This is a genomic window from Pantoea sp. 18069 (assembly GCF_902706035.1).
Taxonomy (GTDB): domain Bacteria; phylum Pseudomonadota; class Gammaproteobacteria; order Burkholderiales; family Burkholderiaceae_C; genus Comamonas.
Genome location: NZ_CACSJA010000036.1, coordinates 1 through 50717, shown reverse-complemented (window position 1 = coordinate 50717; position 50717 = coordinate 1). Strand labels below are relative to the sequence as shown.

Genomic DNA, 50717 nt, shown 5'->3' with positions numbered 1-50717 from the left:
ATAAATTAAAGAATCAAAGTGAACTTCACTTCTTCTCTTCATGAGCGTTTGTAGTGCTATGCACTAGTTCCAAAAGAACTTGGCAGTTGCCTTCAAACGCCCACGCTTATCGGCTGTATATTTTTAAAGATCTGCAAGAAGTTTGACTTTCTTGCTGGACTCGCTGCGATCAGCTGAGCCTTGAATTCTACAACAGTTTTAAAGACCCTGTCAACTTTAAGTTTCCCGCTGCTCGATCAGTGAATGACTGTTTGAGCAGCGAAGCCTTGCATTGTAGCCCGGTTTTTCAACCGTTTCCCAAAGAAGGATCAACTTTTCCGTTTCGCTTTCAGCCTGCCGTTGCCGGCAGTGCTGTGTTCGAAGCGGAGTGCAAATGTAACACAGGCAAAAGGGTCTAAAGAGGTATTTTTCAACTTTTTGTCAGCTTTCCCTGCTCCCGCCTGCGGCGGGAGACAGGCGCCCTGGCGGGCGCCTGTGCGCTGGGCACGCACTGTAGGTTTTAGGGCGGCCGTCCATAATGCGCGCACCATGGCACTTATTACCTTAATCGACGCGCAACTGGCCTTTGGCCATGTGGCCCTGTTAGACCACGCTCAGCTTTCACTGGAATCCGGGGAGCGCATCGGACTGATTGGCCGCAACGGCGCCGGCAAGTCTTCCTTGCTCAAAATTCTCGGCGGACTGGCCAAGGCCGACGACGGCCTGATGCAGGTGCAGTCCGGCGTGCGCATCTCCTATGTGGCGCAGGAGCCCGAGTTGCTGCCCGAGCACACGATTTTTGAATCGGCCTCCGCCGGCATCGCGCATGTGATCACGCTGCGCGACCGCTACCTGTCGGGCGATGAGGACGAAGACCTCGATGCGCTGCAGTCGCAGATCGAAGCCTACGACGCCTGGAACTGGGAGCAGCGCGTGGAAGAAACGCTGCAGCGCCTGCACCTGGATCCGCAAGCCGTGGTCGGCACGCTGTCGGGGGGAACGAAAAAGCGCGTGGCGCTGGCCCAGGCGCTGGTCACCCGCCCCGATGTGCTGCTGCTCGACGAGCCCACCAACCACCTGGATCTGGATGCGATCGAATGGCTCGAAGGCCTGCTCGTCGATTTCAAGGGCAGCGTGATCACCATCACCCACGATCGCAGCTTCCTGGACAGCATTGCCACCCGCATCGTGGAGCTGGACCGCGGCACGCTGCGCTCCTACCCCGGCAATTTTGCGCAGTATGTGCTCCAGAAGGAAGAGCAGATGGCGCAGGAGGCGGTGATCAATGCCAAGGCCGACAAGCTGCTGGCCCAGGAAGAAGTCTGGATACGCAAGGGCGTGGAAGCGCGCCGCACGCGCAGCCAAAGCCGTATCGGCCGCCTCGAGGCGCTGCGCGACAACCGCAACAGCCGGCGTGAAAAGCTAGGCAGCGTGAACATGGACATCGCCTCGGGCAAGGGTGACGGCTACCAGGGCAAGATCGTGGCCGAACTGCAGGAGGTCAGCAAGTCCTTTGGCGACAAGCTGATCGTCAAGAACTTCACCGGCACCATCCTGCGCGGCGACAAGGTCGGCCTGATCGGCCCCAACGGCGCGGGCAAGACCACGCTGCTGCGCATGATCCTGGGCAGCCTGCCCGCCGACAGCGGCAGCATCCGCCAGGGCGGCAATCTGCAGATCGCCTACTTCGACCAGATGCGCCATGCCGTCGATCTGGACGCCACGCTCGAGGACTTCATCAGCCCCGGCAGCGAATGGATAGAGATCGGCAACCAGCGCAAGCACGTCAAGAGCTATCTGAGCGACTTCCTGTTCTCGCCCGCGCGTGCGCGCTCGCCCGTGCGCTCGCTGTCCGGCGGCGAACGCAACCGCCTGCTGCTGGCGCGGTTGTTCGCGCGCCCGGCGAATGTGCTGGTGCTCGACGAGCCGACCAACGATCTGGACATCGATACGCTGGACCTGCTCGAAGACCTGCTGGCCAACTATGACGGCACGGTGTTCCTGGTGAGCCATGACCGTACCTTCCTCGACAACGTGGTCACGAGCACCATTGCCTATGAAGGCGACGGCCTGTGGCGCGAGTACGAAGGCGGTGTGCAGGACTGGCTCGAGCAGTCGCGCCGCAGCAAGGCCCTGGCTGCCTCGCAGGCCAAGCAGGCGGCCAAGCAACCAGCGCCAGCACCCGCTGTCGCCGCCGCACCCGCCGCCCCGGCCACGCCCGCCAAGCGCAAGCTCAGCTACAAGGAGCAGCGCGAACTCGAGCAGTTGCCAGAACAGATTGCTGCGCTCGAAGCCGAGCAGAAGTCGATTCAGGGCGAACTGGCCGATGGCAGCATCTATGCCAAGGACGCAGCGCGCGCCGCAACGCTGGCCAGCCGCGATGCCGAGATCGATGAACTGCTGATGGATGCGCTCGATCGGTGGTCAAAGCTGGGCGCCTGAGCGCCTGCAGACGTAAAAAAAGGAGCCTCGGCTCCTTTTTTTATGGATGGACGATCAGATCCGATGATGGGCATTGCCGCTGCGCAGGCGCGTGAGCAGCGCCGGTGCAATCTGCACCAGCGGCAGCACTTCATCGGCCGCGCCATGGGCAATGGCTTCGCGCGGCATGCCGAAGACGATGCAGCTGGCTTCGTCCTGCACATAGTTGTAGCTGCCCGCGAGCTTCATTTCGCGCATCGCGACGGCGCCGTCCGCGCCCATGCCGGTCAGCATGACGCCGACCGCATTGCGGCCCGCGCAGGCGGCCACCGAGCGGAACAGCACTTCGACCGACGGCTTGTGGCGGTTGACGGGCGGCGTGTCGTCGACCACGGCGACGTAATTGGCGCCGCTGCGGTTGATGGAGAAATGCTTGCCGCCGGGCGCGATATAGGCGTGGCCGGGCAGGATGCGCTCGCCGTTCTCTGCTTCCTTGACCTTGATCTGGCACAGCGTGTTGAGCCGCGCCGCAAAGCTGGTGGTGAAGCCCGGGGGCATGTGCTGGGTGATCACGATGGCCGGGCAGTCGGCCGGCAGATGGGTCAGCACTTCGCGTATGGCTTCGGTGCCCCCCGTGGACGCGCCGATGGCAATGATCTTCTCGGTCGACAGACGCCCGAGCATGGCCACGGGCGCTGCCGACTGTGCCTGGCCGGGCCGTGCGGATGGGCTGCCTGCCGCAGGTGCTGCGGCGCCGGAGTTGGCCGCGGCCAGCGTGCGGTGCACGCGCGCCACCGCGGCCACGCGGATCTTGTCGACGATCTCGGTCGCGAGATCATTGAGGCCGTTGGCCACGCCCACGCGCGGCTTGGCGACGAAATCGACCGCGCCGAGCTCCAGCGCCTTCATGGTGACTTCGGCGCCGCGCTCGGTCAGCGTCGAGATCATCAGCACCGGCATGGGGCGCAGGCGCATCAGCCGGCCCAGAAAGTCAATGCCGTCCATGCGGGGCATTTCCACGTCCAGCGTGATCACGTCGGGACTCATCTCGCGGATCATCTCGCGCGCGATCAAGGGGTCGTTGGCCGTGCCTATGCACTCCATGTCGGTCTGTCGATTGATGATCTCGGACAACAGACTGCGCACCAGCGCGGAGTCGTCGACCACAATCACACGTGTTTTCCTGTTCATTCGCTCTGGCCCTAATTAGAGTGGCTGACACCACCCAGCAAATCGAAGATTCGCGGTTGATACTAGGCGCTTTGCCGCAGACAGTGCGAATAGCACGGCAAGGCAAAGCAACGACGCAGCAAGGGTGGTGTTCGCCACGCTTAAAACAGGTCGACTGAGCCGCCTGCCGTCGTCCGCGCCAAGGTGGCTGCACTGCCGCGCTGGGCCTCCTGCGCCACCAGGGTATCCGGGTGCGCATGGGCCAGGCGCTTGACCATGGCCTTGCCTGTGGCGGGAAAGTACACCACCTTGCGGGGGTAGATATCGAGCACATCCTCGGAAACCAGAGGAATGCGCTCCGTCTGCAAATACTGCTTGACGAATTCGGTGTTGCGTTCGCCGACGTTCATTGTCGTGAAATTGTGCATGACCTGGCCACCGCCGAAAATCTTGGCCTGCATGGTTTCGCGCCGCGCACCGAGCTTGAGCATCTCGTTGATCAGCAATTCCATGGCGTACGAGCCGTAGCGTCCCGAGGCATCGCTTGAATCGCTGTCGGGCAGCATGAAATGGTTCATGCCGCCGACATGCATGCGGCTGTCCCAGAGGCAGGCCGCAATGCACGAGCCGAGCACGGTGACGATGGCCATGTTTTCGTTGGAGACGAAATACTCGCCCGGCAGCACCTTGACCGCGTTGTACTGGAAGTGGGGGTCGAAATAGAAAAACGAGGCCTGCCCGGGGCGGCGCGCACGCATGCGCAGGATCTCTAGCGACGAGGCCGGCGCGGGCGCCGCAGCCAGCAGGTCGCTGCGCAGCGGCGCAATGCGCGGCGCGCGGCGCCTTTCTTGGCCACCGCTGCCGGTGGCCGCTCTGAAGCGCTCAACGTCGTTCATAGACGGTCTTCCCGCGCAAGGTGAACAGATCGCGCGACTCGCTGAAGTTCTCCGCATGGCCCACGAACAGCATGCCGCCGGGCTTCATCACGCGATGGATGCGCTCGAGCACGCGGCGCTGGGTGGCGGCGTCGAAATAAATCATCACGTTGCGGCAGAACACCACGTCGAACGGGTCGCGAAACGGCCAGTCATCGCGGATCAGATTGACGCTGAGGAACTCTATCATCTGCTGCAGCTCGGGCTTGACCCGTGCCATGCCGGCATTCGATGCCTTGCCCTTGAGGAAAAAGCGCTGCAGCCGCTCGGGCGACAACCCCTTGAGGTTTTCGGCGCGGTAGACACCGGCCGCGGCCGAGGCCAGTACGCGCGAGTCGATGTCGCTGGCCCAGAGCTTGAACGGCGCTTTCGCGCCCAGCGTCTCCAGTGCCGTCATGACAATCGAATACGGCTCCTCCCCCGTCGACGCGGCATTGCACCACGCGCGCCAGGGCGTGCCCGCGGGCTTGCTGTGCAGATGCGAGGACAGGATCTCGAAGTGGTGCGGTTCGCGGAAAAAAGCCGTGAGGTTGGTCGTCAGCGCGTTCACGAACTCCTGCCATTCCGGGCCGTCGTGCTTCTCGAGCCAGGAAAGATAGTCGCGAAAGCTCGCGTGGCCGGTTTCGCGCAGGCGCCGCGACAGCCGGCTGTAGACCATGGCGTGCTTGCCGTCATGCAGGCTGATGCCCGCACGCTGGTAGATCAGCGCCTGCACGCGCGCGAAGTCCGCGTCTGCCCAGACGAATTCGCGGCCCTGCGTCAGCGGGCTACCGGCGCTTTCCGCCGTATCCATGCCGGGGGCCGTGGGAAGGATTGAAGTCTGGCGCATGGGTGCATTCATGGAAGCGCGCTGGCCCACAGGCACTGGCGGGTACGGATCCGGCTCACTCGGCGGCCACCAGCCCCATGTCGTCGCTGGACATGAGCTTTTCGATGTCCAGCAGGATCAGCATGCGTTCGCCCACCGAGCCCAGGCCGGTGATGCTGCCGCTGTCGATCGCGCTGTCGATATCGGGCGCGGAACGGATCGCGTCGGCCGGCAACTCCATCACATCGCTGACCGAGTCGACGACGATGCCGACCACGCGCTGGTGCATGTTCAGGATGATCACCACGGTGAAGCTGTTGTACTCGGCCTGCGAGCAGTTGAACTTCAGCCGCATGTCCACGATGGGCACAATGGTGCCACGCAGATTGACCACGCCCTTGATGAAGGCGGGCGCATTGGCGATGCGCGTCGGCGGCTCGTAGCCGCGGATTTCCTGCACCTTCAGGATATCGATCCCGTATTCCTCCTGGTCCAGGCGGAACGTCAGGTATTCACGCGCGGCCGTACCCTCGGCCATCTTGCCCATCACGCTCATGATTGATCTCTTTCTCGTTGGATAGCTGCCAGGACCTGCAGGCCCCGGCTTTCATGCAGATTGCCTTGCGGGACCATCAATAACGCACGCGCCGCACCAGGCTGCCGGTGTCCAGGATCAGCGCCACGGTGCCGTCGCCCAGGATGGTCGCGCCCGACACGTTCGGCACCTTGCGGTAGTTGGATTCGAGGTTCTTGACCACCACCTGGTGCTGCCCCAGCAACTCGTCGACCAGCAGCGCCACGCGGTTGCCATCGGACTCGACGACCACCATGATGGCGTTGGGCGCGCTGCCGCTGGCACGCGGCACTTCGAAGATGCGCTCGAGCGCGATCACCGGCATGTATTCGTCGCGCACCTTGACCAACTGCGAGCCCTGGGCCACGGTGTTGATGTCATCGGCCTTGACCTGGAAGGACTCGACGACCGAGGACAGCGGCAGGATGTAGACCTCCTCGCCCACGCCCACCGACATGCCGTCCATGATCGCCAGCGTCAGCGGCAGGCGCACCGCCACACGCATGCCCACGCCCTGGGCCGACTCGATTTCCACCGAGCCGTTGAGCGCGGCAATGTTGCGCTTGACCACATCCATGCCCACGCCGCGGCCCGAAACGTCGGTCACGACATCGGCCGTGGAGAAGCCGGGCGCGAAGATCAGTTGCCAGACATCGGCATCGGCCATCTGGTCCGACACGTCGAGCCCGCGCTCGCGCGCCTTGGCAAGAATCTTCTCGCGGTTCATGCCGCGGCCGTCATCGCGCACTTCGATCACGATGGAGCTGCCCTGGTGGGAGGCCGCGAGCGTCAACGTGCCCTGCTCGCTCTTGCCCGCGGCCAGACGCTCTGCGGGCGTTTCGATGCCGTGGTCGACGCTGTTGCGCACCAGGTGCGTCAGCGGATCGGTGATCTTTTCGACCAGGCCCTTGTCGAGCTCGGTGGCTTCGCCCAGGGTCTGCAGGTCGATCTTCTTGTCGAGCTTGCTCGCCAGGTCGCGCAACATGCGCGGGAAGCGGCTGAAGACCGTGGACATCGGAATCATGCGTATCGACATGACCGACTCCTGCAGATCGCGGGTGTTGCGATCCAGGTCGGCGAGCCCGGCCAGCAGTTGCTGGTTGACCGAAGCTTCGAGGCCGCGGCTGGTCTGCGCGAGCATGGCCTGCGTGATCACCAGTTCGCCGACCAGATTGATCAACTGGTCGACCTTGTTGACGGCCACGCGGATGCTGGTCGACTCCATCTGCGCCGGGCTTGCGGCCCGGGCCGCCGGCTTGGCCGCGGCGGATGCGTCGACGGTCAGCGGCTCGCCGGGCGCGCCGCTGAAAAAGCCATAGGCTTCGTGGGCCGCAGGATATGCCACGTCGGCAACGACAGGTGCGGGAGCCGGGACTGCAGCGGCCACCGCTGCGGGCGCCGGCGCCGCAGCGCCAGCCGCCGCGGAGATCTGCACCTGCTCCTTGGACACATGGAAAGCGAACAGGTCGAGCAGGTCGTCATCGGTCGAAGTCGTGCGGACGCTGAACAGGCGGCAGCCCGCGTCGGCGCAGGGCAGATCGTCGATGCTGCCCAGGCCCGGAATATCACGGAACAGTTCCTTGATCGAATCGGCGAGCTCCACGCGTTCCAGCGGCCCGATGCGGATCTGCAGCGCGCGCGTGCCATCGGCCGCGACGGGCGCGGGCTCAGGTGCGGGGGCCGGCGCGGGAGCGGGTGCCGGCGCCGGTGGCGGCGCCATCACGGGCGGCGTCGCGGGCACGAACACGGGGTCAGCGGCGGCCGGCGCTGTGGTCTGCGCGGCGCCCGCGGCGAGTTCGCTGATGCGCCGCACCAGGTCGATCGTCGAGATGGCTTCGCCCACACCGCCCGCCTGATGGCGCGCGAGCAGGCTGCGCGAAGCGTCCGCCGACTCGAGCAGCACATCGACCATCTGCGGGATGGGGGTGATTTCATGGCGGCGCAGCCGGTCCAGCAGCGACTCCATCTTGTGGGTCAGTTCGGCCACGTCGGCAAAGCCGAACGTCGCCGAGCCGCCCTTGATCGAGTGGGCGCAACGGAAAATGCCGTTGAGCTCTTCCTCGTCGGCTGCCGACAGATCCAGACTGAGCAGCATCTGCTCCATCTGGTCGAGGTTCTCACCCGCCTCTTCAAAAAAGATCTGATAGAACTGGGTCAGATCGAAATCCGCGCCTGCGTCGTGCTGTGTATCCGCCATCTGGGTTCCTGTATTCCGTGGATCGTCCGCGCCAGCCATGCTCAGCGAATGACTTTTTGTATGACTTCGATCAGTCGATTGGGGTCGAAAGGCTTGACCAGCCAGCCCGTGGCGCCCGCAGCGCGGCCGGCCTGCTTCATCTGGTCGCTGGACTCGGTGGTGAGAATCAAAATCGGCGTGTTCTTGAAGCGCGGCAGTTCGCGCAACTGGCGCGTCAGGCCTATGCCGTCGAGGTTGGGCATGTTCTGGTCGGCAAGCACCAGGTCAATCTGCTGCGCCTGTGCCTTGGCCAAGGCATCCAGACCGTCCACCGCTTCCACCACGTGGTAGCCAGCCCCGGAAAGGGTGAAGGCCACCATCTTGCGCATGGAAGGGGAATCATCTACAGCCAGAATTGAACGCATGTAACGAACTTTCAAATAGGGGGCGTGAAGCGGGAAGATGTCAAAACAGTTCCACCGAACCGGCATCCATCTCGCTCTGGGTCACGGGGTTGGGGCGCTGCGGGGCGATCGCGGCCAGAGGCGCACTTACTTCGTCCTCGTCCTGCCCCATGGTCTCATTTGCCAGGCGAAATGCACAGGCTTGCAGCACCCGCGTGGTGTGGCTGATCAGTTGGCTCGCCAGGTCGTGAAACTGCAATTCGGTCACTGCCGAACGCAGGACCTCGCGCGCGGCCACGAGTTGACAGGAATCGCCGGCAGCCAGCGGCTCCAGCAAGGCATTGGCCTCGTCAAAACGGGCAATCAAGTTGTCGGTCGCGTGGTTGAGCAAGCCTTCGAGGCGATGGAGGTCGTGCATCACCACCAGCAGCGAGTCCTGTATGTCGGCCGCCGCCATGACTGGCAATTGGACCGCAGGCTGCCTCGACCCTGTTAGCGTTGACTGCATTGTTTTTCCAGCATCCTTAGGATGCAAATGCTTTACAAACCACGCTGGCCGCACCAGAGTGAACCCATCGACCGCCCTCATGCTTTAGCACGAGGCCAGCGGCACACGGCTGGAGTGGCGCAATGAATCACGCACTCCCCCGGCCTGGCAAACATAAGCTTACCCGGCATGTTCCAAGATGTATCCTATGATAGCGCTCCTATGGTGATTGAAAGCCCAGATCAAGCCCTGCATATCCTCCATATCGAGGATTCACCTGCCGACCAGGGCCTGGCACGCATCATCCTGCGCCGCGCCGGACTGGCCTGCCGCATCCAGACCGTGGAGACGCTGGACGCACTACAGCAGGCACTGCAAACCCAGGCCTTCGACTTGATCCTCGCGGATTATCACCTGCCGGGCTTCACGGCCCTCGACGCCTGGGCGCTGGTCGCGCCGCTGGCCCAGCGCCCGCCTTTCGTGCTGCTGTCAGGCGCCATCGGCGAGGCCGCCGCCGTGGATGTGATGCGCCTGGGCATGACCGATTTCCTGCGCAAGGAGGACATCGCCCGTCTGCCGCAGGTGATCACGCGGGCCATGGAAGTGCACGAAGCGCGCCGCGCCAAGAAGCAGGCCATGGCCGAACTCGCGCTGTCGCAGCGGCGCCTGGCCGAGCTCACCGATCACCTGCAGTCGTCGATCGAAGAGGAACGCGCGTCGATCGCGCGCGAAATCCATGACGACATCGGCGGCTCGCTGACATCGGTCAAGTTCGACCTGGCCTGGATCACGCGCAACACGCCCGCCGACCAGCCGCTGCACGCCCATGCGCTCTCCGCGCTCGAGATGCTGCAGCTCGCGCTGGGCGCGAGCCAGCGCATCATGATGAACCTGCGCCCGCCGGTGCTCGACCAGGGCCTGGTGGCTGCCGTGCAGTGGCTGGCCGAAGGCTTCGAGCGCCGCACGGGGGTCGCGGTGCAGATGCGCACCAGCAGCGCGCAGATCGCGGCATCGCCAGAAATCCAGCTCGTGGCCTACCGCTGCGCGCAGGAAGCCATGACCAACATAGGCAAATACGCCCAGGCCAGCCGCGTGGAGATCGACCTGTCGGACCGCGAAGGCTTCCTGACGCTCGAGGTGACCGACAATGGCTGCGGCATGACAACCGAGCAGCGCGAGAAACCGCGCTCCTTCGGTCTGCGCGGGCTGCAGGAGCGCGCGCGCACCGTCGGCGGCTGGCTCGATGTCAGCAGCCAGCCGGGCCGCGGAACATCCATCATTGTTTCCGTACCTTTGCCGGCCCACTAATATTGCACGTTGATTTCATTCCGGGAGAGCTTCATTGATCCATGTGGTAATTTGCGATGACCACGCGATCTTGCGCCGGGGCATCCGCGATACCCTGACGGAAGCTCCCGACATCTGCGTCACAGCCGAGGCATCGGGCTATTCGGAGCTGCGCGAGGTATTGCGCACTGCGACCTGCGACGTGCTGCTGCTCGATCTCAACATGCCGGGGCGCAGCGGCCTGGAGGTGCTGGCCAGCCTGCGCGAGACGCACTCGACCATCAAGGTGCTGGTGGTGTCCATGTACCCCGAAGACCAGTACGCGCTGCGCTGCCTCAAGGCCGGCGCGCAGGGCTACGCGAACAAGGCCGGTGATCCGGTGGTGCTGATCGACGCGGTGCGCGTGATCATGCAGGGCCGCAAATACCTCACGGCCGAAGTCGCGCAGATGCTCGCCGAGAGCCTGTCGCAGCCGGTCGTCGAAGTCCCGCACGAAAGCCTGTCGGAGCGCGAACTGCAGACGCTGCTGAAGATCGCCTCGGGCAAGCGCCTGACCGACATCGCCGAGGAACTGATGCTCAGCCCCAAGACCGTGAGCGTCTACCGCGCGCGCGTGCTCGAGAAGCTGCAGCTGAGCAACAACGCCGAACTCACGGTGTACGCGATTCGCAATCAGTTGGTGTAATGCCTTGCCAGCACGGCGCCCTGAAACGCCCTTCGATCCTTCGGCGGGCTCAGGACTCAGGGCAAACGGCAGGGGGTGGCTCTCTAGATCTGGACCCCGAAGATATCCATTGCGCGCTGCAGCAGCGCCATCAGCGGCTGCTCGAGCATGGGCAGCGTGGCGACAATGCCGATCAGGCCCGCGGTCAGCGTGACCGGGAAACCCACGGCGTAGATGTTCATCTGCGGCGCGACGCGCGAGATGATGCCCAGCGCCAGGTTGACGAACAGCAGCATGGCGATCATGGGCAGGGCGATCCAGAACGCGCTGGCAAACACCGCACTGCCCATTTCATAGATGCGCATCTGCGCGAGCGACTCCATGAAGTTGCCGTCGACGGGAAAGGATTCGAAGCTCTTGACCACGGCCATCAGCAGCAGCAGGTGGCCATTGATGACGACGAACATCAAGGTGCCGATCTGCACGAAAAAGCGCGAGATCGCACTGATCTGGGCATTGCTGGCCGGATCGAAGAACGAGGCGAAGTTCAGGCCCATCTGCAGGCCGATCAACTCGCCCGCGACTTCGAGCGCGGCGAACACCAGGCGCACGGCAAAGCCGATAGCCAGGCCAACGACGATCTGCTGCACCAGCGTGCCCAGCGCGTCGGAGGAATTGACGCTGACCACGGGCTGGCCGACCAGCGTGGCCTGGGCGCAGACCGCGACCAGGAACGCCAGCCCGACCTTGGCGCGCATGGGAATGGATCGCTGGGAGAACACCGGCGCCGCGGTGAACATCGCCAGCACGCGCACGAACGGCCACAGAATGGGCGACATCCAGGCGACGAGCTGGGCTTCGCTGAAAGTGATCACGGCGGGCGATGCAGGAAAAAAAGCAGCAGCAGGGCGCGCCGCGCCCTAGCCCAGCGCCGAGGGAATGGATTCGATGGTACGCCGGATGAAGTCCACCAGCGTGCTCAGCATCCAGGGCCCGGCGATCGCGAACACGGCCACGGCCGCCAGCAGCTTGGGCACGAAGGCCAGCGTGGCTTCATGCACCTGGGTCACGGCCTGGAAAATGCTCACCAGCAGGCCCACGGCCATCACCGTGCCCAGCACCGGCAGGGAAATCATCAGCAGCAGCATCAATGCGTCGCGGCCGAAGGTCAATACCATCTGCGAAGTCATGGGACGTCCTAAGTGGCAAAGCTCGCGGCGAGCGAGCCGATCAGCAGGTTCCAGCCGTCGGCGAGCACGAACAGCATCATCTTGAACGGCAGCGCCACCAGCACGGGCGACAGCATCATCATGCCCAGGGACATCAGTATGCTCGACACCACCATGTCGATGACCAGGAACGGAATGAAGATCATGAAGCCGATCTGGAACGCGGTCTTGAGCTCGCTGGTCACGAACGCCGGCACCAGCACGCGCAGCGGCGCGGTTTCGGCCGTCACGTCCGCATCGAGCTTGGCGAGCCGCGCGAACAGCGCGAAGTCGGACTGGCGCGTCTGCTTGAGCATGAACTCGCGCATCGGTGCCTCGGCCTTGCCCACGGCTTCCTCGAAACCCATGGTGTTCGCGGTATAGGGCAGATAGGCTTCCTTGTAGACGCGGTCCAGCGTCGGGCCCATCACGAACATCGTGAGGAACAGCGACAGGCCGACGATCACCTGGTTGGGCGGCGCCGACTGCGTGCCCAGTGCCTGGCGCAGCAGCGACAGCACGATGACGATGCGCGTGAAGCCCGTCATCATCAGCAGGATCGCGGGCAGGAACGACAGCGCGGTGAAGAACAGCAGCGTCTGGATGGGCACGGAAAAGCTGGTGCCGCCGCCCGAGCCGACGAGCAGCGGCAGCGTGCCGCCCGCGCCGGGAGCGCCCTGGGCAAATGCCGCGGCCGGCAGCAGGGCCGCGGCCAGCAGCGCCGTGGCGGCTGCAGCGTTCAATGGCTTATTCGACATGGGGAATCTTGTCTGCGGCGCCCGTCTTGGCGGTGGCCATGGCCTGGGAAAAGGTGGCGACATCGGCGGCCGCGGCGGCCGTGGGCACGGCCGCCGCCGCGTGGGCGTCCAGCACATGCAGGCAGTTGATCTGCTGCGCGGTCACGCCCAGCACCAGCCGGGTCTTGTGCGCGCCTTCGCCGACTTCGACGGTCACCACGCGCTGGTGGGCGCCGACGGCCACGGCCGACAGCACGCGCGTGCTCACATCGCCGCCGCGGGCCATCGCCTGGCGCTGCTGCATGCGCCGCACCAGCCAGGGCAGCGCCGCGACGACGGCCACGAAGGCCAGCACCGCGAGCAGCGTCTGGGACAGGTTGCCGCTATCCACGGCTGACTCGGCGCAGGCGCTCGGAAGGCGTCACCACATCGGTCAGGCGGATACCGAACTTGTCGTTCACCACCACCACTTCGCCCTGGGCGATCAGGTAGCCGTTGACCAGCACGTCCATGGGCTCGCCGGCCAGCGCATCGAGCTCGACCACCGAGCCCTGGGCCAGTTGCAGGATGTACTTGATCGGCACCTTGGTACGGCCCAGCTCCACGGACAGCTGCACCGGGATGTCGAGCACCATGTTGATGTCGTTGACCGGCACTTCGCCGCCCGCAAAGCCGGGGCGCGTGGGCTCGCCGCTCAGCGGCCCGCCCTGCTCGACGTCGACGGTCTTGTCGTGCGCGCTCTGCTCCTGCAGGGCCTCGGCCCAGCCGGAGAAGGCGTCGTCGCTGGATGCATCGCTGGTGTTGTCATTTGCCATGTTTCTCTCCCATCCAATTCGCATCCGAGCCGCGCAGGCACTGCTCGATGCGAATTGCGTATTTGTCATTGTGCGTGCCGTACTGGCACTCGAAGACCGGAACCCCTCCAATCGAGGCACGGATGCGCGGTTCGCGGTCGAGTTCGATGAAGTCGCCGGCCTTCATGGCCAGCAACTGCTCCACGGTCGCATCGGCGCGCGCCAGTTCAGCGACCAGCGTCACCTCGGCGGCCTGGATCTCGCGCGTCAGCACCTTGACCCAGCGGCGATCGACCTCGATCGAGTCGCCCTGCGTCGAGGAATAAAGCACGTCGCGGATAGGCTCCAGCGTTGCATAGGGCATGCAGATGTGGATGGCGCCCGAGATGTCGCCAATTTCCAGCTGGAAGGCCGTGGACACGACGATCTCGCTGGGCGTGGCGATGTTCGCGAACTGGGGCTGCATTTCCGAGCGCTGGTAACCCAGCTCCAGCGGATAGATGCCATGCCAGGCCTTGCGGTATTCCTCGCAGATCACGTCGACCAGGCGGTTGATCACGCGCTGCTCGGTGTGCGAGAAATCGCGGCCTTCGATACGGGTCTGCAGCCGGCCGGTGCCGCCGTAGAGCGTATCGATCACGCCGAACACCAGCGACGGGTCGCAGACCACGAGGCCGTTGCCGCGCAGCGGGCGGATCGCGACGATATTGAAATTGGTGGGCACCGCCAGGTCGCGCAGGAAAGCGCTGTAGCGTTGCACCGCCACCGTGCCCACCGAGACTTCGGGGCTGCGGCGAATGAAGTTGAACAGGCCGATGCGGAAATTGCGCGCAAACCGTTCGTTGACGATTTCCATCGTCGGCATGCGGCCACGCACAATGCGTTCCTGGCTCGAGATGTCGTAGTTGCGGACCGTGCCCGCCTCGACCTCTTCGATCGTCGACTTCTGGCTCTCTCCGGTCACGCCCTCCAACAGGGCATCGACCTCTTCCTGGGAGAGAAATGAATCACTCATGGCAAATCCCCTGGTGGTTCACTGGATGATGAAACTGGAGAACAGCACGCGGCGCACGGCGTTCTGGCGGCGGCGCGGACGCTCGTCTTCATCGGCCGATTCGTCGGCCGCCTGCGCACGCGCACCCGTCGAGCCACCCAGGCCCAGCGGACGGCTGACTTCCTCACGGATATCGGCGGCGAGTTTCTCCTTGCCTTCGCGCTCCAGCAGCTCCTCCGAAGAGCGCTGCGACACCAGCATCAGCACACCGCTGCGTATGCTCGGCAGGTATTGCTTGATCAGGCTGGCGGTCTTGTCGTCCTGCAGCTCGAGCGTGATGCCGATCTGCACAAAGCGGTCACCGCCGGGATCGGACAGGTTGACCACCATGTTGTCCAGGGGCAGGAACGTGGGCACCATGGCAGCGGGCGCGCTGGCGTACTCATCATCCTCATGGTTGCCGGAATTGAGGAACAGGAAGGCGGCCGCAGCCAGAACGACCAGCACCACGACAATGGCGCCAATCAGGACCAGCTTGCTTTTGGCGGGTTCCTTGGCGGGGGCTGCTGCGGCGGCGGGGGGTTTGGCGGACACGTTGGATTTCCTTGCTGTAGAAAAGCCGCCCGACATGGACGCAGGTACGGCTTACTGATGGCCCCCATTATTCCGTCTTCGACACCTGCGCATGGGCAGAATAGACGACCGAAACCCCGGCTTTCCCGCGGCTTGGATAGGCGCATCGGCGCATGAGAGGTTCATTCCTGGGGCCTTAGCCAGGTTCAGGGCGCTCAAGAAACAGCTTTTTTGTCAAATAAATCAATGACTTAGAAGTGGTCCGATTTATGCAAACAGCGGTCGCAAAGTCATGATTTTTTCCAAGACGAATAGCTAATGGCCGTTCGCCCTGAGCCCGCCTAGGCGGCCCCGTCGAAGGGTGTCTCCACCCTAGGCCAGTGCGCCAGTTCATCCTTCGACAGGCTCAGGACGAACGGGATTTTTAGGTCATGCCTCACCCTGTTTCTTGATAACGCCTGGCGAGACTTCGTCTCGCTTGCCTCGCTCAGGACAACCGGCTCAACGCCAGACGGCAGCTAGACAAACAGATCGACGGCGCGCAAGGCATCGGGGCGGGCACGCAGATCGGCGGATACGACGGCCGTCTGGCGCTGGCCTTCATCGCCCGGCGCGGCCGCTGGCCGGCCCGACGGGTCCTGGCGCGAGGACGCGCCCTGGCCGCCGGTGTCGGCGGTCTGCACCGTGACGCTGGCCAGGCTCAGGCCTTGCTGCTCGAGCATTTCGCGCAGCTGCGCGGTGCCGGCGTCGAGCATGTCGCGCGTCTGCTGCTCGTTGCTGCGGAACGTGACATGGGCCTCGCTGCCGGTGATCGTCACCTGCACCTGGACCGGACGGCCCTGGCGGTCGATGGTCATTTCCGCGCGCTGGGTTTTCTGCTGCACCCAGAACGCGACCTGCTGCGACAGCTGGTCGGCCCAGGCGTCATCGGGCGACCCCGGCACGGCGTCGGCCGCCGCGGCATCGGCCGCCGCACCGTCGGTCGCTGCTGCATCGACCGTACCGGCGTCGGCCACGGCGCCCACACCCGTGCCACCGCCTGCGGCGGGCGCCGATGCGCCAGCCAGACCGGCGCCCGCGGCCGGAGCCGCGCTGTTCGCCACCGCCAGGCCCGGCGCTGCCGCGCCGGCCCAGGGCGTGGCTTCGGTGTCCATGCGCGCCAGCAGCGCGGCCAGCCCCTGGGGCTGCGCGCCGCGCTCTGACGGGGTCAGCGACAGCGTACTGGGCTGCGCGGCAATCGCCGCGGTGTCGGTGGCGTCGGCGGATGCGTCGATCAGGGACTCACTGGCGGCCGCATGCGTGCCGCCCCAGGCATTGCCTGTTGACGGACCGGCTGCGGGCAGATGCGCTGGCGGCGCGCCGCGGCCGCCGCCCATGGGCAGGGCCGCCGGGCTCGCCGCGCCCTCGCCAGCACCACCGCCGATTGCCCGGCCATCACGCAGCGCGGCATCGGCCGCGCCGTCCATGCGCGCCGTCTGCCCGACCAGGCTGGACAGCGAGAAACCGCCGGCTTCGCCAAGCCATTCGGCGGGCGGCAAATCGGTACGGACGGCACGGGCCAGCGGATCTTCGAGCGCACCGGCGACGCTCGTCAACACCGGCGCCGCCGTATCGGCCATGTCGGCCAGCAGCAGCGAGAAGCCCCCCCTGGCGCCATCAGCATCGCTTGCCACGGCCTGGCGTGCGCCGGCATTGCGCGCCACGGGGTTCGTGGGCGCGGGGTTGTGCGGGGAACGGATCGCCGTGTTTTCCATGCTCATGCCTCCTGGAACTGCATTCCAAAGGTGCGGCCGATGAACTGCAGCGCGGCGCGCTCATCGGTCTGCTTCTGTTCGCGGCGCATCTGCGCCAGGGAAATGTCGCGCTGGCGTGCGGCCACGACTTTTTGCAGGCTGGTCAGGCGCAGCTCGCAGGCCATCAGCGCTTTCTGCGCCGCCTCGAGGCGTATGGCCTGGTCGTTGATGACCTTGGTCTGCAGGCCGCTGGCGTGCGACAGGCGTTCCATGAACTGGTACTGGTGGTACATCACTTCGGGCTGGACCGCCTGGTTCTCGTGCGCCCCCCAGCGCTGCTGCATCTGCGCCGCGTATTCCTGCAGCTGGTCCATCTGCGCCTGCGCGGCCTGGCAGGCCTGCACGCGCGCCTGCAGCGCCTGGCGCGCTTCATCGCGCTTGCGCATGGCTGCCTCGATCGCCACCATCAGTGCATTCAAAGACGACATTCCAGCCCTTCGCGTTATTGACCGAGCAGTGCAGCCATGCCCGAGATGCTCTCGTCCATGGTTGCGGCTTCAAACATGTTCTGTTGCAGGAAGCCGGCCATTGCGGGCTGCAGCTTCACGGCTTCGTCGATCTGCGGGTCGGACCCCGCGACATAGGCGCCGACCTGGATCAGGTCGCGGCTCTTCTGGTAGCGCGAATACACCGCACGGAAGCGCCGCGCGAGCTCGAAATGCTCGCGCGCCACCACGTTGTGCATCACGCGCGACGCCGACTGCTCGATGTCGATCGCGGGGAAATGGCCGGTTTCGGCCAGCGCCCGCGACAGCACGATGTGGCCGTCGAGAATGGCGCGCGCCGCGTCGGCGATCGGGTCCTGCTGGTCGTCGCCCTCGGACAGCACGGTGTAGAAGGCGGTGATCGAGCCCACGCCATTGAGGCCGTTGCCGCTGCGCTCGACGAGCTGGGGCAGCTTGGCGAAGCACGATGGCGGATAGCCCTTGGTGGCCGGCGGCTCGCCGATGGCCAGCGCGATCTCGCGCTGGGCCATGGCATAGCGCGTGAGCGAATCCATCAGCAGCAGCACATGCTGGCCCTTGTCGCGGAAATGCTCGGCGATCGCCGTCGCATAGGCCGCGCCCTGCATGCGCAGCAGCGGCGGCGCATCGGCCGGCGCGGCGACGACCACGGCCCGGCCGCGGTCCTCGGCGCCGAGAATGTCTTCGACGAATTCCTTGACTTCGCGGCCGCGCTCGCCGATCAGGCCGACGACGATCACATCGGCCTTGGTGTAGCGCGCCATCATGCCCAGCAGCACGCTCTTGCCCACGCCCGAGCCCGCGAACAGGCCCAGCCGCTGGCCGCGGCCCACGCTCAGCAGCGCGTTGAGCGCGCGCACGCCGGTGTCGAGCGGCTCGCGCACCGGGTCGCGGTCCATGGCATTGATCTGGCGGCGGTCCATGGGCTCGGCCGTGACGTCGGTCACCGGCCCGGCATGGTCCAGGGGCACGCCTTGCGAATCGACCACGCGGCCCAGCAGGCCGTCGCCCATGGGCAGGCGCAGCATGCCCGTGGCCAGCGACACTTCGGCCACCGGCTCGCCAAAGCGCGGCATGGGCACAAACGCCGGCGCCGGTGTGACCACCGCGCCGCTAGACAAGCCCTGGATGTCGCCCGCAGGCATCAGAAACGCTTTTTCGCCCGAGAAACCCACGACTTCGGCCAGCACCGGCGCCTGGTGGGGCATCTGCACATGGCATTGCGCGCCCACGGGCACGCGCAGGCCCGAAGCTTCGAGCACCAGTCCCGTGAGACGGCTCAGCGTGCCGCGGCTCTCGAGCGCCACGGGCTGGGCGTAGCGCGCACGCGCGCCCGCCACGAAATCCTTCCAGGGGGCCAGTGCGGTCTCATTCGGCATGGCCGCCCTCGTACCAGGAAGACACCAGGCCCAGCGCGGCCACGGCACGGCGCCAGCGGCTGTCGAGGCCGGCCTCGATCACCGCGCCGCCCGAATCGACGCGCACGTCGCCCGCGGGCACCGATGCATCGGCCAGCCATTGCACCTTGCCGGCTGCGCCATGCTCGGCGCGCAGCGGCGCGTCCAGCACTTCCCAGTCGACCGGGTTGAGCCGCACCGTGACGGCGCGGCCTTCGGTGACCAGCATGTCCAGGGCTTCGCGCACCACGGGCAGCAAGGCCTCGGGCTTGCAGGCCAGCTCCTGGCGCACCACCTGGCGGGCGATGTCGCAGGCCAGTTGCAGCACTTCGGAGGCCATGTTCTGTTCAAGCGCCTGCAGGCTGTCTTCGCACTTTTCCACCAGCGCCTGCAGGCGCTGCGCGGTTTCGCGGCCGGCGCCTGCCGTGTAGCTGTCCATGCGCTGCTGCCATTCGTTCGTGGCTTCGGCGCGGCCCTGGGCCAGGCCCTGGGCGCGGCCGTCGGCATGGGCCTGTTCGCGCGCTTCCCGCACCAGGGCCTCGATGTCGGCGGCGTCTTGCTGCGGCACGGGCGCAGGCGCGGGCGCGGGGGGCTCCACCACGTCCATGTCCAGGCGCTGGCCGGCGCCGCTGTCGTGCGGCAGCTTGGCCACCAGGCCGGCGTCACCGACCGCGCCGAAGCGCCACTGCACCACGGCACCGGCGTCGATTTCCTCGCTGGGAATGAAGCGCGAATGCAGTCCGTTAGACATAGCTGTCTTCGGCCGCGCCGCCTATGGTGATCTGGCCTTCTTCGGCAAGGCGGCGCACCACCTTGAGAATTTCCTTTTGCTGCGCCTCGACTTCGGACAGGCGCATGGGGCCGCGCGACTCGAGGTCTTCGCGCAGGGCTTCGGCAGCGCGCATCGACATGTTCGCGAGGATCTTGTCGCGCACTTCCATGGTCCCGCCCTTGAGCGCGACGATCAGCGTTTCGGACGCCACTTCGCGCAGCACCAGCTGCAGCGAACGGTCGTCGAGCTTGACCAGGTCGTCGAACACGAACATCTTGTCCATGATCTTCTGCGCCAGGTCGACGTCGTAGTTGCGGATGGTGTCGAGCACCGCCACATCGGCGTTGCCGCCGAGCTGGTTGATCATCTCGGCCGCGGTCTTGACGCCGCCCAGCGACGTCTTGCGGATCTTGTCGCCGCCTGCGAGCACCTTGAACAGCACTTCGTTGAGATCCTTGAGCGCCGTCGGCTGAATGCCTTCGAGCGTGGCCACGCGCAGCACCACTTCGCTGCGAAAGCGCTCGGGCAACTGCATCAGCACCGCGGCCGATTGCTCGTACTCCAGGTGCACCAGGATCGCCGCGACGATCTGCGGGTGTTCGCCGCGCAGCAGCTCGGCGACCGACAGCGGGTCCATCCACTTGAGACTTTCGATCCCCGAGACGTCACCGCCCTGCAGGATGCGGTCGATCAGCAGCGATGCCTTGTCTTCGCCGAGCGCGCGGCGCAGCACCGAGCGCACGTAGTCGCTGGCGTCGTTGACCAGCAGGCTCTGCGCCGCGGCATCGTCGGTGAAGCGGTTGATCACGAAGTCGACCTTCTCGCGCGAGACGCCGCGCATGCGCGCAATGGTCTCGCCGAGCTTCTGTACTTCTTTGGGCGACAGGTGCTTGAACACCTCGGCCGCCTCTTCCTCGCCAAGAGACATCAGCAAGATGGCGGCGTCGTTGAGGCCTCGTTCATCCATAGGAAACTTGTCCGTCCATGTGCGGGTTCGATCAGCTTTCGCCGTTCACCCAGGTTTTCACAATATTCGCCACGGCGATCGGGTTCTGCTTGGTCAGCTGACGCGCCTGCTCCAGGCGCAGTTGGCTTTCCGTCGGCGACAGGACTTCCACCGGGCCGCCCAGCAGCGGGGGACGATCGGGGTTGTCGGCTTCGAGCGCGTCGAGCTGCGAGCCCTTGGCGTCGTTCGCCCGGCCCTTGAGCAGCGGCCGCACCAAGCCCAGAACCAGAATCGCGCCGAACAGTGCCAGGCCCAGCGGCCAGGCCAGCGTGCGGGCCAGCTCGATGGTCTCGGGCTGCTTCCACAGCGGCAGTTCGACGGCCGCCACGCTGTCGTCGCGAAACGGCGCATTCATCAGGTTGACCGAGTCGCCGCGCTCCTGGCTGAAACCTATGGTTTCGCGCACCAGCGCCAGCATATTGGCCTGCTGCTCGGCCGAAAGGGCCTGCTGCACCGGCGCCTGGCCGGGTTCGGACACCACGGGCTGGTAGTTGACGACCACGGCGGCGGTGAGGCGCTTGATCGCGCCGCTGCTGCCGCGGGTCACGCGCACCGTCTTGTCGACTTCGTAATTCGTCAGCGATTCACGCTTGCCGCCGGTCGCAACGCCCTGGCCATTGGCTGCGCCAGGTGCGGGGTTGGCGCCATTGACGGGAGCGGCCGCTGCCACGGGGGGCTGGTTGCTGGTCGCGCCGGGCACGCCCGTGGGCTGCGCGGGCTCCTGGGTTCCCGCGCTTTCGACCACCTGCTGGCTGCGCACCGCGCTGCTTTCAGGCGACTGGTTGGGGCGGTGCTGCTCGGACGTGGACTCGGTCTGGCTGAAGTCCATGTCGGCGGTGACCTGGGCGCGCACATTGTCCTTGCCCACCACGGGCTCGAGGATGTCCAGGATGCGGCGGGTGTACTGCTGCTCGATCTGCTGGGTGTACATCAGCTTCTGCACATCGACCTGGTTGCCATTGCCGTCGGGCGACTGCGACAGCAGCTTGCCGGTGTCGTCGAGAATGCTCACCGCCGAAGGCTGGAGTTCAGGCACGCTCGAAGCCACGAGATGCACGATGCCCGCGATCTGGGCGCGATCGAGAAAACGGCCCGGGTGCAGCGTCACCAGCACCGAAGCCGATGGCTTTTGCTGCTCGCGGAAGAACCCGTTCTGGTTGGGCAGCGCGAGGTGCACGCGGGCGTTCTGGACCGAGGCCAGCGCCTGGATGGAGCGCGTCAGCTCGCCTTCGAGGCCGCGCTGGAAGTTCAGCCGCTCCTGGAACTGGGTGATGCCGAAGCGGCTGGTTTCCATCAGTTCGAAGCCGGTCACCGAGCCCTTGGGCAGGCCCTGGGTCGCGAGCTTGAGGCGCACATCGTGCACGCGGTCGGCAGGAATCAGGATCGCGCCGCCACCTTCGCTGTACCGGTAAGGCACGTTGAGCGTGGTCAGCTGGGCGACGATGGCGCCGCCATCCTTGTCGCTCAGGTTGGAGAACAGCACCCTGTAGTCGGGCTGACGATTGAACATCACCGCCGCGACCAAGCCGATCACCACCAGGGCGGCGACGGCGCCCAGGCGCAGGCGCTGACCTCGCTCCATGGAGGACAACCGCTGCGTCCACGAAGGACTGGCGGGAGGATTTACGACGGGGATTTCAGCGACTGCAGACATCTTGGTTCCAATTTGGTGAGGCCCAACAGGGAGCCTGACGTGTGGCCGATTATTCGGACTTCGGGCCGGCACGTTCCGCCGATAAGGCGCGCCTTTGGGTATCTATTTGCCGAGATGAGCTGCGCGCGAAAGCCTACGATTCAGGCCATCTCACAAACTCCCCTGGGATTTGTCATGGACCTGCGCATCAATACTTCGATCCCCCCTCTTTCCGGCACCGACCTGCCACGCCGCGTTGCCGCAACGCCCACCTCCACCCGGGAGCTCGACGGGGGCTTTACCCAGGCACTCAAGGGTGCGCTGCAGTCGGTGAGCGCCGCGCAGGAACACTCGGGCCGACTGCAACGTGAAGTGCAGCTCGAGAACCCCGCAGTGAGCCTCGAAGAAACCATGGTCGCGATCCAGAAGGCGCAGATCGGCTTCCAGGCATCGCTGCACGTGCGCAACCGGCTGGTGCAGGCCTATACCGACGTGATGAACATGCAGGTTTGACGGCCGGCGCGCCGTCTCACGCCCTCCATGCACCGCCGGCTTGCGCTGGCGGTTTTTTTGCGTCTGCTGAATACCAGGCATCGATCCTTCGACGGGTCCAGGGCTCAGCCCGAACGGGTTTTCCCCGTTCGCCCTGAGCAAGGCAAGCGAGACGAAGTCTCGCAATGCGTTAACAAGAAACAGGGTAAGGCATGGCCTAAAAATCCCGTTCGTCCTGAGCCTGTCGAAGGATGAACTGGCGCACTGGCCTAGGGTGGAGACACCCTTCGACAAGCTCAGGGCGAACGGCCATTAGCTATTCGTTTTGGAAAAAATCATGACTTTGCGATCGCTGTTCGCATAAACCGGACCGCTGCCAAGTCATTGATTTATTTGGAGAGAAAAGCTGTTTCTTGAGCGCCTGGCGCAGGACATCCTGGCGCAGGGCCTCCTGTCGAAGAATGAACGGGCGCACCGACCTCGGATGGAGATGCCCTTCGACGGGCATGTGCGCCCATGCTGAGCACACGCAAAAAAACCCGCCATCTCACGATGCACGGGTTTTCTTGTCTGCAGGGGCCGCGCCGCGCGGCACCACCGGTTCAGTGCAGAACCTGGGGCTGGCCGTCGAACATATGCTCGACCTGCGCGAGCCAGGGCTCGGCCAGCGTGCGGATCTGGGCGTCGTTGCGCAGGATGCGCTGCATGATCCGCGCCTTTTCGCGGCGCTGTTCGGGCAGCAACTCCTGCCCCTGCGACTGAAAGCGCAACTGCTCGATCAACACCGCACAGGCACCTTCGTAGCGCGCAACGCCTTCCCAGTCTTTCCCCCGTGCGGCCTCGAGCATCTTGAGACTGCTGTCTTCTATGGCCTTGTAGTAATCGATCAATTGCGTCCCCATCGTTAGTAACCTCCGCTGCCTGCTTCCACTTGCGCCTGTCCCATTTCCTTCCAGCCTTGGGCAACGGGTTCCACCAAACCCACCACCTCTTCAACCAGAGCCAGGTCATTGCGCAAATTGGCCATGGTCAGCCGAGTAATGCAATAGTCATAGAGCGTGCCCAGGTTCACCGCGAGCTCGCCGCCTTGAACCGGATTGAGCGCGCCCTTGAGCCCCTCTTCCAGAATGCGCACCGCCTTGCCGATGTGCACTCCCTTGTTCTCTATCTCGCCCCGCTGCAGCGCGCCGCGCGCCGCGTTCAGCGACTGCAGCAGACCATCAAACAGCATTTGCACCAACTGATGGGGCGTTGCACCATCAATGCCGGATTGCACGCCAATTTGCCGATATGCATTGGCAGCACGGGAACTTACGGGGGTATACATGACTGGCATCCTTGTGAACTACTTGCCTTTGTTTTCGGCAGAAGTCCTCCAAAATCAAGCGAAATCTTAAAAAAATTTGCGTGCGCCCATCTGTACAACACCCAAACCCTATACGAGACACGCACACCACGGGCGTACGCACCCCCGCCACGTCAATTCGTGGACTTGTTCCAGGACGCGATCTGCTGCGTCACATAGGTGTCCAGCGCGTTCAGGGACGCCATCTTCACATCCAGCGCGGTGTACTGGGCAAGCAGCCGGCTTTCGAGCGTCGAAGCGCGGGCCAGCACCTTGTCTTGATCGGTGCCGTTGCGCTTGAGCGAGCTTTCCAGCGAATCGGTCTTGGTGTTGAGCGTTCCTTCATAGGCCAGCAGGCCATCCGTGAACGACTTGAAATTCACGCCGATGCCGCCGTTCGCGCCCAGGCTGTCGGCCTTGGTTGCAAACAGGCCCTTGAGCGAAGCGATATCGGTCAAGGCGCTGGTCATTTTTGTATCGTTGACGGCCAGATTGCCGCCCTGCTCCATCTGGATGCCGATGTCCGACAGGCGCGAGAACGCACCGCCACCATTGACGATATTCATGGTCAGCATGCGCAACGCGTTTTGTATGCTCACGGTGGTGCTGTCACCCTGGAGCAGGCCGGAGACACCGGTTTCCGCGTTGTACCTGGTCAACGCACTCAGCTTGTCATTCAATGCGTTGTACGCATCGACAAACGTCTGAATGCCTTCCTTCATGGCCTGGGTGTCCGCAGCCACCGTGACCAGCGTCGGCGAGGTCGATACCGTCGACACCGTCAGGGACATGCCCGGCAGCGCATCGGAAAACGTATTGCTGGTCGATTCGACCTCGACGTTGTTGAGCTTGATCTTGGCGTTCTGCGCAGTTTGCGAAACACTGTAATAGCTTTGACCCGAGTCACCGATGCGTCCCAGGGTGCTGTTCGGGTCGGTGGCCGTCGTCGCGATGCTGAACGCCGCATCGGTCCCGGTATTCTTGGAGCGCATCATCAGGCGCTGCGTGCCATCGGCGTTGGTGATCACCGTCGCCTGGATGCCGCTGTCCTTGTTGTTGATGGCCGTGGCCAGCGTGGTCAAGGTATCCGACCCCGTCAATTCAATGTCAAAGGATTTTTCCCCAACGGTCAGCGTGAACGTGCCTGCGCCGAGCTTGTCATCCTTGGCAAAGCCATTGGCCGCGCCCGCATTGCCGATCACCGCCGTCTGCGACTGCGCGAGCTGCACCACTTCCACGCTGTATGAGCCCGGCTGGGCAATGCCCGTCATGGCGCCCGTGACCGCACTGCTGCTCGAGGAAATATTCACGCCGTTCCAGGCGCTGTCCCGCGAGAGCTTGGCCGCTGCGGAGTTCAAGGTGTCGGTCAGCGACTTGATCTCGGCATAGGTCGAGATCCTGGAGGTGATCGTCTCGGCCTTGGTCTCCAGCGTCTTCAGCGGCGCCTTTTCCAGTGCCACCAACTGCGTGACGATCTTGTCCACATCCAGACCACTGCCAATACCGACGGAAGTAATAGCCATCACAGCACTCCTGCGCAAAAACCCGTCATCAGGCTTTCACAAAAATTTCATTGCAGCCATTCTTGCAAAGAACGCACGGATTGAAAGCATGAAAAGAGCCGTCCAGCCCGCCTTGTAGATAGCTTGGAGCCGGACCATTGCATGGATATCGGCGATTGCGCTCAGGACTTTAGGCATTTTCCAATGCAAAAAAGCCCCGGAGGGCAAACCGTCCAGGGCTTGGTGTGCAGCCAGGCGCCTTGCGGCGCCTGCTGGCATCAGCGCAGCAGCGACAGCACGCTTTGCGGCAACTGGTTGGCCTGGGCCACCATGGCCGTGCCGGCCTGCTGCAGAATCTGCGCACGCGACAGGTTGGCGGTTTCCACGGCGAAGTCGGCATCGGTGATGCGCCCCTTGGCGGCCGAGATGTTTTCGTTCTGGATGTCGATGTTCTCGACAGTCTTCTCGAAACGGGTCTGCAGTGCGCCCAGGTCGCCACGTGCGGAGTTGACCTGATCGATGGCCTTGTCGACTTTTTGCAGGGTTTCCCACGCACCGGACTGCGTATCCACCTTCAGGGCGGAAACGCCACCGGTCTGGTCCGTTGCAGTCGTTGCAGTCACGGCAGCAATACCTGCACCCGCGACAACAGCGATAGTGAAACCTGTCTCGCCCTTGAACTTCAGTGTTTGCGTACCAGCCGCATCTTTTTCCAGAAAGGCCGTCACTCCGGTATCAGCCGTCTTGGCATTGATCGCCGCAACCGCCTGGCCTTGGCGCTCAGCTTGACTGTCAGCTGCGGCCAAGGAGATCTGAACGGCGCCATTGTTCCCGGTCACAGTAATGGCGTTGGTAACTGCCCCCAATTCGGCATCGGTGACGGCAGCGACAGCGCCTAACTCTGCCGAGAAGTTGGCCTTGCCCAGGCCTTCGGCCGTGGCCTTGGTCAGGGAGCCGACGGTGATGTTGTTGCCGGCGTTCGCGCCCACCTGGAACATCGCCCCCGAGAACGAGCCGTCCAGCAGCTTCTTGCCGTTGAACTCGGTGGTCTTGGCCACGCGGTCGATTTCCGACACCAGTTGGTCCACTTCGGACTGCATGGCCTTGCGGTCGCTGATGCTGTTGGTCGCATTGCTTGACTGCACGGCCAGTTCACGCACGCGCTGCAGCATGTCGCCAACTTTTCCCAGCGCGCCTTCAGCGGTCTGCGCCAGCGAGATGCCGTCGTTGGCATTGCGCGCAGCGACCGCCAGACCCTTGGTCTGGGCAGCCATGCGTTCGGAAATGGCCAGGCCGGCCGCATCGTCCTTGGCGCTGTTCACGCGCAAGCCCGACGACAGGCGCTGCATGGACGTGCTCAGCGAGCTGCCCGACAGGCTCAGGTTACGCTGGGCGTTGATAGACGCCACATTGGTATTGATGGTCATTGCCATGATGATCTACCTCTAAAAAAACACAAAGGCCCCCGCACCGCCCGCCAGCCCATCGCCGCAACAAACGATTCACAGGGGAACAGAAGGCTTTAGCGCAGCAGCGACAGCACGCTTTGCGGCAGCTGGTTGGCCTGCGCCACCATGGCCGTGCCGGCCTGCTGCAGAATCTGCGAGCGCGACAGGTTGGCGGTTTCCACGGCGAAGTCGGCGTCGGTGATACGGCCCTTGGCGGCCGAAATGTTTTCGTTCTGGATGTCGATGTTCTCGACGGTCTTCTCGAAACGGGTCTGCAGTGCGCCCAGATCGCCTCGGGCGGAGTTGACCTGGTCCATCGCGTTGTCGACCTGCTGCAACGCCTTCCAGGCATCGGCCTGGGTCGAGACCGACAACGTGCTCAAGCTGTCGGCTGCGGCCGGTGCTGCCAGCACTGCTGCAGCAAAGCCCATATGCAAGGCGGTAGCAGCGGCAGGGGTGGCCGTTTCTGCCTGACCAGCCAGCGTCACCGCTGTCACCAGCGCGTTGTTTGCGCCGGCGGCAGAATACAGCGAATAGGTGCCATCATCATTAGTGAAAGCAGTGATGCCGGTGTCGGCCGTCTTGGCATTGATTGCCGCGACCACTTGGCCGGTACGTTCTACACCACTGGATGCAGCAGCCAAATCGCCCAGCTGTATGGCCGTGCCACCGCCCACCTGGATGCTGAACCCGGTGACAGCCACCGCAACATCAGTGTCTTCGATCTTGGCGGCAGACTTCACGAACGAGTAAGTCAGGTCGCCCATGGCCCCAGCGGTAGCCTTGGTGATCGAACCGACGGTGATGTTGTCGCCAGCATTCGCGCCGACCTGGAACATCGCGCCCGAGAACGAGCCGTCCAGCAGCTTCTTGCCGTTGAACTCGGTGGTCTTGGCCACACGATCGATTTCCGACACCAATTGCGTCACTTCGGATTGCATGGCCTTGCGGTCCGATTCGCTGTTGGTCGCGTTGCTCGACTGCACGGCAAGTTCACGCACGCGTTGCAGCATGTCGCCAACCTTTCCCAGTGCGCCTTCAGCGGTCTGCGCCAGCGAAATGCCGTCGTTGGCATTGCGCGCCGCAACCGTCAGACCCTTGGTCTGGGCGTTCATGCGCTCGGAAATGGCCAGGCCGGCCGCGTCGTCCTTGGCGCTGTTGACACGCAAGCCCGACGACAGACGCTGCATGGACGTGCTCAGCGAGCTGCCCGACAGGCTCAGGTTACGCTGGGCGTTGATAGACGCCACATTGGTATTGATGGTCATTGCCATGGTGATCTACCTCTTAAAAAAACAGATGCCCCCGTCACCGCCCGCGAGCCCAGGGCTTTGGCAACCGGTTCACAGGGGGACAGAAAGCTTTAGCGCAGCAGCGACAGAACGCTTTGCGGCAGCTGGTTGGCCTGGGCGACCATGGCCGTGCCCGCCTGCTGCAGGATCTGCGAACGCGACAGATTGGCGGTTTCCACCGCGAAATCGGCGTCGGTGATGCGGCCGCTCGCGGCCTTGATGTTTTCGTTCTGGATGTCGATGTTCTCGACCGACTTCTCGAAACGCGTCTGCAACGCACCCAGATCGGCACGTGCGGAGTTGACCTGGTCAATCGCACTGTCGACGCGCTTGAGCGCATCCCAGGCGCCGGCCTGGGTGGCGACGCTCATGCTGTCGATACCCTTTTGGTCCGCGGCATCCACACCCTCCCATTCAGCGGCCGCGATATTGGCCGTGACCATGCCGGTCTTGGCCTGCACATTGCCGGTAAACGTCACGGTTTCGGGAATGCCGGCGGCAGTCAGCTTCTCGGAGCGCAGCGTCATCGTGCCGGCCTTGGCGTCGAGAAAGGCCGTGACGCCGGTGTCAGCGGTCTTGGCATTGATTGCCGCGGCCAGCTGGCCCATGCGCTCTTCGGCGGATGATGCTGCGGGCATGCTGCTCAGTTCGATCGCGTCACCGCCGCCAACCGTGATGGTCAGAGGGCCGGCGGCTTGCGCGGCGGCTGCAGCAGTAATATCTGCGTCAAGGAGAACGCCAGTCGGATCGATAGCGGTACCGCCACCAGCTATATGGGCAGCGAGTGCTGCGTCAGCCGCTGTCTTGGCGGTATCCAGACCCTCCTGGTTCAACATGGGCTTGTCGAAATCCGTCAAGCCGGCGAAGCTGACATCCAGCGAACCGTAGTCCACGCTCGACAGGCTGCTGGCCGCGGCATTGGTGATGCCGGCCACGGTGATGTTGTCACCGGCATTCGCGCCGACCTGGAACATGCCGCCCGCGAACGAGCCATCGAGAATCTTCTGGCCGTTGAAGCTCGTGGTCTTGGCCACGCGGTCGATTTCCGAGACCAGTTGCTTGACTTCGGCCTGCAGGGCGTCCCGGTCGCTCTGGCTGTTGGTGGCATTGCTCGACTGCACAGCCAGTTCACGCACACGCTGCAGCATATCGCCGACCTTGCCAAGCGCGCCTTCAGCGGTCTGCGCCAGCGAAATGCCGTCGTTGGCATTGCGTGCCGCCACGGTGAGGCCGCCGCTTTGCGCCTTCATGCGCTCGGAAATCGCCAGGCCTGCCGCATCGTCCTTGGCGCTGTTCACGCGCAGGCCCGACGACAGGCGCTGCATGGACGTGCTCAGCGAGCTGCCCGACAGGCTCAGATTGCGCTGGGCGTTGATCGACGCCACGTTGGTATTGATGGTCATTGCCATGCTTATCTACTCCTAAGATGCGATTGCGTTCAGCGCTAGGCCGCGCCGGCGATATGCCTGTTTTCGTTGCGGCGCTGATTGCGACCACTGAGTTCTATATCGGTTGTTTGGCTTGGCGCTTGAGCCTTATTTAGGGGGATCTGCCCCGAAAATGACTGCTTGCAGCCCATGTACAGCCCTTCGACAGGTTCAGGGCGAACGGGGAGTGGCACGCCGCCTGCCCTGGGCCCTGGGCCTGTCGAAGGACGGGTGGCACGGGCACAAAAAAAGCCTTGCACGCACGCAGCGCAGCAAGGCTTCCGGGTAGAGCATGCGGCGCTGTGCCGCAGGGCTTACCTCAGCAGCGACAGCACGCCTTGCGGCAGCTGATTGGCCTGGGCCACCATGGCCGTGCCGGCCTGCTGCAGAATCTGCGCGCGCGACAGGTTGGCGGTTTCCACCGCAAAGTCGGCGTCGGTGATGCGGCCGCTCGCGGCCTTGATGTTTTCATTCTGGATGTCGATGTTCTCGACCGACTTCTCGAAACGGGTCTGCAGCGCACCCAGGTCGGCACGTGCCGAATTGACGGTGTCGATCGCACTGTCCACCTTTTTGAGCGCCAGCCAGGCATCGGCCTGGGTGGACACGGAAATGCTGTTGATGCCCTTGGCGGCCAGCGTGCCCGCAGCGCCAGCGGCCTCGAAAGCCGTGTTCGCCACCGAATTCGCGGTGTCATCCAGACCTGTGGCTGCGGCTTCAAAGCCCGTCAAGGTGATGGCGTCGTCTTCGTTGTCGCTGCGCAGCTTGATTGCGTCGCCGTCCAGGAAGGCGGTGACACCGGTATCGGCGGTCTTCGCATTGATGGCGGCCACCACCTGGCCGGCCCGCTCCTGGCCGCTGGAGGCAGCTGCGATGGCGTCCAGATCAACACCGTTGACTTTCAGATCGCCCTTGACAAAAGCGGTGTCGTAACCATCAGCCGCAGGGCCGGGTAGAGCGCCTACTGCAGCGGCGATGTCCGTGACATCGCCGGCGCTCTGGTAGTACTTGACCGATGCCAACTGATCGGCCTTGGCATTGGCAATCCCGCCCACGGTGATGTTGTCGCCTGCATTCGCGCCGACCTGGAACACGCCTCCCGCAAAAGAGCCGTCGAGTATCTTTGTGCCGTTGAAGCTTGTGGTCTTGGCCACGCGGTCGATTTCGGACACCAACTGAGTGACTTCGGCCTGCAGCGCTTCGCGGTCGCTCTTGCTGTTGGTGGCATTGCTCGACTGCACGGCCAGTTCGCGCACGCGCTGCAGCATATCGCCGACCTTGCCCAAAGCGCCTTCAGCGGTCTGCGCCAGCGAAATGCCGTCGTTGGCATTGCGTGCCGCCACGGTGAGGCCGCCGCTTTGCGCCTTCATGCGCTCGGAGATCGCCAGGCCGGCCGCATCGTCCTTGGCGCTGTTCACGCGCAGGCCCGACGACAGTCGCTGCATGGACGTGCTCAGCGAACTGCCCGACAGGCCCAGGTTGCGCTGGGCATTGATCGATGCGACGTTGGTGTTGATGGTCATTGCCATGGTGTCTGCTCCTGGATGCGGTTGCGTTCAACGTTCAGCACGGGGGCCCTTGCATGCCAGGGCTGGCGCTGTACTTTTTGGCGAGATGAATCCTTGCCACTGAATGATTTTTCGGACGATTCGCGCCGGGCTTGAGGACTTTTTTGCATTGCCATTGAAAAAAGACCGCGCAACATGCAAAAAGCCTTGCAGCACCAGGCCTGCAAGGCTTTACAAGGAACTGCCCACCTTGGCGGTGGGCGCTCTGTTGGCTTACTTCAGCAACGACAGCACGCTTTGCGGCAGCTGGTTGGCCTGAGCGACCATCGCCGTTCCGGCCTGCTGCAGAATCTGCGAACGCGACAGATTGGCGGTTTCCACCGCGAAGTCGGCGTCGGTAATGCGGCCGCTCGCGGCCTTGATGTTTTCGTTCTGGATATCGATGTTCTCGACCGACTTCTCGAAGCGGGTCTGCAGCGCACCCAGGTCGGCGCGCGCAGAGTTGACGTTGTCGATCGCGCTGTCGATTTTTTCCAGAGCCACCCAGGCACCGGCCTGGGTCGAGATGTCAAGATTGTCCAGGCCTTGGGTGTCGGAACCGTCCTCAGTCGTGGTCACATCGGCGCTCAAGCCCAGGGAAGAGGGAGTGCCTGCAGTTCCAGTGAAGCCCGTGAGTGCCTGTACGGCATCGTCATTCGAACGCAGCTGAACGCTGAAACCACTGGCCGTTTCGCTGAGGAAGGCCGTCACGCCGGTATCTGCGGTCTTCGCATTGATCGCCGCAACCAGTTGGCCTGCACGCTCGCTGGCGCTGCCTGCAGCTGCGAGCGTGTCCAGGTTGACGCCGCCCACCGCCAGGCCGGCTGCCGGCGATGCGAAATCCACATCGGCCGAGACGATAGTCAGCGTGGCTTCGAAGTAGCTGGCCTTGCCCATGCTGTCCACCTTGGCATTGGCAATCCCGCCGACGGTGATGTTGTCGCCGGCGTTTGCGCCGACCTGGAACACGCCACCGGCAAAAGAGCCGTCAAGAATCTTGGTGCCGTTGAAGCTCGTGGTCTTGGCGACGCGGTCGATTTCGGCGGACAGCTGACTGACTTCGGCCTGCAGTGCAGCGCGGTCCGAAGTGCTGTTGGTGGCGTTGCTCGACTGCACGGCCAGTTCACGCATGCGTTGCAGCATGTCGCCGACCTTGCCCAGCGCGCCTTCGGCCGTCTGCGCCAGCGAAATGCCATCGTTGGCGTTGCGCGCTGCCACGGTCAGGCCGCCGCTTTGTGCTTTCATGCGCTCGGAAATCGCCAGGCCTGCTGCATCATCCTTGGCGCTGTTGACACGCAGGCCGGAGGACAGGCGCTGCATGGAAGTGCTCAGGGAGTTGCCCGACAGGCTCAGGTTGCGCTGTGCGTTGATCGAAGCCACATTGGTGTTGATGGTCATTGCCATGGTGTCTGTCCTTTTACCGAGCCTGTCGTTGATTCTTCAGTGGCGGCAGGCTGGAAAGAATGCTTTCCTTGCCCTGTGCCGTTCGCTGCCTGCCTTTGGGTTATCGGAAGGGGAAATCAAAGCTTGAGGAATTTCTTGCGATTTTTTCGGAACGGCAGGCTCCCGCGACCGCAGCGAAGCGGCGAGATAGGCGGTTTTCCCGGTTTTTATCCCCCCGCTGGAGCCAGGGAGAAAAGGGAAGAATCCTTTCATCGCTAGGGCTGCCTGTCGCGCAACCGAGTCCTCAAAGCTTTTGTAGCGATGCAACCTTGCCTTTCTGAAGGGACCCTGTCATGGCCGCAACTATCAATACCAACATTGCCTCTATCAATGCGCAGCGCAACCTGAGCCTCTCGGGGAGTTCGCTCGCTACGTCCATGCAGCGTCTGTCTTCGGGCCTGCGCGTGAACAGCGCCAAGGACGACGCGGCCGGCCTGGCCATCTCCGAACGCATGAACACGCAGATCAAGGGTCTGACGGTCGCGGCGCGCAATGCCAACGATGGCATCTCGCTGGCGCAAACCGCTGAAGGCGCGCTGGGCAAGGTCGGCGACATGCTGCAACGCATGCGTGAACTGGCGGTGCAGGCCAGCAATGCGACCAACAGTGCCTCGGACCGCGTCGCCCTCCAGGCCGAAGTGACCCAACTGGCCGCGGAAATCGACCGCGTTGCCAAGCAGACCAATTTCAACGGCCAGAAAATCATCGACGGCTCGTTTGCCGGCGCAGTGTTCCAGGTCGGGGCCAACTCGGGTGACAACGTTACGCTGGGCGCACTGGCAGACACGCGCTCGAGCCAGGTGTCCAATATCAGCTACGGCGCGTCATCGCTGGCGGGCATCAACGCACTGAACACGGACGACGCCACCCCCCCCGCGATCAACGATTTCGCAGACCCCATTGCCAAAGGCGATCTGAAGATTACTATCGGCACCAGCCCTAACAGCCTCACCATTGATCTGGAGGCCATTGAACCCGCCAACAGCAGCCTTGAGCGCCTAGGCCAGGTGGTCAACGCAATCAACAACAAATCGGCGGATACAGGCGTGACGGTCTACATGGCCAAGGTGGAAGGCACCAGCAGCTATGAAGTCCGGATCATGTCCGAAAAGCTCGACGCTAGCGGTGCACCTGTCGAAGTCGACTTCGGCACCGGTTTCAGCGCGACCTTGACGGGCATTTCCCCCACCGCGAATATCACCGCCGCCAACGCCCAGACCAACATCCGGGGAATTGATGAGATTGATGTAACCACCCAGCCAGGCGCGTGGGTGGCCCTGAAGAAGATCGACAGCGCGATCGACCAGATCAATGGCGCGCGCGCCACGCTGGGTGCGATGCAAAGCCGCTTCGAGACCGCCGTCAGCAATATCGACATCCAGGTCGAAAACCTGTCGGCCGCGCGCGGACGCATCGTCGACGCGGATTTCGCCAAGGAAACCGCCAACCTGTCGCGCACGCAGATCCTGCAGCAGGCCGGCACGGCCATGGTCGCTCAGGCCAACCAGTTGCCCCAGCAAGTGCTGCAACTGCTGCAAGGCTAAGATCCACGGATCGAGCACCCATGCCTGTCGCTGTGCACTCCGGAGCCGCGGCCGGCAACAAAGGCGCGCGCCCCTGGCTGCGCGCCTTTTGGCGTGCAGCGTGCGCAACAGCGGGCACCGCAGCACGGCGCGGTTCCAGCGAACAACGCAGCTTTCCGGGCTTTTTTCGGATGTTGAGCACTCCCACCCTTTGACACAATCCCCCCATGCTCGTCATTCTTGGTTTCATCATCGCCTTCGCCTGTGTCTTCGGCACCTACGTCCTGCACGGTGGCAACATCGGCGTGGTCGCAAAGGCCTTGCCCTTTGAAATGCTCACCATCGGGGGTGCGGCGGTCGGGGCGTTCATCGTCTCGAACCAACCCAAGGTGATCAAGTCCACGATGCGCGCGCTGCCGGCCATCTTCAAAGGCTCCAAATACAACAAGGAGCGCTTTCTCGAACTGATGGCGCTGCTCTACGAAATCCTGCAGAAAGCGCGCAAGGAAGGCCTGATGGCCGTCGAGTCCGATGTGGAAGCACCGGAAGAGTCGCCCATCTTCGCCAAGTACCCGAATGTGCTGCGCGACCACCACGTGATGGAATTCCTCACCGACTATCTGCGCATGATGGTCTCGGGCAACCTGAACGCCCACGAGATCGAATCGCTGATGGAAAGCGAAATCGAGACCCACCACCAGGAGTCGCATGCACCCGTCGCGGCCCTGGGCAAGATGGCCGGCGCGCTGCCCGCGTTCGGGATTGTCGCGGCCGTGCTGGGCGTGGTGAACACCATGGGCTCGGTGGGCCAGCCGCCCGCCGTGCTCGGTGCGATGATAGGCTCGGCGCTGGTCGGCACCTTCCTCGGGATCTTGCTGGCCTATGCGGTGGTCGAGCCGGTTGCCGGCCTGATCGAGCAGCGCACGCTCGACGCCGCCAAGGAGTTCGAGTGCATCAAGACCACGCTGCTGGCCAGCATGCAGGGCTACAACCCGGCGACGGCCATCGAATTCGGCCGCAAGGTGTTGTTCTCGACCGAACGTCCAGGTTTCCTGGAACTCGAAAACCACGTCAAGGGCAAGAAGTAGACTGACCGACACTCCAAGCCCGCACTCCACCGGCAGACCACACCATGGCCGACAAGAAACTCCAACCCATCATCGTCAAGCGCATCAAGAAGTCCGCCCATGCCCCGCATGGCGGTGCCTGGAAGATCGCCTACGCCGACTTCATGACGGCGATGATGGCGTTTTTCCTGCTGATGTGGCTGCTGGGCTCGACCTCCAAGGGTGATCTGCAGGGCATTGCCAACTATTTCAATGCACCGCTCAAGGTGGCGATGCAGGGCGGCGACGGCTCGGGCAACAGCTCGAGCATCATTCCCGGCGGCGGCAATGACCTGTCCAAGGTCCACGGCCAGGTGCAGCGCTCCGAATCGAGCGAAACGGCCGACCGCAAGCAAAGCCTCGACGCCGCCCGGGCCGAACGCGCACGCCAGGATGCGGTGCGCATCAAGTCGCTGCAGTCCAAGGTCGACAGCATGATTTCGGGCAACCCGAAGCTCAACGAGTACCGCTCGCAGATCCGCGTGCTGGTGACTCCCGACGGCCTGCAGATCCAGATCGTGGACGAGCAGAACCGCCCCATGTTCGACAGCGGCAGCGCCATCGTCAAGCCCTATATGCAGGACATCCTGCGTGCCGTGGGCGCCGCCTTGGGCGAAACCGAGAACCGCATCAGCCTTTCCGGCCACACCGACGCCGCGCCTTATGGCAATGGCGACCGGGGCTACAGCAACTGGGAGCTCTCGGGCGACCGCGCCAATGCCTCGCGCCGCGAACTGATTGCCGCGGGCATGCCCGCCGACAAGCTCGCGCGCGTCGTCGGCATGGCCGATAGCGATCTGCTCGAACCACAGAACCCGCGTGCGCCGCAAAATCGGCGCATTACCATTACCGTGCTGACCCGCGAAGCCGAAGAGCGGCTGCTGGGCAAAGAGCACATGCCTTTGCCCGCTGCAGAAAAGCACGACAATCCCCCCGCTGGCACGCGATAGCAACCACTTGTCACGCTTGCTGCCGAATATGTCTTTCTTTCCAGAGCACATTACGACCGAAAGGGTCTCACGTGGCTAATGCCTTGCGTTTTTTGATCGTTGACGACTTCTCCACCATGCGCCGCATTGTGCGCAATCTACTCAAGGAAAGCGGTTACCCCGAAGCCGATGAAGCGGAAGACGGCGTGGTTGCGCTGCACAAGCTGCGCAACAGCAAGTTCGATTTCGTCGTCACCGACATCAACATGCCCAACATGAACGGCTTCCAGCTGCTCACCGAAATCAAGCAGGACGAGAAGCTCAAGCATCTGCCCGTGCTGATGGTGACCGCCGAAGCCCGCAAGGAAGACATCGTGGCAGCGGCGCAAAACGGCGCCGCAGGCTACATCGTCAAGCCCTTCACCAAGGCCACGCTCGAAGAAAAGGTCGGCCTGATCCTGAAGAAGCTGGGGCTGTAACAGCATGGACAGCAACACGCCCGCCGACCCCGGCGAACTGCACTACAAGATTGGTGTACTGACGCGTCAGCTGCATGATTCGCTCAACGAGCTGGGCTTTGCCGACCGGCTGCGCGGGTCCATGGACGAGTTGCCCGATGCCCAGAGCCGGCTGTCGTATATCGCCCGGCTCACGGGCGAGGCCGCCGAGAAGGTGCTCAATCGCGTCGAACAGGCCAAGACCCAGCAGGCCTATATCGCCGAGGAAACGCGGCGCATGGTCGCCGCGCTGATCAAGGACCCGGTCGCGGCCGTCGCCAAGGGCGACATCATGAACTTCCTCACCGACATGGAAGAGGTCACGCAGAAGGCCGACGAGCATCTGACCGAAATCATGATGGCCCAGGACTTTCACGATCTCACGGGCCAGGTGATCAGCCGCGTGGTGACCCTGGCATCGAATCTCGAAGACCAGCTGGTGCAGATGCTGATCCAGACGGCGCCACCGGGCGGCGTGCCGGCCGGCGCCGCTGCTGCCGTCGCCCCCGCGGCGGTGGCCGGCGCTGCCGCGGTGGTCACCACGGAATCGCTGGCCGGCCCGGTGGTCGACCCGAGCCGCACGGCCGATGTGGTGACCTCGCAGTCGCAGGTCGACGATCTGCTGGCGAGCCTGGGGTTTTGAGCTGCGTTTCTCATCCTCGGACAGGACGTTCATCCTTCGACAGGCTCAGGACGAACGGTACACACCTAGGCGCTGTAATTCAGCGCGCGCATCGTCCACGGCCTAAGAACGTGTTCACGATCTAAGCAACTGGCGTGCTCCAGGCCGGGGGCAGCGAGCAAGGGCCGCCCCGCAGCGAGGCTGCCGTCCCTGGCCGGGCGCCCCCCTCCACCGAAGGTTGAGAGGGGGAAGCCGGGGCGGCTCAGGGGGTGATTCACTTCATCAGCAGGCTTTCGCGGCTGCTTTTCGGGCTTTAGCGAAAACAGGCCGTGGCGACAATGGCGGTGACCTTCCGTCATACCCGCCATGGACTCCAGCCAAGACAAAAATCTCCCAGCCACCGAGCGCAAGTTGCAGAAAACGCGCAAGGACGGGCAAGGCGCGCGCTCGCGCGACCTGTCGCACCTGGCGATCCTGGGCATGGGCGCGGTCGCGATGCTGATCGGCGTGCAGCCGCTGATCAACCACCTCAAGCTCGCTTTCAGCCACCAGTTCTCGTTCAATGCCCAGATCGTGCAGACGCCGGCACTGATGGTCGATCGCCTGCTGCAGATGGGCTCGGTCGGCCTGATCGCCTGCGTGCTGTTTGCAATCACGACCATCTCGGCCGCCGTCATCAGCGGCATTCTGGCCGGTGGCTGGATCTTCAGCTTCAAGCCGGTCACGCCCAAGTTCAGCCGGCTCAATCCGCTGTCGGGCATCTCCAATCTCTTTTCCAAGCAGCAGATGGTGACCGTCGTGAAGATGGTCTTCATGACGATTGTGCTGGCGGTCGTGGGCTGGAAGTACCTGTCGGGCGGCCTCGAGGAAATCGCGCGCGTGATCAGCCAGCCTTCGCCCATGGCGCTGGCCATGGTCGGCGAGTGGCTGGCCGGCGGTGTCGCCGTGCTGCTGCTGGTGGTGTTCCTGGTCGCGCTGATCGACGTGCCGCTGCAGGCCTTCCTGTTCAAGTCGCGCCTGAAGATGTCGCACCAGGAAGTCAAGCAGGAGCACAAGGAATCGGACGGCAACCCCGAAATCAAGGGCAAGCTGCGCCAGAAGCAGCGCGAGATCGCCAACCGCGCCAGCATCGGCGCCGTGCCCAAGGCCGATTTCGTGGTCATGAACCCGACCCACTACGCCGTGGCGCTGCGCTACGACGAGGCCAGCATGGACGCGCCCCAGGTCATCGCCAAGGGCACGGACCTGCTGGCGCAGAAGATCCGCGAAGTGGCCAACGCGCACGATGTGCCGGTGCTGCAGTCTCCCATGCTGGCGCGCGCGCTCTACGCGCACGCCGAACTCGACCGGGCCATTCCCGCACCGCTGTACACCGCGGTTGCCCAGGTGCTGGCCTATGTCTACCGCCTCAAGGCCGCGATGCGCGGCGAAGGCCTGATGCCGCCGGCACTCGACGAAATCCCGGTCCCCCCTGAACTCGACCCGCACCAGCGGGCGGCCCCCCTCGCGCCGCACCAGCGGGCGGCCCTCTAAGGCAGCGCCACAATGAATACTTCGATGAAATCCCTGCAGCTGCTGGGCAGCAAATACGGCGCGGCCGCGCAGGGCATCTCGGCCCCGTTGCTGGTGGTGGCGATCCTGGGGCTGATGGTGCTGCCGGTCCCGCCCTGGCTGCTCGACACGTTCTTCACGCTGAACATCGCCGTCGCGCTGATGGTGATGATGGTCGCGGCCTACATGGTGCGGCCGCTGGACTTCGCGGCCTTCCCCACGGTGCTGCTGCTCACAACGCTGATGCGCCTGTCGCTCAACGTGGCCTCGACGCGCGTGGTGCTGCTCGAAGGCCATACCGGCCCGGGCGCGGCCGGCGCGGTGATCGAGGCCTTCGGCCACTTCCTGATCGGCGGCAATTTCGCGGTCGGCCTGATCGTGTTCGCGATCCTGGTGGTGATCAACTTCGTGGTGATCACCAAGGGCGCCGAGCGCATCGCCGAAGTCTCGGCGCGCTTCACGCTGGACGCGATGCCAGGCAAGCAGATGGCCGTCGACGCCGACCTGAACGCCGGCCTGATCAATGAAGACGAGGCCAAGCGCCGGCGCGCCGAAGTCGGCGAGGAAGCCAACTTCTTCGGCTCGATGGACGGCGCCTCGAAGTTCGTGCGCGGCGATGCGATCGCCGGCATCCTGATCCTGCTGCTGAACATCGTCGGCGGCTTCATCATCGGCATGGCCCAGCACGGCCTGACGGCCGGCCAGGCCGCCGACAACTACGTCCTGCTGGCCGTCGGTGACGCGCTGGTCGCACAGATTCCCGGCCTGCTGATCTCGGTGGCCGCGGCCATGGTGGTCTCGCGCGTGGGCAAGGGCGAAGACATGGGCCGGCAGATCGTCGACCAGCTGTTCATGTCGCCGCGCGTGCTCGGCGTGACCGGCGGCGTGCTCGTGCTGCTGGGCCTGATTCCCGGCATGCCCCACATCGTGTTCCTGGCCATGGGCAGCGCGCTGATCTATGGTGCCTGGATGCTGTCGCGCAGGCAGCAGGCCGCGAAGGCCGCCAAGGCCGCGGCCCCGGCGGCATCGCAACAGGCCCCAACGGGCGACACCGGCGAAGCCAGCTGGGACGACCTGCAGCCCGTGGACCTGCTGGGCCTGGAGCTCGGCTACCGGCTGATCGCGCTGGTCGACAAGAAGCGCCAGGGCGACCTGCTGACCCGCATCAAGGGCGTGCGCCGCAAGTTCGCGCAGGAGGTGGGCTTTCTGCCGCCGGCCGTGCATGTGCGCGACAACCTCGAACTCAAGCCCAGCGCTTACCGCGTGACGCTGCGCGGCGTGAGCATCGCCGAGGGCGAAGCCTTCCCCGGCATGTTCCTGGCGATCAACCCGGGCGGCATCAGCACCCCGCTGATCGGCACCCCGACCACGGACCCGGCCTTCGGCCTGCCCGCGCACTGGATCGACGAACGCCAGAAGGAAGCGGCACAAATGGCGGGTTTTACCGTCGTTGATTCCGAAACCGTGATGGCGACACATTTGTCACACTTGATGCAAGTACATGCGGCCAAGCTCCTGAGCCGCACGGAGACCCAGCAGCTCGTCGAACATGTGGCGCGCCTGGCTCCCAAGCTGATTGAAGAAGTGGTTCCGAAAATGGTGTCGATCTCAACGTTCCAGAAAGTGCTCCAGCTGCTGCTCGAGGACGCGGTGCATATCCGCGATATCCGCACCATCATCGAAACGCTGGCCGAGCATGCGCCCCTGACCCAGGACCCCGTGGAGCTGGCCCGCCGCGTGCGCATTGCACTGTCGCCGGCCATCGTCCAGCAGATCTACGGCCCGACGCGCGAACTCAACGTGATCGCCATCGAGCCCGGACTCGAGCGTCTGCTGGTGCAGGCGCTGGGCAACCCTTCGGCGCCGTCGCTGGACCCGGGCGTGGCCGAAATCCTCACACAAAGGGCTGCCGACGTGGCCCAGAAACAAGAAGAGCTGGGAATGCCCGCATGCCTGCTGGTACCGGACTCGATCCGCAACGCCATTGCCCGTCTGTTGAAGCGCGTGGCTCCCCGTCTGCAGGTGCTCTCGCACAGCGAGATTCCCGAGACGCACACCATCCGCATTGGCCCCATTCTTAAAGGTGCATCCGCATGAACATCCGCCGCTTTACCGCCCCCACCTCGCGCGAGGCCCTGGCCAAGGCGCGCATGGCCTTCGGCGATGGCACGCTGATCCTGTCGAACCGCGCGACGCCCGAAGGTGTGGAAGTGACGGCCACAGCCGAGGACATGCTCGAGCAGCTCGACGCCGGCGTCGCGACCAGCTCGCCGCTGCAGGCCGCGATCGAGAAGCGCGCCGCCGACGAGACCCGGGCGCTGCCCGGCAAGCCGCGCGCCGCTGCGCCGGCCGCCGCCGCCGAAAGCAGCCCCACGTCACCACTGCGCCAGACCGTCGAAGACGACGCCGCTCAGCTGGCCATGAGCACGCTGTCGTTCCAGGACTATGTGCGCGAGCGCATGCTGCGCCGCCGCCACGAGAATCTGCACGGCGACGCCGCACCCGCGGCCGAATCCACGTTCGAAGACGAGCAGCTGCCGACGTTCGCCCAGCGCGCACGCCAGCTCGACGAACTGCGCCGCGAGCCCGTGCCCGCGCCCGCAGCCGTGGCGCGCCACAACCCGCTGCGCGGCGCCAAGGCCAGCCAGCCGCCGCGCCCGTCGGCCAGCCAGCCCGCAGCCCGCCCCCAGGCCGCTGCGGCGCCGCAGGTCATGATGGACGAGCTGCAGTCGATGAAGGCGCTGATCGAGGACCGCTTCAACACGCTCGCCTGGCTGGGCCAGGCGCGCCAGAGCCCGCTGCAGTCGAACCTGATGCTCAAGCTGATACGCGCCGGTTACTCCCCGGCCCTGTCGCGCATGCTGCTCGAACACCTGCCCGGCAACTGCTCGCCGGCCCAGGCCGTGCGCTGGCTGATGGATGTGCTCGAACGCAATCTGCGCACCAATGTCCGCTCCGCACCGATCTATGACCAGGGCGGCGTGTTCGCGCTCGTCGGCGCGACCGGCGTGGGCAAGACCACGACCACGGCCAAGCTCGCGGCGATGGCCGCACGCATCCACGGCGCGCGCGAAGTCGGCCTGATCACGCTGGACACCTACCGCGTCGGCGCCCATGAACAGCTGCGCGCCTATGGCCGCATGCTGGGCATCGTCGCCCACCAGGCACACGACCGCGCAGCGCTGCAGGATCTGCTGGGCCTGCTGGCGAACAAGAAAATGGTGCTGATCGACACCACCGGCGTCGCGCCGCGCGACCCGCGCAAGGACGACATCCTCGAAGTGCTCGATCTGCCCGGCGTGCAGCGCATGCTGGTGCTCAATGCGAGCAGCCAGGGTGACTCCAACGACGAAGTGCTCAACGCCTTCAAGGCCGAAGGCTGCCAGCAGGTGATCCTGTCGAAGGTCGACGAGGCCGTGAAGCTCGGCCCCTCGATCGACACGCTGATCCGCCACCAGATGCAGCTGTGCGGCGTGACCAATGGCCAGCGCGTTCCCGAAGACTGGGAAACCGCCGATGCCAACCAGCTGGTCGCCGCCTCCATGCGCACGACGACCCGCTCGGCGTTCGACCCCAAGGCCATCGAACTGGACTTCTTCTTCACGCAGTCGAGCCAGGCCTGCGAAATGGAGCCTGGCCATGCTTGACAACGGGAACCAGGGCTGTGGCCTGCAGGCCGGTGCCGCCTGGCAGGAACTCCAGGTCTGCGCCATCGCCTATTCGGCAACGGCGCCGGGCGGGGGACTGCTCTGGCCGCTGAGCGCGCAGTTGCAGCAGCTCGGCTACCCGGTGCTGGTGCTCGACGCGAGCCAGACGGAATCCGCGGCGACACCGGGCCTGCGTGACCTGCTGGCCGAGCCCGCATGGCAGGCCACGGGCATGGGGCCACGCCCCACGCAGGCCTCGGTCGCGACCCTTCCCGCCGCCCTCGGGCTGCGCCAGCTCGGCGGCCTCGAGCCGCTGCTGGCCTATGCACGCGGCTATGCGGTGGTGATCGTGCACGCGCCGGTCGAGCAGCTCACCCCGCTGCTGCAAGGCCATGCGATGCGCCCGCTGCTGCCGCTGGACATGCAGCCCCGGGGCATGGTGCGCAGCTACCGCCAGATCAAGCATCTGGCGCTGCATGCGGGACTGTCGTGCATCGTCGCCGCCGCCACCGAAGCGCATGAGCCTTTCGCGCGCCGCCATGCCGACACGCTGATGGCCTCGCTGGCACGCTGCGCGCAGCGCCACCTGCGCATGCAGCCGCTGTGCACCCGCACCGACCCGGGCTCGGCGCAGGACATGCGCCGCCTCGCGCTGCTGCTGCTCGCGCATGCGGTGACTCTGACTCCCGGGCTTGCGGCGACCCCGCCGGCCCGCTTCGCACCGGCGCCTGTCTTTTCCCAACCCGCGTGGAGCCTATGAACGCCATGTACACCGCGAACGGCCAGCTCGAACGGAATGCACTGATCCGTCAGCATGTACCCCTGGTTCGGCGCATCGCGCACCACATGATCGCCAAGCTGCCGCCCAACGTGGCGCTCGACGATCTGATCCAGGTCGGCATGATAGGCCTGGCCGATGCGCTGACCCGCTTCGAAGTGTCGCAGGGCGTGCAGTTCGAGACCTTTGCCTCGCAACGCATACGCGGCGCCATGCTCGACGAGCTGCGCGAAGGCGACTGGATGTCGCGCAGCTCGCGCAAGAGCCAGAAAGACATAGAGCAGGCGCTGCGCCGGCTCGAGCAAAAGCTCGGGCGCAGCCCGCTCGAGTCGGAGATCGCCGCCGAACTGGGCATGCCGCTGGACGAATACCAGTCGCTGCTGGGCAAGGTGCGCGGCACGCAGCTGGTCTACCTCGAAGACATCGCCCCGGGCGAGGACAGCGATGGCTTTCTCGACCGCCATGTCGCCGACGACGGCGCCGACCCCATGGCCCTGCTGCGCGACCAGCGCCTGCGCGGCGCCCTCGTCGAAGCCATCAAGGCCCTGCCCGAACGCGAGCAGTACATCATGGGCATGTACTACGAGCACGACATGAACCTCAAGGAAATCGCGGCCGTGCTGGGGGTGACCGAGTCGCGCGTGTGCCAGCTGCATAGCCAGGCGATTGCGCGGCTGCGCACCAAGATGCGCGCGCATTGAGCGTTCGCGCACTGAAACGCCCTTCGACGGGCGCCAGCACCAACAAAAACGCAGCTCTCGAAGCTGCGTTTTTCATGGGCGAATGGGAAAGAGAAGGCTGGCGGGATTCAGCTTGCGCTGCGGTAGATGCGTGCCGGGCTGGTGCGCGGCGTGCGGCCGGACAGCGCGTCATAGGTCGGGGAAGTGGACTGCGCCGGCAGCAGCGTCGAGACCTTGCTGCCGGTCATCGCGCTGGCGCGCGCGAGCTGTTCGCGCAGGGGGCCGAGCTGGCGGCCCACGGCGGCTATGCGCTGCTGCAGGCCGGCATCGAGCGTCTGGCCGCTGCGGCCGTGCTGCTGGCTCAGCACGGCCAGCGACATGAAGGCGTCGCGCAGGTCCATGCTGCGCGCCTCGAGCGCATTCGCGTCGGTGCCGACGAGCGCCTCGGACAGCGCTTGCAGGGCGACTTCGGCCTGGACCAGGGAATCGGACAGTTGCATGGCAAGGAGTGGACAAGCGCGGGCCGGCCTCAGGCCGAGCGCGCCGCCATCGAATGGGCCAGGATCTCGCCGGTATTGGCGAGCAGCTTGTCGGCAATCGCTTCGGCGCTCACGCTGAACGTGCCATTGGCGATCGCATCGCGCATGGCCTTGACACGGTCGGCATCGAACTCGGTCGTGGTGCGGCCCGTGGGGTCCAGCGCCTTGGCCGAATTCGAGAAAGATACAGGCACGCCAGCGGACGAAGTCGCCACCTGGGTGCTTTTGGCCGCTTCTTCGGCGGCCGGACCGGAAGTCTTGGCGGCTTGCTTGGAAGCGGTGGCCGCAGCCTGCAAGGCAGCAGCGGGCAGCTCCGGTTTTTGTCCAATCTTCATTTATTTCTCCACGGCCCCATTCGCCTGAGGCTCAGTAACACTGGTTTCGACACTGGCGAAAAAAACTTTAGCCATTTATTGGAGTGGATACTGGCTAGTTCACTTCCACCACGCCTTGCGCGTTGACCACGCCCGAAACCAGGCGGCCATTATCCATGCGCACGCGCACATTTGCACCCTCGGCGCCCGCAGCCATGGCGCGCCCCGAGGAGATGATGGCAAAGCCACCCCCCGAAACCGACACCTTGACCTGCGCGCCCAGCGCAAACAGCTGGGGCGGGCGCAGCATGTTCTGGCGCAGCGCCTGGCCGGCCTGCAGGTGGCGCGCGGCCTCGAGGCCCAGCCAGTCGGGCTGGTTCGCGACCACGGGTGAATCCACCTCTGCCCAGTCGACTTCGGCGACCGACGCATCGCCGGCCGTCAAGGCATCGCCCTGGCGGACATTGTTGTTGAGCACCCAGGCCGGGCCGAAAGCCTGCACCGTGACCGGCACGAACACATTCCAGGCGCGCGGCCCCTGCAGGCAGCGCAAGCCGAGCCGGGTGCGGCCCCACAGGCGCGAGCCTGCGGGCAGATAGGGTTCGACCTTGGCGCAGGCCGCGAGCTGCAGGCGCGCGTCGAGCTTGCCTATCTGCACCTGCAGGCGCAGCGGCAGCCCCGCACCGGCGTCGCTGCCCAGCGCGGCATTCGCCCACTGCTGCGACAGCGCCTCGAGTTCGGCATGGGTCTGGGCCTGCGCGCCGCCTAGCCACAGGCCCAGGCCGGCCAGCACGGCGCCTGCCAGGCCACGCAAGCGCGTTGCGGCGGGAACGGGTGCGGCCAAAGGCCAGGGACTGCGTTTCAAGTGGAACTCCTCAATTCATGGTACTGCGGGCCGGGCAGCGCCCGGCACAACGCCCAGGGCGTCGCCGCCAGCATGGCCTGGTGCAGACTTTAGTGCGTTTGCCATGACTGCAAAGCACGAAACTGCGCAGCAATCCATGCGTTCTTCACGCTTTAGAAAAACGGGGCGATTTCCATAATCAAGGCCTGTCGCGGTGCGTCCTGCATTGCGCCTTCCTGACTCCGCCGCGGCGGGGCCACTTTTTTCCCAGAAGCCACAAGCGCGAGGCCCACATGCTCGACAAAATGACCAGCCGCCTGGATTTCCATAGCACCGCACTCGTGCTGCGCGCCGAACGCCAGCGCTTGATCGCCAGCAACATCGCCAATGCGGACACCCCGGGCTATGTGGCGCGCGACCTCAACTTCTCGCAGGCGCTGCGCTCCGCGACCGAAGGCGCAAGCCCGCTGGCGGGCGCCAGCGTCAGCCACCGGGGCCACATGCCGCTGCCCGCGGCGCAGACCAGCCACAGCACCGTGGCCCTGGGCTACTCGGTGCAGTCCCAGCCCAGCCTCGACAACAACACCGTCGACCTCGACCGCGAACGCGCGAATTTCGTCGACAACTCCGTGCGCTACGAAGCCACGCTGCGCTTCATCAACGGCCAGGCCAAGGGCATGCTCAGCGCCATCCAGGGCCAGTAAGCACGCGCACCGACCCAACAAAGGCAGCACCTATGTCCATGTTCTCAATCTTCAGCGTCTCCGGCAGCGCCGTCAGCGCCCAGTCGCAACGCCTCAATGTGGTGGCCAGCAACCTGGCCAACGTCGATGCCGTGGCCGGCCCCGACGGCCAGGCCTACAAGGCGCGCCAGGTGGTGTTCCAGACCACGCCGCTGGGTACCGAAGCGGCGTCGGGCGTGCGCGTCAGCGCCATCAACGAGAACCAGGCCCCGGGCCGCAAGGTGCTCGACCCCAACCACCCGCTGGCCGACGAGCAGGGCTATGTGACCCACTCCAACGTGAACGCCGTCGAGGAAATGGTCAACATGATCTCGGCGTCGCGCTCCTACCAGAACAACGTCGAAGTCATGAACACCGCCAAGTCGCTGCTTCTCAAGACTTTGCAAATGGGGCAATAAGCCATGATCACCAACCCCGTCGTGCCCACCACCGGCACAACCAACAATACCGCCGCCACTTCGGCCTCCTCGACCGATCCCGCGGCCGCGCAGGACCGTTTCCTCAAGCTGCTCGTCGCCCAGTTGAACAACCAGGATCCGATGAATCCGATGGACAACGCCGAGATGACGTCGCAGATGGCGCAGATCAACACGGTGGTCGGCATCAACACGCTCAACGCGACGATGGAGACCATGTCCTCGCAGTTCACGGCCATGCAGGTGCTGCAGGGCACGTCGATGATAGGCCGCACCGTGCTGGCCGAAGGCAATACCCTGGGCACGCCGGTCGAGAAGATCAGCACGGCGGCGTTCGATCTCAGCGGCTCGGCCGCCAGCGTGCAGGTCAACATCACCACCGCCGCGGGCACGGTCATCGACACCGTGGACCTGGGCACGCTCGAAGCCGGCCGGCATTACTTCGCCTGGGACAGCAGCAACTACACGGGCGATGTCGGCAGCCTGCGCTTCCAGGTCGCAGCCGCCAATGGCGCGGCCAAGGTCGCGAACACGCCGCTGTCGCCCAACATGGTGGTCGCCACCAGCACCACCGACGGCGCGCTGACGCTGGAACTCGAAAACGGCGAGAGCCTGGCCTACAACAAGGTCAAGGCCGTCTTCTGAGCCCCCACCAGCCACACGAACCACCGCACTGCAGGAGAAGAACACCATGGGATTCCAACACGGCCTTTCGGGCCTCAACGCCGCCAGCAAGAACCTGGACGTCATCGGCCACAACATCGCCAATTCCAGCACCACGGGCTTCAAGTCCTCGCGCACCGACTTCGCCGAAATGGTGGCCAGCGCCATCGGCTCGTCCAGCGGCTCGACCTCGGGCATAGGGGTGAGCGTGGCCGCGGTCTCGCAGCAGTTCACCCAGGGCGCGATCAACAGCACCGGCAACAGCCTGGACCTGGCCGTCAACGGCGACGGCTTCTTCCATGTGAAGCTGGCCGACGGCACCCAGGCCTATACCCGTTCGGGCAATTTCCAGCTCGACAAGGCCGGCAATCTGGTCACGACCGATGGCGCCAGCGTCATGGGCTATCCGATCGACCCGCTCACCGGGCTGACCAGCAGCACGACGCTCGAAGCGCTCAAGTTCCCCACCGGCCAGCCGATTCCCGCCAAGGAAACCACGCAGATCACGGCCGCACTGAACCTCAATGCGCGCGCCGAGAACGCGGCCGGCGACCCCACGGCCACGCCGCCCATTCCCGCCACGCCACGCGCAACCTATGGCACTTCGCTCGAAGTCTATGACAGCCAGGGCATCGCCGCACCGGTCACGATGTACTTCGAGAAGACCGACGGCAACACCTGGAACGTCTTCACTTCGCTGGACCCCGCCGCGGCCCCCGTGGGCCAGTTGATCTTCGACGGCAGCGGCAAGCTGGTCTCGGGCAGCCCGATCGCGATGACCGTCGCCGCGGCCGACCTGCCCAACCCCAACGTCAACGGCCCGAACCCCGTGGCCGATCTGAACATCACGCTGAATCTGAGCGGCGTGACCCAGTCGAGCAGCGATTTCGCCGTCTCCAAGCTGACCCACGACGGCTATGCCGCGGGCGAACTCAACGGCATCCAGATCAGCACCGACGGCACCATCATGGCGAACTACTCCAACGGAGTGACGCGCGCCGAAAGCCAGCTCGCGCTTGCCAAGTTCAGCAACACCCAGGGCCTGTCGTCCATCGGTGGCAACAACTGGGTGGCCACGGCCGAGTCGGGCACACCGCTGTACGGCACCGCCAAGAGCGGCAGCTTCGGCTCGATGATCTCGGGCGCGCTCGAAAGCTCCAACGTCGACCTCACGGCCGAGCTGGTGAACATGATGGGCGCGCAGCGCGCCTACCAGGCCAACGCCCAGACCATCAAGACGCAAGACCAGGTGTTCTCGACCCTGGTGAATCTGCGCTGACTTGACCCGCTAAAGGAGTTCCGCCATGGACCGCATCATCTACACCGCCATGACCGGCGCCAACGCCGCGGCCCACCGGCAGGCGGTGTTGTCCAACAACCTGGCGAACTCCGGCACCAACGGCTTTCGCGCCGAAATGTCGACCTTCCGCTCCGTGCCCCTGCAGGGCAGCGGCTCGTCGACACGCGTGTTCGCACTCGAAGCCACTTCGGGCCACCTGGAAACGGCCGGCCCGGCCCAGCGCACCGGCCGCTCGCTCGACGCGATGGCCATGGGCAATGCCTGGTTCGGCGTGCAGGCGCTCGACGGACTCGAAGCCTATACGCGCAGCGGCGCATTTGAAGTCTCGGCCGAAGGCGCGCTGCTGACCAGCAGCGGCCTGCCCGTGCTCTCGGACGGCGGCGCACCGCTCGAAGTCCCGCAGGGCGCCGAGATCTCGCTCGCGGCCGACGGCACCGTGACGGCCAAGCTCGCCGACCAGCCGCCGCTGATCGCGGGCCGCATCAAGCTGGCCACGCCCGATGCCGACAACCCGCTGCAGCGCAGCGATGACGGACTGTTTCGCGCCGCCAACGGCGACCCGCTGCCAAACGACGCCAACGCGCGCCTGCTGTCGGGCGCGATCGAAGGCTCGAACGTGAACGCCGTCGAGAGCATGGTCGGCATGATCGCCGCCTCGCGCCAGTTCGAGACCCAGATGCGCCTGATGCAGACAGCGGAGACCAACGACAAGACCGCTGCCCAGCTGCTGAGCATGAACGGATAACCAGGATTTAGCCATGATCAACTCGCTTTTCATCTCCAAGACCGGCATGGAAGCCCAGCAGACCCAGCTGGATGTGATTTCTCATAACCTGGCGAACGTCTCGACGACAGGCTACAAGCGCGCCAATGCGGTGTTCGAAGACCTGATCTACCAGAACCTGCGCCAGGTCGGTGCCCAGACCACCGAGGAGAACCAGCTGCCCACGGGCCTGCACCTGGGCCTGGGCGTGCGCGCCGCGGCAACCAGCCGCAACTTCCTGCAGGGCAGCCTGCAGCAATCGAACAACTCGCTCGACGTGGCCATCAACGGCAATGGCTTCTTCGAAGTCACCCAGCCCGACGGCACCACGGCCTATACGCGCGACGGCTCGTTCCAGGTCAATGCCCAGGGCCAGCTGGTCACCGCGAGCGGCCTGCCCGTGGCGGGCGGCATCACCATTCCCGCGGGCGCGACCAGCGTCAGCATCAGCGCCGATGGCGTTGTGAGCGCCGTGATGCCCGGCAATGCCGAAGGCCAGGCCGTCGGCAACCTGTCGATGTCCTCCTTCATCAACCCGGCCGGCCTCGAGCCGCGCGGCCAGAACCTGTACATAGAGACCGCGGCCTCGGGCCAGCCCCAGCAGGGCACGCCCGGCACCAACGGCCTGGGCACGGTCCAGCAGGGCTACCTCGAGGCGTCGAACGTCAACGTGGTGCAGGAACTCGTGACCATGATCCAGACTCAGCGCGCCTACGAAATGAATTCCAAGGCCATCCAGACGTCGGACCAGATGCTGGCCAAGCTGGCGCAGCTGTAAGCACTTTTCACGCGGCGCAGAGTCCGTTCTGCACTGAGCTTGTCGAAGTGCGCCCCGTGCAGCAAAGCGTTTGCCATTGGCGCTGCACTTCAACACCCCCCAGGAATCCTCGCCATGACCACCCGCCCCGCCCTCCTTTCCCGCCTCGGCTTCAGCACGGCAGGCCTCGCGGTCTGCGTGCTCAGCGGCTGCGCCACGCTCAATCCACCGCCGCCGGTCGACATCCTGCCGACTTCGCCGCCCCCCATCCCC

General features: G+C 64.7%; 52 protein-coding genes. 20 read left to right on the top strand and 32 right to left on the bottom strand.

Annotated elements, in window-relative coordinates:
- The first annotated feature begins 528 nt into the window (after positions 1–528).
- On the top strand, positions 529–2421 hold the full coding sequence (locus GVL12_RS21445; RefSeq protein ID WP_159917595.1) for an ATP-binding cassette domain-containing protein: 1893 nt from the start codon (positions 529–531) through the stop codon (positions 2419–2421).
- Between the two features lie 54 nt (positions 2422–2475).
- Here GVL12_RS21445 and GVL12_RS21440 read toward each other — a convergent pair whose 3' ends face one another.
- The 7 genes from GVL12_RS21440 to GVL12_RS21410 form a co-directional block, all read right to left on the bottom strand.
- Positions 2476–3591, bottom strand: coding sequence for a chemotaxis response regulator protein-glutamate methylesterase (locus GVL12_RS21440; RefSeq protein WP_159917594.1), 1116 nt, complete (start codon positions 3589–3591; stop codon positions 2476–2478).
- A gap of 140 nt (positions 3592–3731) precedes the next feature.
- On the bottom strand, positions 3732–4466 hold the full coding sequence (gene cheD / locus GVL12_RS21435; RefSeq protein WP_159917593.1) for a chemoreceptor glutamine deamidase CheD: 735 nt from the start codon (positions 4464–4466) through the stop codon (positions 3732–3734).
- Positions 4453–5334: a CheR family methyltransferase gene (locus GVL12_RS21430; protein WP_159917592.1), complete on the bottom strand. Its 882-nt coding sequence runs from the start codon at positions 5332–5334 to the stop codon at positions 4453–4455. The genes cheD and GVL12_RS21430 overlap by 14 nt, the downstream gene beginning before the upstream one ends.
- 55 nt (positions 5335–5389) lie before the next feature.
- On the bottom strand, positions 5390–5869 hold the full coding sequence (locus GVL12_RS21425) for a chemotaxis protein CheW (protein WP_159917591.1): 480 nt from the start codon (positions 5867–5869) through the stop codon (positions 5390–5392).
- Positions 5870–5945: 76 nt separating this feature from the next.
- Positions 5946–8084: a chemotaxis protein CheW gene (locus GVL12_RS21420; protein ID WP_159917590.1), complete on the bottom strand. Its 2139-nt coding sequence runs from the start codon at positions 8082–8084 to the stop codon at positions 5946–5948.
- Positions 8085–8125: 41 nt separating this feature from the next.
- Complete coding sequence (locus GVL12_RS21415; protein WP_159917589.1) at positions 8126–8488, bottom strand: response regulator; 363 nt, start codon at positions 8486–8488, stop codon at positions 8126–8128.
- A gap of 40 nt (positions 8489–8528) precedes the next feature.
- Positions 8529–8924, bottom strand: coding sequence for a hypothetical protein (locus tag GVL12_RS21410; RefSeq protein ID WP_200843978.1), 396 nt, complete (start codon positions 8922–8924; stop codon positions 8529–8531).
- A gap of 252 nt (positions 8925–9176) precedes the next feature.
- On the opposite strand from GVL12_RS21410, the gene GVL12_RS21405 reads away from it, so the two are divergent.
- Together GVL12_RS21405 and GVL12_RS21400 are read left to right on the top strand one after the other, a co-directional pair.
- Positions 9177–10262: an ATP-binding protein gene (locus GVL12_RS21405; protein ID WP_200843977.1), complete on the top strand. Its 1086-nt coding sequence runs from the start codon at positions 9177–9179 to the stop codon at positions 10260–10262.
- A gap of 43 nt (positions 10263–10305) precedes the next feature.
- Positions 10306–10926: a response regulator transcription factor gene (locus GVL12_RS21400; protein ID WP_235033942.1), complete on the top strand. Its 621-nt coding sequence runs from the start codon at positions 10306–10308 to the stop codon at positions 10924–10926.
- A gap of 83 nt (positions 10927–11009) precedes the next feature.
- Here GVL12_RS21400 and fliR read toward each other — a convergent pair whose 3' ends face one another.
- The 13 genes from fliR to fliF all read right to left on the bottom strand — a co-directional run bounded on the left by fliR (position 11010) and on the right by fliF (position 22297).
- The gene (gene fliR / locus GVL12_RS21395; RefSeq protein ID WP_159917585.1) at positions 11010–11780 is read right to left on the bottom strand and encodes a flagellar biosynthetic protein FliR; all 771 of its coding nucleotides are present in this window, start codon (positions 11778–11780) and stop codon (positions 11010–11012) included.
- A gap of 45 nt (positions 11781–11825) precedes the next feature.
- On the bottom strand, positions 11826–12095 hold the full coding sequence (gene fliQ, locus GVL12_RS21390; protein ID WP_159917584.1) for a flagellar biosynthesis protein FliQ: 270 nt from the start codon (positions 12093–12095) through the stop codon (positions 11826–11828).
- An 8-nt stretch (positions 12096–12103) separates the two neighbouring features.
- A complete protein-coding gene (gene fliP, locus GVL12_RS21385) occupies positions 12104–12871 on the bottom strand; it encodes a flagellar type III secretion system pore protein FliP (protein WP_159917583.1) in 768 nt (255 codons plus the stop codon).
- Positions 12861–13241 (bottom strand): flagellar biosynthetic protein FliO, encoded by a 381-nt coding sequence (locus GVL12_RS21380; protein ID WP_200843976.1) that lies wholly within the window; start codon positions 13239–13241, stop codon positions 12861–12863. Before GVL12_RS21380 ends, fliP begins: the two co-directional genes overlap by 11 nt.
- Positions 13234–13665: a flagellar motor switch protein FliN gene (gene fliN / locus GVL12_RS21375; protein ID WP_159917582.1), complete on the bottom strand. Its 432-nt coding sequence runs from the start codon at positions 13663–13665 to the stop codon at positions 13234–13236. Before fliN ends, GVL12_RS21380 begins: the two co-directional genes overlap by 8 nt.
- Positions 13655–14659, bottom strand: a complete 1005-nt coding sequence (gene fliM / locus GVL12_RS21370) for a flagellar motor switch protein FliM (protein WP_159917581.1) — start codon at positions 14657–14659, stop codon at positions 13655–13657. The genes fliN and fliM overlap by 11 nt, the downstream gene beginning before the upstream one ends.
- Before the next feature lie 18 nt (positions 14660–14677).
- On the bottom strand, positions 14678–15232 hold the full coding sequence (gene fliL / locus GVL12_RS21365) for a flagellar basal body-associated protein FliL (RefSeq protein WP_159917580.1): 555 nt from the start codon (positions 15230–15232) through the stop codon (positions 14678–14680).
- A 497-nt stretch (positions 15233–15729) separates the two neighbouring features.
- Positions 15730–16971, bottom strand: a complete 1242-nt coding sequence (locus GVL12_RS21360; protein ID WP_159917579.1) for a flagellar hook-length control protein FliK — start codon at positions 16969–16971, stop codon at positions 15730–15732.
- Positions 16968–17432: a flagellar export protein FliJ gene (locus tag GVL12_RS21355; RefSeq protein WP_159917578.1), complete on the bottom strand. Its 465-nt coding sequence runs from the start codon at positions 17430–17432 to the stop codon at positions 16968–16970. Before GVL12_RS21355 ends, GVL12_RS21360 begins: the two co-directional genes overlap by 4 nt.
- Positions 17433–17446: 14 nt before the next feature.
- A complete protein-coding gene (gene fliI, locus GVL12_RS21350) occupies positions 17447–18847 on the bottom strand; it encodes a flagellar protein export ATPase FliI (RefSeq protein ID WP_159917577.1) in 1401 nt (466 codons plus the stop codon).
- Complete coding sequence (locus GVL12_RS21345) at positions 18837–19616, bottom strand: FliH/SctL family protein (RefSeq protein WP_159917576.1); 780 nt, start codon at positions 19614–19616, stop codon at positions 18837–18839. Before GVL12_RS21345 ends, fliI begins: the two co-directional genes overlap by 11 nt.
- The gene (gene fliG / locus GVL12_RS21340) at positions 19609–20604 is read right to left on the bottom strand and encodes a flagellar motor switch protein FliG (protein ID WP_159917575.1); all 996 of its coding nucleotides are present in this window, start codon (positions 20602–20604) and stop codon (positions 19609–19611) included. Before fliG ends, GVL12_RS21345 begins: the two co-directional genes overlap by 8 nt.
- A gap of 31 nt (positions 20605–20635) precedes the next feature.
- Positions 20636–22297 carry a flagellar basal-body MS-ring/collar protein FliF gene (gene fliF / locus GVL12_RS21335; RefSeq protein WP_159917574.1) on the bottom strand — a complete coding sequence of 554 codons (1662 nt, stop codon included), beginning with the start codon at positions 22295–22297 and terminating at the stop codon, positions 20636–20638.
- Between the two features lie 174 nt (positions 22298–22471).
- On the opposite strand from fliF, the gene fliE reads away from it, so the two are divergent.
- Positions 22472–22789 carry a flagellar hook-basal body complex protein FliE gene (fliE, locus tag GVL12_RS21330; protein WP_159917573.1) on the top strand — a complete coding sequence of 106 codons (318 nt, stop codon included), beginning with the start codon at positions 22472–22474 and terminating at the stop codon, positions 22787–22789.
- Positions 22790–23370: 581 nt separating this feature from the next.
- Here fliE and GVL12_RS21325 read toward each other — a convergent pair.
- The 9 genes from GVL12_RS21325 to GVL12_RS26955 form a co-directional block, all read right to left on the bottom strand.
- Complete coding sequence (locus GVL12_RS21325) at positions 23371–23670, bottom strand: flagellar protein FliT (RefSeq protein ID WP_159917572.1); 300 nt, start codon at positions 23668–23670, stop codon at positions 23371–23373.
- 2 nt (positions 23671–23672) lie between these two features.
- Entirely contained in the window at positions 23673–24095 is a 423-nt protein-coding gene (gene fliS / locus GVL12_RS21320; protein ID WP_159917571.1) for a flagellar export chaperone FliS, read from the bottom strand.
- Between the two features lie 152 nt (positions 24096–24247).
- Positions 24248–25636 carry a flagellar filament capping protein FliD gene (fliD, locus tag GVL12_RS21315; RefSeq protein ID WP_159917570.1) on the bottom strand — a complete coding sequence of 463 codons (1389 nt, stop codon included), beginning with the start codon at positions 25634–25636 and terminating at the stop codon, positions 24248–24250.
- A 257-nt stretch (positions 25637–25893) separates the two neighbouring features.
- Positions 25894–27048 carry a flagellin gene (locus tag GVL12_RS26970; protein ID WP_159917569.1) on the bottom strand — a complete coding sequence of 385 codons (1155 nt, stop codon included), beginning with the start codon at positions 27046–27048 and terminating at the stop codon, positions 25894–25896.
- Positions 27049–27137: 89 nt separating this feature from the next.
- Positions 27138–28337 (bottom strand): flagellin, encoded by a 1200-nt coding sequence (locus GVL12_RS21305; protein WP_159917568.1) that lies wholly within the window; start codon positions 28335–28337, stop codon positions 27138–27140.
- Positions 28338–28426: 89 nt separating this feature from the next.
- Positions 28427–29764 (bottom strand): flagellin, encoded by a 1338-nt coding sequence (locus GVL12_RS26965; RefSeq protein WP_159917567.1) that lies wholly within the window; start codon positions 29762–29764, stop codon positions 28427–28429.
- A 332-nt stretch (positions 29765–30096) separates the two neighbouring features.
- The gene (locus tag GVL12_RS26960) at positions 30097–31311 is read right to left on the bottom strand and encodes a flagellin (RefSeq protein WP_159917566.1); all 1215 of its coding nucleotides are present in this window, start codon (positions 31309–31311) and stop codon (positions 30097–30099) included.
- Complete coding sequence (locus GVL12_RS21290) at positions 31302–31487, bottom strand: hypothetical protein (protein WP_159917565.1); 186 nt, start codon at positions 31485–31487, stop codon at positions 31302–31304. Before GVL12_RS21290 ends, GVL12_RS26960 begins: the two co-directional genes overlap by 10 nt.
- A gap of 76 nt (positions 31488–31563) precedes the next feature.
- Positions 31564–32733 (bottom strand): flagellin, encoded by a 1170-nt coding sequence (locus GVL12_RS26955; protein ID WP_159917564.1) that lies wholly within the window; start codon positions 32731–32733, stop codon positions 31564–31566.
- Positions 32734–33065: 332 nt separating this feature from the next.
- Here GVL12_RS26955 and GVL12_RS21280 point away from each other — a divergent pair, with 332 nt between their 5' ends.
- The 10 genes from GVL12_RS21280 to GVL12_RS21235 all read left to right on the top strand — a co-directional run bounded on the left by GVL12_RS21280 (position 33066) and on the right by GVL12_RS21235 (position 44126).
- Positions 33066–34316, top strand: a complete 1251-nt coding sequence (locus GVL12_RS21280; protein WP_159917563.1) for a flagellin — start codon at positions 33066–33068, stop codon at positions 34314–34316.
- A gap of 206 nt (positions 34317–34522) precedes the next feature.
- The gene (gene motA, locus GVL12_RS21275; protein WP_159917562.1) at positions 34523–35383 is read left to right on the top strand and encodes a flagellar motor stator protein MotA; all 861 of its coding nucleotides are present in this window, start codon (positions 34523–34525) and stop codon (positions 35381–35383) included.
- A gap of 44 nt (positions 35384–35427) precedes the next feature.
- Complete coding sequence (motB, locus tag GVL12_RS21270; protein ID WP_159917561.1) at positions 35428–36351, top strand: flagellar motor protein MotB; 924 nt, start codon at positions 35428–35430, stop codon at positions 36349–36351.
- 71 nt (positions 36352–36422) lie between these two features.
- The gene (gene cheY / locus GVL12_RS21265) at positions 36423–36809 is read left to right on the top strand and encodes a chemotaxis response regulator CheY (RefSeq protein ID WP_159917560.1); all 387 of its coding nucleotides are present in this window, start codon (positions 36423–36425) and stop codon (positions 36807–36809) included.
- A gap of 4 nt (positions 36810–36813) precedes the next feature.
- Complete coding sequence (locus tag GVL12_RS21260; RefSeq protein ID WP_159917559.1) at positions 36814–37470, top strand: protein phosphatase CheZ; 657 nt, start codon at positions 36814–36816, stop codon at positions 37468–37470.
- 345 nt (positions 37471–37815) lie between these two features.
- Positions 37816–38982: a flagellar biosynthesis protein FlhB gene (locus GVL12_RS21255; RefSeq protein WP_159917558.1), complete on the top strand. Its 1167-nt coding sequence runs from the start codon at positions 37816–37818 to the stop codon at positions 38980–38982.
- 12 nt (positions 38983–38994) lie between these two features.
- The gene (gene flhA / locus GVL12_RS21250; protein WP_159917557.1) at positions 38995–41097 is read left to right on the top strand and encodes a flagellar biosynthesis protein FlhA; all 2103 of its coding nucleotides are present in this window, start codon (positions 38995–38997) and stop codon (positions 41095–41097) included.
- The gene (gene flhF, locus GVL12_RS21245) at positions 41094–42647 is read left to right on the top strand and encodes a flagellar biosynthesis protein FlhF (protein ID WP_159917556.1); all 1554 of its coding nucleotides are present in this window, start codon (positions 41094–41096) and stop codon (positions 42645–42647) included. The genes flhA and flhF overlap by 4 nt, the downstream gene beginning before the upstream one ends.
- On the top strand, positions 42640–43407 hold the full coding sequence (locus GVL12_RS21240) for a hypothetical protein (protein ID WP_159917555.1): 768 nt from the start codon (positions 42640–42642) through the stop codon (positions 43405–43407). Before flhF ends, GVL12_RS21240 begins: the two co-directional genes overlap by 8 nt.
- A gap of 5 nt (positions 43408–43412) precedes the next feature.
- The gene (locus GVL12_RS21235) at positions 43413–44126 is read left to right on the top strand and encodes an RNA polymerase sigma factor FliA (RefSeq protein ID WP_159917554.1); all 714 of its coding nucleotides are present in this window, start codon (positions 43413–43415) and stop codon (positions 44124–44126) included.
- 107 nt (positions 44127–44233) lie between these two features.
- Here GVL12_RS21235 and GVL12_RS21230 read toward each other — a convergent pair whose 3' ends face one another.
- The 3 genes from GVL12_RS21230 to flgA form a co-directional block, all read right to left on the bottom strand.
- Entirely contained in the window at positions 44234–44605 is a 372-nt protein-coding gene (locus GVL12_RS21230; protein ID WP_159917553.1) for a hypothetical protein, read from the bottom strand.
- Positions 44606–44634: 29 nt separating this feature from the next.
- A complete protein-coding gene (flgM, locus tag GVL12_RS21225; protein ID WP_159917552.1) occupies positions 44635–44979 on the bottom strand; it encodes a flagellar biosynthesis anti-sigma factor FlgM in 345 nt (114 codons plus the stop codon).
- A 94-nt stretch (positions 44980–45073) separates the two neighbouring features.
- A complete protein-coding gene (flgA, locus tag GVL12_RS21220; protein WP_200843975.1) occupies positions 45074–45823 on the bottom strand; it encodes a flagellar basal body P-ring formation chaperone FlgA in 750 nt (249 codons plus the stop codon).
- Between the two features lie 272 nt (positions 45824–46095).
- On the opposite strand from flgA, the gene flgB reads away from it, so the two are divergent.
- Genes flgB through flgG form a run of 6 tightly spaced genes read left to right on the top strand, consistent with a single transcriptional unit; the run spans position 46096 to position 50465 of the window.
- Complete coding sequence (gene flgB, locus GVL12_RS21215) at positions 46096–46506, top strand: flagellar basal body rod protein FlgB (RefSeq protein WP_159917551.1); 411 nt, start codon at positions 46096–46098, stop codon at positions 46504–46506.
- Positions 46507–46538: 32 nt separating this feature from the next.
- Positions 46539–46943 (top strand): flagellar basal body rod protein FlgC, encoded by a 405-nt coding sequence (gene flgC, locus GVL12_RS21210; protein WP_159917550.1) that lies wholly within the window; start codon positions 46539–46541, stop codon positions 46941–46943.
- A 3-nt stretch (positions 46944–46946) separates the two neighbouring features.
- Positions 46947–47606: a flagellar hook assembly protein FlgD gene (locus GVL12_RS21205; protein WP_159917549.1), complete on the top strand. Its 660-nt coding sequence runs from the start codon at positions 46947–46949 to the stop codon at positions 47604–47606.
- A 46-nt stretch (positions 47607–47652) separates the two neighbouring features.
- On the top strand, positions 47653–48903 hold the full coding sequence (gene flgE, locus GVL12_RS21200) for a flagellar hook protein FlgE (protein WP_159917548.1): 1251 nt from the start codon (positions 47653–47655) through the stop codon (positions 48901–48903).
- A gap of 25 nt (positions 48904–48928) precedes the next feature.
- The gene (locus GVL12_RS21195; RefSeq protein WP_159917547.1) at positions 48929–49669 is read left to right on the top strand and encodes a flagellar basal body rod protein FlgF; all 741 of its coding nucleotides are present in this window, start codon (positions 48929–48931) and stop codon (positions 49667–49669) included.
- Between the two features lie 13 nt (positions 49670–49682).
- Complete coding sequence (gene flgG, locus GVL12_RS21190; protein ID WP_159917546.1) at positions 49683–50465, top strand: flagellar basal-body rod protein FlgG; 783 nt, start codon at positions 49683–49685, stop codon at positions 50463–50465.
- Positions 50466–50717 lie beyond the last annotated feature (252 nt).

Excerpts from the sequence above, each read along its gene's own strand:
- GVL12_RS21445 (WP_159917595.1), top strand. The coding sequence starts at position 529 with ATGGCACTTATTACCTTAATCGACGCGCAACTGGCCTTTGGCCATGTG.
- GVL12_RS21440 (WP_159917594.1), bottom strand. The coding sequence starts at position 3,591 with ATGAACAGGAAAACACGTGTGATTGTGGTCGACGACTCCGCGCTGGTG.
- cheD (WP_159917593.1), bottom strand. The coding sequence starts at position 4,466 with ATGAACGACGTTGAGCGCTTCAGAGCGGCCACCGGCAGCGGTGGCCAA.
- GVL12_RS21430 (WP_159917592.1), bottom strand. The coding sequence starts at position 5,334 with ATGCGCCAGACTTCAATCCTTCCCACGGCCCCCGGCATGGATACGGCG.
- GVL12_RS21425 (WP_159917591.1), bottom strand. The coding sequence starts at position 5,869 with ATGAGCGTGATGGGCAAGATGGCCGAGGGTACGGCCGCGCGTGAATAC.
- GVL12_RS21420 (WP_159917590.1), bottom strand. The coding sequence starts at position 8,084 with ATGGCGGATACACAGCACGACGCAGGCGCGGATTTCGATCTGACCCAG.
- GVL12_RS21415 (WP_159917589.1), bottom strand. The coding sequence starts at position 8,488 with ATGCGTTCAATTCTGGCTGTAGATGATTCCCCTTCCATGCGCAAGATG.
- GVL12_RS21410 (WP_200843978.1), bottom strand. The coding sequence starts at position 8,924 with ATGGCGGCGGCCGACATACAGGACTCGCTGCTGGTGGTGATGCACGAC.
- GVL12_RS21405 (WP_200843977.1), top strand. The coding sequence starts at position 9,177 with ATGGTGATTGAAAGCCCAGATCAAGCCCTGCATATCCTCCATATCGAG.
- fliQ (WP_159917584.1), bottom strand. The coding sequence starts at position 12,095 with ATGACTTCGCAGATGGTATTGACCTTCGGCCGCGACGCATTGATGCTG.
- fliP (WP_159917583.1), bottom strand. The coding sequence starts at position 12,871 with ATGTCGAATAAGCCATTGAACGCTGCAGCCGCCACGGCGCTGCTGGCC.
- fliN (WP_159917582.1), bottom strand. The coding sequence starts at position 13,665 with ATGGCAAATGACAACACCAGCGATGCATCCAGCGACGACGCCTTCTCC.
- fliM (WP_159917581.1), bottom strand. The coding sequence starts at position 14,659 with ATGAGTGATTCATTTCTCTCCCAGGAAGAGGTCGATGCCCTGTTGGAG.
- GVL12_RS21360 (WP_159917579.1), bottom strand. The coding sequence starts at position 16,971 with ATGAGCATGGAAAACACGGCGATCCGTTCCCCGCACAACCCCGCGCCC.
- GVL12_RS21355 (WP_159917578.1), bottom strand. The coding sequence starts at position 17,432 with ATGTCGTCTTTGAATGCACTGATGGTGGCGATCGAGGCAGCCATGCGC.
- fliI (WP_159917577.1), bottom strand. The coding sequence starts at position 18,847 with ATGCCGAATGAGACCGCACTGGCCCCCTGGAAGGATTTCGTGGCGGGC.
- GVL12_RS21345 (WP_159917576.1), bottom strand. The coding sequence starts at position 19,616 with ATGTCTAACGGACTGCATTCGCGCTTCATTCCCAGCGAGGAAATCGAC.
- fliG (WP_159917575.1), bottom strand. The coding sequence starts at position 20,604 with ATGGATGAACGAGGCCTCAACGACGCCGCCATCTTGCTGATGTCTCTT.
- fliF (WP_159917574.1), bottom strand. The coding sequence starts at position 22,297 with ATGTCTGCAGTCGCTGAAATCCCCGTCGTAAATCCTCCCGCCAGTCCT.
- fliE (WP_159917573.1), top strand. The coding sequence starts at position 22,472 with ATGGACCTGCGCATCAATACTTCGATCCCCCCTCTTTCCGGCACCGAC.
- GVL12_RS21325 (WP_159917572.1), bottom strand. The coding sequence starts at position 23,670 with ATGGGGACGCAATTGATCGATTACTACAAGGCCATAGAAGACAGCAGT.
- fliS (WP_159917571.1), bottom strand. The coding sequence starts at position 24,095 with ATGTATACCCCCGTAAGTTCCCGTGCTGCCAATGCATATCGGCAAATT.
- fliD (WP_159917570.1), bottom strand. The coding sequence starts at position 25,636 with ATGGCTATTACTTCCGTCGGTATTGGCAGTGGTCTGGATGTGGACAAG.
- GVL12_RS26970 (WP_159917569.1), bottom strand. The coding sequence starts at position 27,048 with ATGGCAATGACCATCAATACCAATGTGGCGTCTATCAACGCCCAGCGT.
- GVL12_RS21305 (WP_159917568.1), bottom strand. The coding sequence starts at position 28,337 with ATGGCAATGACCATCAATACCAATGTGGCGTCTATCAACGCCCAGCGT.
- GVL12_RS26965 (WP_159917567.1), bottom strand. The coding sequence starts at position 29,764 with ATGGCAATGACCATCAATACCAACGTGGCGTCGATCAACGCCCAGCGC.
- GVL12_RS26960 (WP_159917566.1), bottom strand. The coding sequence starts at position 31,311 with ATGGCAATGACCATCAACACCAACGTCGCATCGATCAATGCCCAGCGC.
- GVL12_RS21290 (WP_159917565.1), bottom strand. The coding sequence starts at position 31,487 with ATGTTGCGCGGTCTTTTTTCAATGGCAATGCAAAAAAGTCCTCAAGCC.
- GVL12_RS26955 (WP_159917564.1), bottom strand. The coding sequence starts at position 32,733 with ATGGCAATGACCATCAACACCAATGTGGCTTCGATCAACGCACAGCGC.
- GVL12_RS21280 (WP_159917563.1), top strand. The coding sequence starts at position 33,066 with ATGGCCGCAACTATCAATACCAACATTGCCTCTATCAATGCGCAGCGC.
- motA (WP_159917562.1), top strand. The coding sequence starts at position 34,523 with ATGCTCGTCATTCTTGGTTTCATCATCGCCTTCGCCTGTGTCTTCGGC.
- motB (WP_159917561.1), top strand. The coding sequence starts at position 35,428 with ATGGCCGACAAGAAACTCCAACCCATCATCGTCAAGCGCATCAAGAAG.
- GVL12_RS21260 (WP_159917559.1), top strand. The coding sequence starts at position 36,814 with ATGGACAGCAACACGCCCGCCGACCCCGGCGAACTGCACTACAAGATT.
- GVL12_RS21255 (WP_159917558.1), top strand. The coding sequence starts at position 37,816 with ATGGACTCCAGCCAAGACAAAAATCTCCCAGCCACCGAGCGCAAGTTG.
- flhA (WP_159917557.1), top strand. The coding sequence starts at position 38,995 with ATGAATACTTCGATGAAATCCCTGCAGCTGCTGGGCAGCAAATACGGC.
- flhF (WP_159917556.1), top strand. The coding sequence starts at position 41,094 with ATGAACATCCGCCGCTTTACCGCCCCCACCTCGCGCGAGGCCCTGGCC.
- GVL12_RS21240 (WP_159917555.1), top strand. The coding sequence starts at position 42,640 with ATGCTTGACAACGGGAACCAGGGCTGTGGCCTGCAGGCCGGTGCCGCC.
- GVL12_RS21235 (WP_159917554.1), top strand. The coding sequence starts at position 43,413 with ATGTACACCGCGAACGGCCAGCTCGAACGGAATGCACTGATCCGTCAG.
- GVL12_RS21230 (WP_159917553.1), bottom strand. The coding sequence starts at position 44,605 with ATGCAACTGTCCGATTCCCTGGTCCAGGCCGAAGTCGCCCTGCAAGCG.
- flgM (WP_159917552.1), bottom strand. The coding sequence starts at position 44,979 with ATGAAGATTGGACAAAAACCGGAGCTGCCCGCTGCTGCCTTGCAGGCT.
- flgB (WP_159917551.1), top strand. The coding sequence starts at position 46,096 with ATGCTCGACAAAATGACCAGCCGCCTGGATTTCCATAGCACCGCACTC.
- flgC (WP_159917550.1), top strand. The coding sequence starts at position 46,539 with ATGTCCATGTTCTCAATCTTCAGCGTCTCCGGCAGCGCCGTCAGCGCC.
- GVL12_RS21205 (WP_159917549.1), top strand. The coding sequence starts at position 46,947 with ATGATCACCAACCCCGTCGTGCCCACCACCGGCACAACCAACAATACC.
- flgE (WP_159917548.1), top strand. The coding sequence starts at position 47,653 with ATGGGATTCCAACACGGCCTTTCGGGCCTCAACGCCGCCAGCAAGAAC.
- GVL12_RS21195 (WP_159917547.1), top strand. The coding sequence starts at position 48,929 with ATGGACCGCATCATCTACACCGCCATGACCGGCGCCAACGCCGCGGCC.
- flgG (WP_159917546.1), top strand. The coding sequence starts at position 49,683 with ATGATCAACTCGCTTTTCATCTCCAAGACCGGCATGGAAGCCCAGCAG.